Origin of the sequence: Pseudomonas akapageensis (assembly GCF_011355085.1) — a bacterium.
Taxonomy (GTDB): Bacteria; Pseudomonadota; Gammaproteobacteria; order Pseudomonadales; family Pseudomonadaceae; genus Aquipseudomonas; species Aquipseudomonas akapageensis.
This window is the reverse complement of the sequence record NZ_VXCP01000023.1, coordinates 1-57,671: the sequence shown is the minus strand read 5'-3', so window position 1 is coordinate 57,671 and position 57,671 is coordinate 1. Positions and strand designations below refer to the sequence as shown.

Annotated in this window: 48 protein-coding genes and 1 pseudogene (1 of these 49 running past the window's edge); 34 read left to right on the top strand and 15 right to left on the bottom strand. The window is 61.9% G+C overall.

Translation table 11 applies throughout. The features are described 5' to 3' along the window. Positions 1-1,081 carry the 5' portion of a multidrug effflux MFS transporter gene (locus tag F2S13_RS16700; protein ID WP_166362728.1) on the bottom strand. Its footprint begins 98 nt before the window's first position, so the window shows 1,081 of its 1,179 coding nt (coding positions 1-1,081); the start codon lies at positions 1,079-1,081; the stop codon falls past the left edge of the window. Between the two features lie 70 nt (positions 1,082-1,151). Continuing rightward, the gene (locus F2S13_RS16695; protein ID WP_166362726.1) at positions 1,152-1,358 is read right to left on the bottom strand and encodes a heavy-metal-associated domain-containing protein; all 207 of its coding nucleotides are present in this window, start codon (positions 1,356-1,358) and stop codon (positions 1,152-1,154) included. Positions 1,359-1,506: 148 nt separating this feature from the next. On the opposite strand from F2S13_RS16695, the gene F2S13_RS16690 reads away from it, so the two are divergent. From F2S13_RS16690 to cueR, 3 genes are all read left to right on the top strand, one after another. Next, positions 1,507-1,890: a hypothetical protein gene (locus F2S13_RS16690; RefSeq protein WP_166362724.1), complete on the top strand. Its 384-nt coding sequence runs from the start codon at positions 1,507-1,509 to the stop codon at positions 1,888-1,890. Between the two features lie 64 nt (positions 1,891-1,954). After that, positions 1,955-4,159 carry a heavy metal translocating P-type ATPase gene (locus F2S13_RS16685; protein WP_166362722.1) on the top strand — a complete coding sequence of 735 codons (2,205 nt, stop codon included), beginning with the start codon at positions 1,955-1,957 and terminating at the stop codon, positions 4,157-4,159. Next, positions 4,156-4,557, top strand: coding sequence for a Cu(I)-responsive transcriptional regulator (gene cueR, locus F2S13_RS16680; RefSeq protein WP_166362720.1), 402 nt, complete (start codon positions 4,156-4,158; stop codon positions 4,555-4,557). Before F2S13_RS16685 ends, cueR begins: the two co-directional genes overlap by 4 nt. A gap of 3 nt (positions 4,558-4,560) precedes the next feature. Here the strand turns inward: cueR and F2S13_RS16675 are convergent, their stop codons facing one another. Beyond that, positions 4,561-5,454 carry a PA4780 family RIO1-like protein kinase gene (locus tag F2S13_RS16675; protein WP_166362718.1) on the bottom strand — a complete coding sequence of 298 codons (894 nt, stop codon included), beginning with the start codon at positions 5,452-5,454 and terminating at the stop codon, positions 4,561-4,563. A 278-nt stretch (positions 5,455-5,732) separates the two neighbouring features. Between F2S13_RS16675 and F2S13_RS29860 the strand changes: the two are divergent. Beyond that, positions 5,733-6,818: pseudogene (locus tag F2S13_RS29860) on the top strand (cache domain-containing protein); the annotation flags it as partial. 90 nt (positions 6,819-6,908) lie between these two features. Continuing rightward, positions 6,909-7,676, top strand: coding sequence for a methyl-accepting chemotaxis protein (locus F2S13_RS29855; RefSeq protein ID WP_425500235.1), 768 nt, complete (start codon positions 6,909-6,911; stop codon positions 7,674-7,676). A 126-nt stretch (positions 7,677-7,802) separates the two neighbouring features. Here F2S13_RS29855 and F2S13_RS16665 read toward each other — a convergent pair whose 3' ends face one another. Beyond that, on the bottom strand, positions 7,803-8,594 hold the full coding sequence (locus tag F2S13_RS16665) for an AraC family transcriptional regulator (protein ID WP_166362714.1): 792 nt from the start codon (positions 8,592-8,594) through the stop codon (positions 7,803-7,805). Between the two features lie 86 nt (positions 8,595-8,680). Between F2S13_RS16665 and F2S13_RS16660 the strand changes: the two genes are divergently transcribed. Beyond that, entirely contained in the window at positions 8,681-9,709 is a 1,029-nt protein-coding gene (locus F2S13_RS16660; protein WP_166362712.1) for a bile acid:sodium symporter family protein, read from the top strand. On the opposite strand, the gene F2S13_RS16655 is transcribed toward F2S13_RS16660, so the two are convergent. Next, complete coding sequence (locus F2S13_RS16655) at positions 9,696-10,973, bottom strand: acetyl-CoA C-acetyltransferase (RefSeq protein ID WP_166362710.1); 1,278 nt, start codon at positions 10,971-10,973, stop codon at positions 9,696-9,698. The genes F2S13_RS16660 and F2S13_RS16655 overlap by 14 nt on opposite strands. A gap of 125 nt (positions 10,974-11,098) precedes the next feature. On the opposite strand from F2S13_RS16655, the gene F2S13_RS16650 reads away from it, so the two are divergent. From F2S13_RS16650 to F2S13_RS16620, 7 genes are all read left to right on the top strand, one after another. Then, entirely contained in the window at positions 11,099-12,451 is a 1,353-nt protein-coding gene (locus F2S13_RS16650; RefSeq protein ID WP_166362708.1) for a 3-oxoacyl-ACP reductase, read from the top strand. A gap of 2 nt (positions 12,452-12,453) precedes the next feature. Beyond that, positions 12,454-13,308, top strand: a complete 855-nt coding sequence (locus F2S13_RS16645; RefSeq protein WP_166362706.1) for a MaoC family dehydratase — start codon at positions 12,454-12,456, stop codon at positions 13,306-13,308. Positions 13,309-13,738: 430 nt separating this feature from the next. Further along, positions 13,739-14,116, top strand: a complete 378-nt coding sequence (locus F2S13_RS16640) for a DUF3077 domain-containing protein (protein WP_166362704.1) — start codon at positions 13,739-13,741, stop codon at positions 14,114-14,116. Positions 14,117-14,274: 158 nt separating this feature from the next. Next, positions 14,275-14,580: a MazG-like family protein gene (locus tag F2S13_RS16635; protein WP_166362702.1), complete on the top strand. Its 306-nt coding sequence runs from the start codon at positions 14,275-14,277 to the stop codon at positions 14,578-14,580. Further along, the gene (locus F2S13_RS16630; protein WP_166362700.1) at positions 14,577-15,326 is read left to right on the top strand and encodes a methyltransferase; all 750 of its coding nucleotides are present in this window, start codon (positions 14,577-14,579) and stop codon (positions 15,324-15,326) included. Before F2S13_RS16635 ends, F2S13_RS16630 begins: the two co-directional genes overlap by 4 nt. Positions 15,327-15,346: 20 nt before the next feature. Then, complete coding sequence (locus tag F2S13_RS16625) at positions 15,347-15,973, top strand: DUF4136 domain-containing protein (RefSeq protein WP_166362698.1); 627 nt, start codon at positions 15,347-15,349, stop codon at positions 15,971-15,973. A 49-nt stretch (positions 15,974-16,022) separates the two neighbouring features. Continuing rightward, positions 16,023-16,589, top strand: a complete 567-nt coding sequence (locus F2S13_RS16620) for a DUF4136 domain-containing protein (protein WP_166362696.1) — start codon at positions 16,023-16,025, stop codon at positions 16,587-16,589. Positions 16,590-16,721: 132 nt separating this feature from the next. On the opposite strand, the gene F2S13_RS16615 is transcribed toward F2S13_RS16620, so the two are convergent. After that, on the bottom strand, positions 16,722-19,436 hold the full coding sequence (locus tag F2S13_RS16615; RefSeq protein WP_166362694.1) for a PAS domain-containing sensor histidine kinase: 2,715 nt from the start codon (positions 19,434-19,436) through the stop codon (positions 16,722-16,724). 169 nt (positions 19,437-19,605) lie between these two features. Here F2S13_RS16615 and F2S13_RS16610 point away from each other — a divergent pair, with 169 nt between their 5' ends. From F2S13_RS16610 to F2S13_RS16590, 5 genes are all read left to right on the top strand, one after another. After that, positions 19,606-20,076: a prepilin peptidase gene (locus tag F2S13_RS16610; protein ID WP_166362692.1), complete on the top strand. Its 471-nt coding sequence runs from the start codon at positions 19,606-19,608 to the stop codon at positions 20,074-20,076. A 105-nt stretch (positions 20,077-20,181) separates the two neighbouring features. Beyond that, positions 20,182-20,967: a response regulator gene (locus tag F2S13_RS16605; RefSeq protein ID WP_166362690.1), complete on the top strand. Its 786-nt coding sequence runs from the start codon at positions 20,182-20,184 to the stop codon at positions 20,965-20,967. A 306-nt stretch (positions 20,968-21,273) separates the two neighbouring features. After that, on the top strand, positions 21,274-21,465 hold the full coding sequence (locus tag F2S13_RS16600) for a Flp family type IVb pilin (RefSeq protein ID WP_166362688.1): 192 nt from the start codon (positions 21,274-21,276) through the stop codon (positions 21,463-21,465). Positions 21,466-21,528: 63 nt separating this feature from the next. Continuing rightward, positions 21,529-21,939 carry a response regulator gene (locus F2S13_RS16595; RefSeq protein ID WP_166362686.1) on the top strand — a complete coding sequence of 137 codons (411 nt, stop codon included), beginning with the start codon at positions 21,529-21,531 and terminating at the stop codon, positions 21,937-21,939. Positions 21,940-22,024: 85 nt separating this feature from the next. Beyond that, positions 22,025-22,477, top strand: coding sequence for a DMT family transporter (locus F2S13_RS16590; RefSeq protein ID WP_166362684.1), 453 nt, complete (start codon positions 22,025-22,027; stop codon positions 22,475-22,477). 1 nt (position 22,478) lies between these two features. Here the strand turns inward: F2S13_RS16590 and pbpC are convergent, their stop codons facing one another. Then, positions 22,479-24,812 (bottom strand): peptidoglycan glycosyltransferase PbpC, encoded by a 2,334-nt coding sequence (gene pbpC / locus F2S13_RS16585; protein ID WP_343047504.1) that lies wholly within the window; start codon positions 24,810-24,812, stop codon positions 22,479-22,481. Between the two features lie 59 nt (positions 24,813-24,871). Between pbpC and F2S13_RS16580 the strand changes: the two genes are divergently transcribed. Beyond that, positions 24,872-25,165, top strand: a complete 294-nt coding sequence (locus tag F2S13_RS16580) for a hypothetical protein (protein ID WP_166362682.1) — start codon at positions 24,872-24,874, stop codon at positions 25,163-25,165. 132 nt (positions 25,166-25,297) lie between these two features. On the opposite strand, the gene F2S13_RS16575 is transcribed toward F2S13_RS16580, so the two are convergent. From F2S13_RS16575 to vapB, 3 genes are all read right to left on the bottom strand, one after another. Beyond that, positions 25,298-30,208 carry an alpha-2-macroglobulin family protein gene (locus F2S13_RS16575; protein WP_166362680.1) on the bottom strand — a complete coding sequence of 1,637 codons (4,911 nt, stop codon included), beginning with the start codon at positions 30,206-30,208 and terminating at the stop codon, positions 25,298-25,300. An 87-nt stretch (positions 30,209-30,295) separates the two neighbouring features. Next, positions 30,296-30,712, bottom strand: a complete 417-nt coding sequence (gene vapC, locus F2S13_RS16570) for a type II toxin-antitoxin system tRNA(fMet)-specific endonuclease VapC (protein ID WP_166362678.1) — start codon at positions 30,710-30,712, stop codon at positions 30,296-30,298. After that, positions 30,712-30,942 carry a type II toxin-antitoxin system VapB family antitoxin gene (gene vapB / locus F2S13_RS16565; protein WP_166362676.1) on the bottom strand — a complete coding sequence of 77 codons (231 nt, stop codon included), beginning with the start codon at positions 30,940-30,942 and terminating at the stop codon, positions 30,712-30,714. Before vapB ends, vapC begins: the two co-directional genes overlap by 1 nt. Before the next feature lie 98 nt (positions 30,943-31,040). Here vapB and F2S13_RS16560 point away from each other — a divergent pair, with 98 nt between their 5' ends. Beyond that, complete coding sequence (locus F2S13_RS16560) at positions 31,041-32,375, top strand: MATE family efflux transporter (protein WP_166362674.1); 1,335 nt, start codon at positions 31,041-31,043, stop codon at positions 32,373-32,375. Between the two features lie 132 nt (positions 32,376-32,507). Here F2S13_RS16560 and speA read toward each other — a convergent pair whose 3' ends face one another. From speA to F2S13_RS16540, 4 genes are all read right to left on the bottom strand, one after another. Then, entirely contained in the window at positions 32,508-34,421 is a 1,914-nt protein-coding gene (gene speA / locus F2S13_RS16555) for an arginine decarboxylase (protein WP_166362672.1), read from the bottom strand. Positions 34,422-34,619: 198 nt separating this feature from the next. After that, entirely contained in the window at positions 34,620-34,991 is a 372-nt protein-coding gene (locus tag F2S13_RS16550) for a translation initiation factor Sui1 (protein ID WP_166362670.1), read from the bottom strand. Positions 34,992-35,162: 171 nt separating this feature from the next. Next, complete coding sequence (locus F2S13_RS16545; protein WP_166362668.1) at positions 35,163-35,699, bottom strand: NUDIX hydrolase; 537 nt, start codon at positions 35,697-35,699, stop codon at positions 35,163-35,165. Between the two features lie 3 nt (positions 35,700-35,702). Next, positions 35,703-36,776, bottom strand: coding sequence for a DUF2333 family protein (locus F2S13_RS16540; RefSeq protein WP_166362666.1), 1,074 nt, complete (start codon positions 36,774-36,776; stop codon positions 35,703-35,705). A gap of 285 nt (positions 36,777-37,061) precedes the next feature. Here F2S13_RS16540 and F2S13_RS16535 point away from each other — a divergent pair, with 285 nt between their 5' ends. The 14 genes from F2S13_RS16535 (at position 37,062) to F2S13_RS16470 (ending at position 55,990) form a co-directional block, all read left to right on the top strand. Further along, the gene (locus F2S13_RS16535; RefSeq protein WP_166362664.1) at positions 37,062-38,678 is read left to right on the top strand and encodes a diguanylate cyclase; all 1,617 of its coding nucleotides are present in this window, start codon (positions 37,062-37,064) and stop codon (positions 38,676-38,678) included. 108 nt (positions 38,679-38,786) lie between these two features. Further along, complete coding sequence (locus F2S13_RS16530) at positions 38,787-40,748, top strand: methyl-accepting chemotaxis protein (RefSeq protein WP_166362662.1); 1,962 nt, start codon at positions 38,787-38,789, stop codon at positions 40,746-40,748. 192 nt (positions 40,749-40,940) lie between these two features. Continuing rightward, positions 40,941-42,719 carry a protein-disulfide reductase DsbD gene (locus F2S13_RS16525; RefSeq protein ID WP_166362660.1) on the top strand — a complete coding sequence of 593 codons (1,779 nt, stop codon included), beginning with the start codon at positions 40,941-40,943 and terminating at the stop codon, positions 42,717-42,719. 173 nt (positions 42,720-42,892) lie between these two features. Next, positions 42,893-43,345 carry a type II 3-dehydroquinate dehydratase gene (gene aroQ / locus F2S13_RS16520; protein WP_166362658.1) on the top strand — a complete coding sequence of 151 codons (453 nt, stop codon included), beginning with the start codon at positions 42,893-42,895 and terminating at the stop codon, positions 43,343-43,345. Between the two features lie 90 nt (positions 43,346-43,435). After that, on the top strand, positions 43,436-43,897 hold the full coding sequence (accB, locus tag F2S13_RS16515) for an acetyl-CoA carboxylase biotin carboxyl carrier protein (RefSeq protein ID WP_166362656.1): 462 nt from the start codon (positions 43,436-43,438) through the stop codon (positions 43,895-43,897). Between the two features lie 17 nt (positions 43,898-43,914). Further along, the gene (gene accC / locus F2S13_RS16510) at positions 43,915-45,270 is read left to right on the top strand and encodes an acetyl-CoA carboxylase biotin carboxylase subunit (RefSeq protein WP_166362654.1); all 1,356 of its coding nucleotides are present in this window, start codon (positions 43,915-43,917) and stop codon (positions 45,268-45,270) included. A gap of 217 nt (positions 45,271-45,487) precedes the next feature. Beyond that, complete coding sequence (prmA, locus tag F2S13_RS16505; RefSeq protein ID WP_166362652.1) at positions 45,488-46,366, top strand: 50S ribosomal protein L11 methyltransferase; 879 nt, start codon at positions 45,488-45,490, stop codon at positions 46,364-46,366. A gap of 40 nt (positions 46,367-46,406) precedes the next feature. Beyond that, positions 46,407-47,669 carry a DUF3426 domain-containing protein gene (locus F2S13_RS16500; protein WP_166362650.1) on the top strand — a complete coding sequence of 421 codons (1,263 nt, stop codon included), beginning with the start codon at positions 46,407-46,409 and terminating at the stop codon, positions 47,667-47,669. Positions 47,670-47,957: 288 nt separating this feature from the next. Next, positions 47,958-48,971, top strand: a complete 1,014-nt coding sequence (dusB, locus tag F2S13_RS16495; protein ID WP_166362648.1) for a tRNA dihydrouridine synthase DusB — start codon at positions 47,958-47,960, stop codon at positions 48,969-48,971. After that, positions 48,968-49,288 carry a DNA-binding transcriptional regulator Fis gene (gene fis, locus F2S13_RS16490; RefSeq protein ID WP_166362646.1) on the top strand — a complete coding sequence of 107 codons (321 nt, stop codon included), beginning with the start codon at positions 48,968-48,970 and terminating at the stop codon, positions 49,286-49,288. The genes dusB and fis overlap by 4 nt, the downstream gene beginning before the upstream one ends. An 84-nt stretch (positions 49,289-49,372) precedes the next feature. Continuing rightward, positions 49,373-50,980, top strand: coding sequence for a bifunctional phosphoribosylaminoimidazolecarboxamide formyltransferase/IMP cyclohydrolase (purH, locus tag F2S13_RS16485; RefSeq protein WP_166362644.1), 1,608 nt, complete (start codon positions 49,373-49,375; stop codon positions 50,978-50,980). Positions 50,981-51,135: 155 nt separating this feature from the next. After that, positions 51,136-52,431: a phosphoribosylamine--glycine ligase gene (gene purD, locus F2S13_RS16480; protein WP_166362642.1), complete on the top strand. Its 1,296-nt coding sequence runs from the start codon at positions 51,136-51,138 to the stop codon at positions 52,429-52,431. Positions 52,432-52,534: 103 nt separating this feature from the next. After that, positions 52,535-55,309: a response regulator gene (locus F2S13_RS16475; RefSeq protein WP_166362640.1), complete on the top strand. Its 2,775-nt coding sequence runs from the start codon at positions 52,535-52,537 to the stop codon at positions 55,307-55,309. An 84-nt stretch (positions 55,310-55,393) separates the two neighbouring features. Beyond that, positions 55,394-55,990: a MarC family protein gene (locus tag F2S13_RS16470; protein WP_166362638.1), complete on the top strand. Its 597-nt coding sequence runs from the start codon at positions 55,394-55,396 to the stop codon at positions 55,988-55,990. Positions 55,991-56,126: 136 nt separating this feature from the next. Here the strand turns inward: F2S13_RS16470 and cobJ are convergent. Beyond that, positions 56,127-57,671: precorrin-3B C(17)-methyltransferase (gene cobJ, locus F2S13_RS16465; protein WP_166362636.1), on the bottom strand; the 1,545-nt coding region annotated here is incomplete at its 5' end.

Sequence of the window (57,671 nt, the reverse complement as noted above, 5' to 3'; positions counted from 1 at the left end):
CGTCGTGCAGCACGCCCACCAAGGATGCAGCGCCGGCTGCCACACTGAATTGCAGGCAACCGAGCAATGCCGATGCACTCCCCGCCCTGGCGCCCTGCCCGCTCATGGCGCAGGCCGATGCATTGGGGATGATGCAGCCAAGGCTGGCGATGCAAATGAACAGCGGAATCAACAGTGGCCAGAGCGCCTCAGTGTGCAGGGCGCTGATACCCAGCAGAACCAGGCCCGCAGCCAGATAAATCCAGATAGTCCGCGCCAACAGAAAGGCCGGGCCGCGCTTGGCCAGCAAACGTGCATTGATCTGCGCAACCAGAATGAAACCCGCCGCGTTGGTGCCGAACAGCCAGCCATAATGCTCGGCGGGCACGCCGTAGAGCTTGATGAAGACAAAAGGCGACCCGGCGATATAGGCAAACATCCCGGCCATGACGATACCGCCGGTCAAGGCGTGCCCGACATACACCTTATCCTTGAGCAACCGCCCATATTGGCGCAGCGCGCCGGACAACGGTGGACGAGGTTGATTGGCCGGCAGGCTTTCCGGCAACCCGAGTGCCACTGCCAGCGCACACAGGGCACTGAACAGGGTCAATGCGATAAAGATCGACTGCCAGCCATACAGGTTGACCAGCACACCGCCCAGCATTGGCGCCAGGATGGGTGCCAGGCCCATCACCAGCATCAGTTGCGAGAACACTTTGGCCGAAGCCACCGCATCGCACTTGTCGCTGACGATCGCCCGCGACAACACCATCCCGGCACAACCACCCAGCGCCTGCACGAACCGGGCGACGATCAGGGCATCCAGGCTCGGCGCATAGGCACAGGCCAGTGACGCCAGCGTAAACAACACCACCCCTGCCAGCAATGGAACCCGCCGACCAAACCGATCGGCCACCGGCCCATAGGCCAACTGCCCGATGGACAAGCCAAGGAAGTAAGCGGCAAGGGTTGTCTGGATATGTTTTTCATCAGTGGCAAAAGCCGTAGCCATCGCCGGAAAACCTGGCAGGTAAAAGTCGATCGCCAACGGACCGAACGCACTCAGGGCGCCAAGAATCAGGATTATTCTCAGGTTCATCAGGAATCCAAAACAGACAGGGCAGCGCTAGTCTAACTGTCTTGGATCCATCTACATGAAATTCTTTGAATTACAAATGCGTCGCCTTGGCCACTTCATACCCCTCTTCGCTGATCAGGCTGATGATCCGCTCCGCACTCAACGAACTCTCGACGCGAACCAGGGCCTTGCCCAGATCGACTTCGACCGTTGCCGACTCATCCTGGCTTTTAACCGCTTGAGTGACCGCACGGACACAGTGACCACACGACATACCTTGGACATTGAATACTTGCATGAGGATCCAGCTCCTGTTGAGGGTTTGACCCAGCTTCAGGCTTGCCATAGGGTCAAGGTCAAGTTCTTCTGTTTTCTGCCGGGCTGGAAATCGTTGCGCGCCTCGGCCAAGCTGCAGCATCCAAGATTCGATAGCAGGAGATTCATTCATGCGCTGGGCAGTACTGAGCCTCATCGGCATGCTTGGCCTGTTCGCCCTTCCCCAGGGCGCGAGTGCCGCACAAGACTATAGCGTGCTGATCATTTCCCGGGAGCGTCTGGAAATCGCGACCGCCTGCGAAATCGGCGTGTATATCCAGGATGAGCTGGCCGGCCGCCTGTTCCAGGAACAATCCACGTCCTTCAACCTTGCCCCGGGGCGGGTTTCCATTCGCCTGCGCTTGTTGCCCGGGCAAGTGCCCGGCTGCGCGCCGGGTATCCAGCAGGCAGACAACAACACCACGCTGGACCTGCGTGCCGGCCAGATCAGCAAGTATCGGATTGCCATGGGTCAAAACGGCCTGTATCTGAAGAAGGCAGGATTGGGGTATTGAACCGGGCTTGACCTTCCCCATGTGTCAAGGTTGATGCTGGGAGCCTGTTCAAGGAGGTACACCCATGCTCGAATCCGCGACCATTGAATTGCCAATTGCCGGCATGACGTGCGCAAGTTGCGCCGGACGGGTCGAACGCGCGCTGACCAAGGTGCCTGGCGTCGCTCAGGTCAGCGTCAATCTGGCCAGTGAACGCGCTCATATCCAGCTACTCGGCCAACTGGACCCTGCCCTGTTGATCGACGCTGTCAGCCAGGCCGGTTACAGCGCCTCCCTGCCGCAAGACAATCGCGCCTCACCCGAAGATGTCGAACAGCGCTTGCGCAAGGAGCGCTGGGCGCTGAGCCTGGCGATTGTGCTGGCATTGCCGCTGGTGCTGCCGATGCTGTTGCAACCGTTCGGCATTCACTGGATGCTGCCGGCCTGGGCGCAATTTGCCCTGGCAACCCCGGTACAGCTCATCTTCGGTGCCCGCTTCTATGTCGCGGCCTGGAAGGCGGTCAAGGCCGGTGCCGGCAACATGGACCTGCTGGTGGCGATCGGTACCAGCGCAGGCTACGGCCTGAGCCTTTATGAGTGGGCCCGCGCCGGCGCAGGTCAGATGCCGCACTTGTACTTCGAAGCCTCAGCCGTGGTCATCGCCCTGGTTTTGCTCGGCAAATACCTGGAAAGTCGCGCCAAGCGCCAGACCGCCAGCGCCATTCGCGCACTCGAAGCCCTGCGCCCGGAGCGGGCGGTGCAAGTCATCGATGGCCGTGAGCAGGACGTCGCGATCAGCGCCCTGCGCCTGAACGATCTGGTGCGGGTCTTGCCCGGCGAACGTTTCCCTGTCGACGGTGAAGTCGTCGAAGGCCAGAGCCATGCCGATGAAGCGCTGATCAGCGGGGAAAGCCTGCCCGTGCCCAAGCAACCAGGCGACAAGGTGACCGGCGGCGCCATCAATGGCGAAGGCCGCTTGCTGGTGCGCACCCTGGCGCTGGGCACCGAAACCGTCCTGGCGCGCATTATCCGCCTGGTCGAAGACGCCCAGGCTGGCAAGGCGCCCATCCAGAAACTGGTGGACCGGGTCAGCCAGGTCTTCGTGCCGGTCGTTTTACTGCTGGCGCTGGCCACCTTGCTGGGCTGGTGGCTCAGCGGCGCACCGATCGAAACGGCAATCATCAATGCCGTGGCCGTGCTGGTCATTGCCTGCCCTTGCGCCCTGGGTCTGGCCACACCCACAGCGATCATGGCCGGTACCGGCGTCGCCGCCCGCCACGGTATTTTGATCAAGGACGCCGAAGCCCTGGAACGTGCCCATGCGGTGCGCAGCGTGGTCTTCGACAAGACCGGGACCCTGACCTCCGGAACCCCGAGAATCGTTCACAGCCATGCCCTCGATGGCAACGAACGGCAAATGCTGCAACTGGCCGGTGCCTTGCAACGCGGCAGTGAACACCCCCTGGCCAAGGCCGTACTCGACGCCTGTCGGGAACAGAACCTGACCGTAGCCGATGTCAGCGCAACTCAGTCACTGACCGGACGCGGCATTGCCGGGACCCTGCACGGCCGAGACCTGGCCTTGGGTAATCGGCGCCTGCTTGACGACAGCGGATTGCACAACGCCCCACTGAACCTCTTGGCCCAGGCCTGGGAAGCCGAAGGCCGAACCCTGTCCTGGCTGATCGAACGCAGCCCGCACCCACAAGTACTGGGCTTGTTCGCCTTCGGCGACACGCTCAAGCCCGGTGCTGTCGATGCCGTGCAACAACTGGCGGCAGAGCAGATCAGCAGCCACTTGCTGACGGGTGACAACCGCGGCAGCGCCCATGCGGTCGCCCAGGCCCTGGGCATTACCGATGTACACGCCGAAGTGCTGCCGGCAGACAAGGCCGCCACTGTGGTCGAACTGAAGAAATCGGGTGTCGTGGCCATGGTCGGCGATGGCATCAACGACGCCCCGGCCCTGGCCGCGGCCGATATCGGCATCGCCATGGGCGGTGGCACAGACGTGGCCATGCACGCGGCCGGCATCACCCTGATGCGCGGCGACCCACGGCTGGTGCCGGCGGCGCTGGAGATCAGCCGCAAGACCTATGCGAAGATCCGCCAGAACCTGTTCTGGGCCTTCGTCTATAACTTGATCGGTATTCCCCTGGCCGCGTTCGGCTTGCTCAATCCTGTGCTCGCCGGCGCCGCCATGGCACTTTCCAGCGTCAGTGTGGTGAGCAATGCGCTGTGGCTGAAAACCTGGAAACCGAAAGATCCGACGGGAGGGGACGTGGCATGAACATCGGACAAGCAGCCCGGCACAGTGGCCTGAGCGCGAAGATGATTCGCTACTACGAGTCCATCGGCCTGCTCAAGGCAGCCCATCGCAGCGAAAGCGGCTATCGCCTGTATGGGCAGGACGACCTGCATACCCTGGCATTCATCAAGCGCTCGCGGGACCTGGGGTTTTCCCTGGAGGAAGTGGCCAAGCTACTGACCCTGTGGCAGGACCGCCAGCGTGCCAGTGCCGACGTCAAGGCGCTCGCCCACCGACACATCATCGAGCTGAATCAGAAAATCGATGAGTTGGTGAGCCTGCGCGACACCTTGCAGGAGCTGGTCGCCCACTGCCAGGGCGACGATCGCCCCGACTGCCCGATCCTGAAGGACCTGGCCACCGGGGGCGCCTGCCATTGACGTTTACTGCATCCAGGGCGGAGGCGGTTCCTCCGCCTTGCCGGGCGGCAAGTCATCGGCCGCACGAGCAGCCTGGCGGCGCGCTTCGTCCATGCGCGCCGCTTCGATTTCGCGCATGACCCCATACACGTCGGCCTGGGTTTCATCGTCCTGGAACTCACCGGTGAGCAGGCTGGCGGGGTGCAGGCTGCCGGCTTCGTAGAGTGCCCACATTTCCTTTGCGTAGCGGGTTTTCCTGAGCTCCGGGGCAAAGCGACCGAAATAGCTGGCCATGTTGCCGACATCGCGCTCGAGCATGCTGAAGGCGTGGTTGTTGCCCGCCGCGTCGACCGCCTGTGGCAAGTCGATGATGACCGGCCCTTCCGGACTCAGCAGCACGTTGAATTCAGACAGATCACCGTGCACAAGGCCGGTACACAGCATCAGAACGATCTGCCTGATCAGGAATTCGTGATACTCGCGCGCTTGCTCGGGCTCGAGCTCCACATCGTTGAGCCTTGGCGCCGCATCACCGTACTCGTCGCAGACCATCTCCATCAACAGCACGCCTTCGAGAAAATCGAAGGGCTTGGGCACGCGAACGCCGGCGTTGGCCAGGCGAAACAACGCCGCAACCTCGGCATTCTGCCAGGCATCCTCGGCTTCCTTGCGCCCGAACTTGGAGCCCTTGGCCATCGCCCGGGCCTGCCGGCTGTTACGAACCTTACGACCTTCCTGGTACTCGGCAGCCTGACGGAAGCTGCGCTTGTTGGCCTCCTTGTAAACCTTGGCGCAGCGCAGCTCGTCACCGCAGCGCACTACATAGACAGCGGCCTCTTTGCCACTCATCAGTGGTCGCAGCACCTCGTCGACCAGACCGTCTTCGATCAACGGTTCAATGCGTTTTGGAGTCTTCATCGGCTTTTATTCTGGGTCCTTTTTTACCAAACACGCGATATTCACAAAATTTGCCGGCCATCCTCTCACAGCAAGGCGCACATGCCGACCTTTGCACGATCAACAGGGTGCAAAGGGCCAGCCAGGTTGCGCAAAACCTAAACCACATTTTGCCATCCCCCCACGCTGTGCAAACTTTTAGCGGTTAATGGTGGAGCTGACCATCCTTTTATCGAAATGATTCAATTTTCCCGGGCCGCAGCCGACCAGATAACTACAAGAATGATTCTGGAGCTGGGATGAACATCAAACAAAAATTAACGTGGGCGTTCGCAGTAATCGCCTGCCTGCCGATCATCCTGGTCGCCACCCTGGTCGTAATGAACCTGCGCAGCGACGCCCGCAGCGGCTTCATCGACAGCAGCAGCCGCGAAATCCGCCAGGTTGCCAATGCCATGCAATTGTTCTTCGAGGGCATCAGCCAGAACGTCGACTACCTGGCTTCCCAACCCTTGCTGAAAAATACCGACGGGAGCCTCAAGAACTACTCCAGCGCCAATGCTGCGCAAATCCCCCAGGGCGAAATGGACAAGCAGGTCTTTGACTTCTTCGCCAGCCTTGCCGCCAGCCATCCGGCCTACTCCTACGTGATCTTCGGCACCAGTGCCGGTGGCTATGTTTCCTGGCCCGATGATCCGAAGCTGGCCAATTACGACCCGCGTCAGCGCCCCTGGTACAAGACCGCCATGGCCAACCCGGGCAAGACCCTGCACACCGACGCCTACTACTGGGCCGCCGAAGACGCGGTGTATGTCAGTACCGTACACAGCATCGCCACCCAACTGGGCAGCAATGGTGGCGTGGTCAGTATCGACGTGTCGCTCAAGCAGCTCACCGAGATCGTCAAACAGATCAAGCTCGGCGACAGCGGCTACCTGATGCTGATGGAAAACACCGGGAAAGTCCTGGTCGACCCCAAACAGCCTGAGCACAACTTCAAGAACCTGTCCGAGCTTGGCGACGGTTATGCACAACTGGCCAAGGCCAAGGGCCTGGTTGAAGTCGAGCTCAATGGCGAGCGCTACATGGCCAACGTCTGGCCGTCCGATAAACTGGGCTGGAGCTTCGTCGGGCTGATCAAGCAGGACGAAGTGATGAGTTCGGCGACCCAACTGGGTTGGTTGATCACAGGTATTGCTGCGGTACTGGCAGCCATCTTCGCCGTGGTCGGCGCCAGCTTCGCCAGCCTGATCGTGCGGCCGATTCGCAGCGTCGCCAGCGGTCTGGAAGGCATTGCCCAGGGCGAAGGCGACCTGACCCAGAACCTACAAGTGCGTGGCCGCGACGAAACCGCGCAACTGGCCAACTGGTTCAACCAGTTCCTGGCCGCGATTCGCAGCCTGATCCAGCACATTGGCCAATCGGCGAACAAGATTCTGGCCACCTCGAAAAGCTCGACCCAGGTCTCGGCCGACATGGCCGAAGCGGCCGGGCGTCAGCGTGAAGCGGTCGACATGGTCTCCACCGCCTTCCACGAAATGGTCGCCACCGCCAATGAAGTCGCCCGCTCCTGCAGCCAGGCCGCCGAGTCGGCCGACAGCGGCCAGCAGCAGGCGCGTCAGGGCCAGCAGCAGATCGACGCCGCCGTGAAGAGCGTTGACCAGCTGAGCGTGGAAATCGAGCAGTCCGCCCAGTCCATGCAACAGTTGGAACGCGACAGCAACGACATCCAGTCGATCCTGGGCACTATCCGCTCGATCGCCGAACAGACCAATTTGCTGGCGCTCAACGCCGCCATCGAAGCGGCCCGTGCCGGCGAACAAGGTCGTGGTTTCGCCGTAGTGGCCGACGAAGTCCGGGCCCTGGCCAAACGCACCGCCGACTCCACGGCCGAGATCGATGGCCTGCTCGGCAACCTGGCGCAACGCACCAGCCAGGTCGCCCAGCAGATGCATGCCAGTCTTGAAGTGTCGCAGGAATCGGTGAGCCGCATCGGCCTGGCACGCACCAGCTTCGGGCAGATTCGCGAGTCGGTGGACGTCATCCGTGACATGAACACCCAGATCGCTACAGCGGCCGAACAGCAACATCAGGTGGCAGAAGACATCAACCGGCACATCAGCCAGATCCACGGTGATGCGCAGTTGGTGGCAGAACTGGCCGACTCGGCGAAGCTCGATTCGCAGAGCCTGGCTGGGTTGTCCAATGAGCTGGATGCTCTGGTACGACGTTTCCGTACCTGAGTGATGCCGACTTCTCGTTCCCACGCTCCGCGTGGGAATGCAGTGCCAGACGCTCCAGCGTCGACCCGCCGGAACGCGACGCAGAGCGTCGCAGCAGGCAACGAGGTCGGAGGTCAGGGCGCTGGCTTACTGCCGAAACAACTCCCCCGGCGTAAACCCCAAAAGCCGCTTGAACGCGGCGATGAAGGCCGAAGTCGAGTCATAGCCACACGACAACGCCACCTCGGTCACGCTGTTGCCCTCCTCCAGCATGCTCAACGACGACAGCAAGCGCATGCGCTGGCGCCAGCTGCGAAAACTCAAGCCCGTTTCACGCTGGAACAGCCGCGTCAGCGTCTTCTCCGATGTCCCCATATACCCGGCCCACTCACTTAACGTCGCATCCTGGTCAGGGCTTTCGATCAATTCATTGCACAGCGCAAGCAAGCGCTTTTCCTGCGGCAATGGCAGGGAAAAACCCACTTCAGGCAGGCTGGCCAGTTGATCCAGCAGCACGTCCACCAACCGCGCCTCGGGGCTAGGCGCGGTCGGGTACTCCACCGGCAATTGGCAAAAGCGCTTGATCAGCTCGCGGGCCAGCGGCGTCACCTCCAGTACACGGCAGCGTGGCGCCGCCCAGGTCGAGTCTTCCTGGCGTACATACAGGCTGCGCATTTCCGCGCGCATCGAGGTCACCACTTCATGTTCGACACCCGCCGGTATCCAGATCCCCCACTGGGGCGGCGCAAAGAAACTGCCCTCGGCCGTGTGCACGCCCAGCACACCACTGATCGCATAGGAAAACTGCACCCACTCGTGGCGGTGACGCCGCGTCCAGGAACCGGCGTCGAGGCTTTCTGCCCGGGCGTACAGAGGCCGGGGCAAGTGGGTCAGCGCCGGAATCTGGCGTGGCTGGGGTATTTGTCCGTTACTCGGCATTGATTGGCCTTCTGTCGCAAGCCGGGTTCTAGCGCTCACGTTAACCTGTGTCGCACATCATTACAAAACGCACCGCAGGCCCGCCTATGCAAGCGCTCAAACACCTTAAACGCGTGGTAACCGACTGGTTCCTCTGCGGCATGTTCCTGGCCACCTTCCTGGCCTGGCTGTTCCCGCATTTCGGCAGCAGCGGCGGCGCCATGCATGCCGAGTACGTGATCAACATCGGTGTGTTCCTGGTGTTCTTCCTGCATGGCATCAACCTGTCCAGTGAACAGATCCGCCATGGCCTGAAAAACTGGCGTTTGCATGCGATGGTGCAAAGTTTCACCTTCATCGCCTTTCCGCTGCTGTGGCTGCTGGGCGACAAGCTGCTCGGCTCACACCTGCCAGCCTTGCTGATGCTTGGCTTCCTCTACCTGTGCGCACTGCCGTCGACCATCTCCTCGTCAGTGGCCCTGACCGGCAGTGCCGGCGGCAACGTCCCGGCGGCGATTCTCAATGCCAGTCTGTCCAGCGTGCTCGGCATTTTCATCACACCCTGGCTGGTCAGTCTGGTGGTCGGCACCGGCGCTGGCGGCATCGACCTGGGTTCGACCTTGCTCGACCTGTGCGCCATGCTCCTGTTGCCGCTGCTGCTCGGCCAACTGATGCGACCGCTGCTGGGCAAGTTCTTCGCCCGCTACAAGCGCTACACCAGCATCGTCGACAAACTGGTCATTCTGTTGCTGGTATACGCCGCCTTTTGCAACTCGATGGTCTCGGGCATGTGGCAGCAGCAAGGCACGAGTGTGATCCTCAGCGCCTTCATCGGCAGCGCCCTGCTGCTGGCACTGGTGCTCTGGCTGACGACCCGCAGTGCTCGCGCGCTGAAGTTCAGCCCGGCCGACGAGATCGCAGCGGTGTTCTGCGCCAGCAAGAAGTCACTGGCCGCCGGTGCGCCAATGGCAGCCCTGATCTTCGGCGCTCACCCGGGGTTGGGATTGATCCTGCTGCCGATCATGATCTATCACCCGCTGCAGTTGATCGTCTGCTCGATCATGGCCGAGAACTACGCCAACCGCACCCGGCGCGAGCCCCAGGCATTGGGCAAGGCGGCCGTCAGCGCTCGATGATCGCCGTCACGCCCTGACCGCCGGCTGCACAGATCGAGATCAGGCCACGGCCCTGCCCGGCCCTGTCCAGCAGCTTGGCGAGGTTGGCGAGTATGCGCCCGCCGGTGGCCGCGAAAGGATGCCCGGCCGCCAGGGATCCGCCCTTGACGTTGAGTTTGCTGCGATCGATCGAGCCCAGCGGCTTGTCGAGGCCCAATCGGGTCTTGCAGTAATCGGCATCTTCCCAGGCCTTGAGGGTACAGAGCACCTGCGCCGCGAAGGCTTCATGGATCTCGTAGAAATCGAAATCCTGCAGCGTCAGCTGATTGCGCGCCAGCATGCGCGGTACCGCATAGACCGGCGCCATCAGCAGCCCCTCGTCGCCCCTGACGAAGTCCACGGCAGCCGTTTCGCCGTCACGCAGGTAAGCCTGAATCGGCAACCCGCGCTCGTTGGCCCAGGCTTCGCTGCCCAGCAGGACGACTGACGCACCATCGGTGAGCGGCGTTGAATTGCCCGCCGTCAACGAACCATGGTCATCGAGCTCGAACACCTGCTTGAGGCTGGCGAGCTTTTCCAGGGTCAGGTCGGGGCGCAGGTTCTGGTCACGGTTCAGGTGATGAAAAGGCGTCAGCAGATCGTCAAGCCAGCCCTCGGCGTAGGCTGCCGCCAGCTTCTGGTGGCTTTCCAGCGCCAGTTGGTCCTGCTCCTTGCGTCCGATCTGCCAGGTATGGGCCATCAGTTCGCAATGCTGGCCCATGGACAACCCCGTGCGCAGCTCCACGTTGCGAGGCAGTTCAGGTTTCAAATCATGGGGGCGCAAGGCCGCCAGGGCCGCGAGCTTCTGGCCAAGGGTTTTGCTGCGGTTGATCTGCAACAGCACCTGACGCAGCCCTTCACCGACGGCAATCGGTGCATCGGACGCCGTATCCACCCCACCGGCAATCCCACAATCGATCTGGCCCAGGGCAATCTTGTTGGCCACCAGCAACGCCGCTTCCAGCCCTGTGCCGCAAGCCTGCTGCACATCGTAGGCCGGCGTTTGCGGGGCCAGGCGCGAGCCCAGTACGCATTCGCGGGTCAGGTTGAAATCCCGCGCGTGCTTGAGCACGGCCCCGGCGACCACTTCGCCCATGCGCACTCCATGCAGGTTGAAACGCTCGATCAGGCCTTCCAGCGCTGCCGTCAGCATGTCCTGATTGCTCGCATGGGCGTAGGGGCCGTTGGCCCTTGCGAAGGGAATGCGGTTGCCGCCGATGATTGCGACCCGGCGCAATGAATTCATTGAAAGCTCCCTTGCTCATGAATGTCAGTGGGTACGAGCTAAAGCGTAGGTAATTTTTCTTCACCCGAACGACTGATGGGCAACCTTGGTCCACACTTTGAAGCTTATCTACCGGAGAGCGCTCCATGTCTGATCGCTATATCAACTTCGCCAACTCTGACATCGGCCGCCGCCTGGTCGGCGCCGTCGGCCTGCCGACCCCGGCACGCCTGGAACGTTGGCAGGCTGGCCGCCTGCGACCAATCGAAGGGCCTCTGCTGCTCGGCGGGGGACCGCTCGCAGCGAAGGTCGCCGAGTTCGCCAACCGGTTGACCGATCAGGTGTACAGCTTTGCCAGCGAAGACCTGAGTGCAACGGCCTGGGTCCCGGGTCTGGGGACCAAGCTCAAGGCCGTGCTGTTCGATGCCAGCGAGATCACCGATATCGACGAACTCAAACGGCTGCGCGAATTCTTCCAGCCCCTGCTCAGAAGCCTGGCGCCCAGTGCCCATGTGGTGATTCTCGGGCGCGCACCGCAATGCTTCGAAGACCCACTCGCCGGCGTCGCCCAACGTGCGCTCGAGGGGTTCAGCCGCTCGCTGGCCAAGGAGTTGCGCGAGGGCGGGACCTTGCAATTGTTGTATGTCGCCGAGGACGCCGAAGACCAACTCGAAGGTGCGTTGCGGTTTTTCCTGTCCCCTAAAAGCGCCTTCGTATCGGGTCAGGTGCTGCACCTCAATGCCTGCGCCAGCCGGGTTCAGGACTGGACCCGGCCACTGGCAGGGCGTAAGGCGCTGGTCACCGGCGCGGCGCGCGGCATCGGTGCGGCCATCGCCGAAACCCTGGCCCGTGACGGTGCCGAAGTGGTGTTGCTGGATGTGCCACCGGCCAAGTCCGATCTCGAAGCACTCGCCGCACGCCTCGGCGGGCGCGCCTTGACCCTGGACATCTGTGCCGAAGATGCCGCCGCGCAATTGATCGCAGCACTGCCCGACGGCATCGACATCGTCGTCCACAACGCCGGCATCACCCGCGACAAGACCTTGGCCAACATGACACCGGAATTCTGGGACTCGGTGCTCGCCGTCAACCTCAAGGCGCCGCAGCTGCTGACCCAGGCACTGTTCGACAGCCACACCCTGCAAGACAACGGACGCGTCATTCTGCTGGCCTCGATCAGCGGTATCGCCGGCAACCGTGGACAGTCGAACTACGCTGCGAGCAAGGCCGGCCTGATCGGGCTGGCCCAGGCCTGGGCGCCGAAAATGGCCGAACGCGGAGCCAGCATCGCCGCCGTGGCGCCGGGCTTCATCGAAACCCGCATGACCGCCGCCATCCCCTTCGCCATGCGCGAAGCCGGCCGACGCATGAGCTCCCTGGGCCAGGGCGGCCTGCCCCAGGACGTGGCTGAAGCCGTCGCCTGGCTCAGCCAGCCAGGCTCCGGCGCGGTCAATGGGCAAGTGCTGCGGGTGTGCGGCCAAGCCGTGATGGGGGCCTGAACATGCCCATTCAATGGCACGAACTCTCCAGCGAGCCGCCCCTCTCCGGGCTGTATGGCAAAGCCGCCCTGCACCGCAAGATCACCGGCAAGGTACTCCCCGAAACGGGTTTGCGGTGCCGGGTAAATGTCGACACCGAGCGGCTGGTCAACTACCGCAAAATCTGCCTGTTCGGCGAAAGCAGCCTGTTGCCGCCGACCTACCCTCATGTGATGGCCTTCGCCCTGCAGATGAAGTTGCTAACCGAAGACGGCTTTCCGTTTCCCCTGCTCGGCCTGGTGCACCTGCACAACCGCATACGCGTGTTGCGCCCGCTGGGCGGTCTGAGCAGCGTACGCATCAGTGTGCACGTGGAGAACCTGCTGCCCCATGACAAGGGGGCGACCTTCGACATGATCACCCAGGTCGATGATGGGCTCGGCCCGCTGTGGGAAGAGACCAGCACCCTGCTCTGTCGCGGCGCCCAAGTGCCTGGCGAGGTACCTGCGCAGGTGCTGCCGGCTGAACTGCCGCTGGTCGAAGCGCGGCGCTGGTACGCCGGCAATGAAGCGGGCCGGCGGTACGCCAGGGTCAGCGGCGACTACAACCCGATCCACCTGAGCGCCACCACGGCGCGCTTGTTCGGTTTCCCCCAGGCGATTGCCCATGGCATGTGGTTGAAAGCCATGACCATGGCGGCGTTGCGTGAGCATTGGCCGATGGCGGGGTATGAGATTGCGGTGCAGTTTCACAAGCCGGTGCGGCTGCCCAGCGAGGTGGTGCTGTTGGCGAGCTCGGCCAAGCCCAGTGGGCAGTTGCGGTTGGAGGGGCATGGGGAGTTGGTGCATATGACCGGGAGTTGGGCGCCGGTTACATGATTGATGGCGACCGCTTTGCGGTCGATCGCTGGCAAGCCAGCTCCCACAGGGTATCTATGGCATCACACCATTCACTGTGGGAGCTGGCTTGCCAGCGATAAGGCCCGAAGGACCTGCATACAAACTTTGCACAATTTTGCTGTTATTTGTAGGAAATTTCCGAGAAAATCCCTTTTGCCATTGTGCTGCTTGTGCCTGTGAATCCTTGAGGCTAGTCTGCCCCGACCGCTGAAATCAGCGGTACGGATGTGGAAGTCCGCCCAGACCATAGAACACAGCAGCTCTCCATTTTATGGCAGCTGTACGCGGGGTACCTTCGGGTGCGCCGGGGTGTTCTGTGGCCCGGTCTTCCACACCTGCGTGCAGCTGCCTCCCTCATGCGTGGAAGCAAGGTTGGCAGTCCTTATTAATCCCCCACAGGACTCTCAATATGAAAAAACTCGTACCCGACCCACCCCAATCCATACTCACCCTCCTCAAACTCACCAACAAAACCCTCATCAAAGCCATCAACGACGGCATCCCCGAAAAAGACCTCCTCGACACCCTGAATGCCACCGGCATCGCCACCTTCGGCGGCCAGGACGGCTGGCCATACCCGCTGTTCGCCGTGCGCGAAGGGGTCGATGCTGCGGACGCTCTCGCGCATGTTTCGTTGCTGCTGCTTTGTGCCGAACAGATCGCCGATGAAATCAGCGAGCAAGGCAGTGGCGTGGAGCGGGGGCTGATCGGGGCCATGACGCATTCGGTGGAAATGGCCCGGGCGGTGGTGGAGGCGTTGTTGGAGGGGCACGATAGATCCCGGTAGGCAATACCGGCCTCATCGCTGGCAAGCCAGCTCCCACAGGGTATGTGCAACGCCGACCTCTGTGGGAGCGGGCTTGCCCGCGATAAGGTCCGAAGGACCTTCAAGCTTGCACCAAACGCCCAACCCCCTGAAGCTATACACCTTCAGGAGACCCCCGCATGAACCTCGACGAACTCACCCAACGCCTGCACCGCATCCGCGACACCAACGACTGGCGCGGCTTTCACAGCCCTAAGAACCTGGCCATGGCCGCCAGTGTGGAGATGGCCGAGCTGGTGGAGATTTTCCAGTGGCTCAGTGAGGACCAGTCCCGGCAGTTGTCTACCGAACAGCTGGAACATGCCGGCCAGGAAGTCGGCGATGTGGTCCTTTACCTGCTGTTGTTGTGCAGCGAACTGGGCCTGGATATGGAACAGGTCGTGCGCAGCAAACTGGCCGACAGCGAAAGGCGCTTTGCCCGATGAACGATCGTCACTTCGATGAGCTGGCGACCCGCTTCGCCGAAAAAATCTACGGCGGCGCCAAGGGTGCCATTCGCCTGGCGGTGCTGCAGGCGGACCTGGCCGAAGCCCTGCCGGATCGCCCATTGCGGGTGCTGGATATTGGCGCGGGGCTGGGCCATATGTCGCTGTGGCTGGCCGAGCGCGGCCATCAGGTGACCCTGGCCGAACCCGCCGAACCGATGCTTGCCGGGGCTCGCGAGCGTTTTGCCGCCGCCGGACAGCAAGCGACGTTCATTCAGGCGCCGTGGCAGGAATTGCTCGGGCAACTGACCGAACCCTATGACCTGGTGCTATGCCATGCCGTGCTCGAATGGCTGGCCGAACCCCATGCCATCCTGCCGGTACTGCACCAACTGACCGCACCGAACGGCTGGCTGTCACTGGCCTTCTACAACCGCGATGCACTGGTGTTCCGCAACCTGCTCAAGGGCCATTTCCGCAAGCTGCGCAAGAACACGCTGGCCGGTGAAAAGCAGAGCCTGACGCCGCAAATGCCGCTTGATCCACGGGATTTGCAAGCGCAACTTGAGGGTTACTGGACGGTCGAGACCCAGAGTGGCGTCCGGGTGTTTCATGACTATATGCCCCTCGAGTTCCAGGCCAAGGCCGAACTGCTGGACCTGCTGGAAATGGAGCTGGCGCACCGCCGCCACCCGGCCTATGCCGGCCTGGGGCGCTACCTGCACTGGATTTGCCGCCCGGCCTGAACAGGCCCATGGAGAAGAAAATGCTACGCCGTATGATGCTGGGCCTGTCGTTGCTGGGCCTGGCCGCCTGCCAGAGCCCCAACCCCTACACCGCCGTTTCCAACCCGCTACCGCCCGCACCACCCCAGGCCGCCAACACGTTCGACGCCAGCGCTTACCCGGCGCCACAGCGCGACTACGCCCATTACCGCAATTGGGCCTGGCTCAACGGCCAGTTGCCCGCGGGCAGCGAGTTGATCGACTCGGCGCAGGTCGCCGAAGCCGTGAGCAACGCGCTGGACCAACGGGGTTTGCGACCGGCCCGCGGCAACGCGCCAGCTGACCTGCACGTCGCTGCCGACATGCGCCTGGAAACGCGCTTGCAGCAAGTCACCGATTATTACGGAGCCTACGGCGGCTACGGTTACGATCGCTATGGCCCCTATAACCACTATGGCAATGGTTACGGCGTGTATGGCAGCGTCCCGGTGGTGCGTACCTACACCGTTCAAGTCATGGTGGTACACATCAATCTGTTCGATGGCAGCAGCGGCCAACCGGTCTGGAGCGCCAGCGCCGAGACCAGTAGCCAGGGCAGTATCAGCGAGCGTAACAACGCTTTACGCGACGCTGTTCAAAAGGCGCTGACGGCGTATCCTCCTAGTTAGGGCAGATTTTTTGCAGCTGCCCGTGCGTAAACTCAACCGGAGACCCATCATGTTCCGCCGTCTCGGTTTACTCTCACTGGCCATTCTGCTCAGCGCCTGCGAGACCACCAAAGTCAATCAGGACTACGATGCCAGCCGCGATTTCGCCGCCTACCGCAGCTGGACATGGAAAGAGCCCGCCCTGCAATACCGCCCGGACGATCCGCGGATCAAGAGCGACCTGACCGAGCAGCGGATCCGCCAGGCAGTCAGCGAACAGCTGGACCAACGCGGCCTGCGCCCGGCCCAGGCGTCCAGCAAGGGCGACCTCAATATTCAAACCTATTTCATCGTGGAAAACCGTCAGCAACAGTACACCACCGGCTACGGTGGCTATGGGTACGGTATGTGGGGCAACTATTGGGGTGGCCCGACGTACTACGAAACCCGCACCTATGACTACAAGGTCGCCACGATTCAGGTCGACATGCTCGATGGCCACGACGGCAAGCTGGTCTGGCGCGGCAGCGCCGAGCACATCTTGAGCAACTACCCGCCAGACCCGAACGAACGCAGCACTGCGATCCAGCAGACCGTAGCCAAGGTGCTGTCCTACTACCCTCCCAAGCTCAATTAACCTCTAAAAGCACTCTCCAGTCGCCACGAAGGCGACTGGCCATCATTTTGCGCGAGCCTTGACTACACTGGCGTACGCTCGGCATCGACCTGTCGACGTCGGCGCAAACCTCAGCTGTGGTGCCGAACGGACTCAACTGGCGATCTGAACCGGCAGCTCGATACAAAACCGAGCCCCCTCCCGGGCATTGCTCACACTCAAACACCCGCCCATGTTGTCGATGATCCCGTAGCTCACCGACAACCCAAGCCCTGTGCCCACACCAATAGGCTTGGTGGTGAAAAACGGCTCGAATATCCGCTCCAGCAGGCGCGGGTCGATGCCACCGCCGTTATCCTCGACCAGCACGCGAACCGAAGCGCTGTCATGCTCGATGCTCAGCGCGATCCAGGGCTGGAAGTCGCGATTGCCTTCGCGCCTGGAGAGCAAGGCATCACGGGCGTTGACCAGCAGGTTGATCAGCACTTGCTCGAGTTGATCCACATGCCCGCGCACCTGGAGCTGCGTCTGCAGATCCGCCACGCGCAGTTCCACGCCCTTGCCGCGCAGGCCTTCGGACAGTAGCGACAAGGTGCCCTCCACGGCCTGTTTCGGATCGAACAATTGCTGTTCGATTTCAGAGCGTCGGCCAAACACCCGCATATGATCGACCACCCGCGCCGCCCGCTGGACCTGGGCATCGATACGGTTGAGCTTGTCTTGCAGGTAATCGATCTGCACATCGCCGTTGCCCAAGCGCTTGAGCATGTTGACGATGGCCATGCGCATGACATTGAGTGGCTGGTTGATCTCATGGGCGAGCCCGGCTGCCATCTCCCCCAGGGTGGCCATCTTCGCGCTCTGGGTCAGCTGCTGTTGAGTGCGGCGCACGTCGGTGTTGTCGCGGCCCACGGCCTGCACTTCGAGCAACTGACCGGCTTCATCGAACACGCCACGATCGGACCAGATCCACCACGCATGTTCGCGACCGGGCAGTAGCAGGGCGATCTCTGCCGTGCTGACCGGCTGCTCGGGGGTCAAGCCAGCGATACGCTCGACGAATGCCTGATGTTGCTCCGGCGACAACCAGCTGCCCAGGTTGATACCGGGCAGTTCCTGCGGCGTGCATTCCAGGTAGGCGGCCAGCGGCCGGTTGCCGAAGGTCAGGGTCAGGTCCGGCCGATAGCGACAGATCATCGCCGGCGAGCTTTCCACCAGAATGCGGTAGCGTTCCTCGCTCTGACGTACCTGTTCGGCGGTCTGAGTGGCCTCGGTGACATCCAGCCACAGCCCGACGGCTTCAACGGGTAAGCCGAGGTCATTGCGCAACAGGCGCGCCTCATCGAGCAGCCAATGGTAATCGCCGCGGCTGTCCTGCAGGCGATAGCGGCTACGCACCTGGCCTTCGCGCAAGAGCACGCGCGAGCGCTCGAAAAAGGCCGCGCGGTCATCGGGGTGCACCCACTGGGACAGCTCGGCCTGCTGGCATTGCTCCCGGGTCCAGCCCAGCAGCGGCTGCAGACTGGCGCTGAAAAAGTCCGGACGCAGCGCACCTTCCTCATAGCGCTGTACGTAGATGATCGCCGGTGAGCTGGCGATGAGGTTGTCCAGCCGGGCATGGGCAGCGGCTGCCTGTTGCTGCTGGATTTTGATGTCGCTGATATCGAGGAGGAAGCCGATCACCCGCCGCGCGGCCCCCTTGCCCAGCGCCTGCCCGGAGATACGGCACCAAAGCGACGCCAGGCCTGATTGATACAGGCGTACGCATTGCAGCAGCGGTGTGTCGTGCTGCTCAAGTGCACGCATTCCCGTGTGCAGTTCTTCGCGGTCGGCCGGGTGGATCAAGTCGAGGAAGGCCTGCAAGGTCAGCGTGCTGGTCTCGAGCCCCAACGTCAGTGCCAGCGACGGTGCCAGCACTACCTGCTCGCCCTCGGCCTGATACTCCCACCACCCCGTATCGAGCAGCCCTTGCAAGGCCTCCAGGCGCTGCAGCTGATGCTGATGCTGCTGCTCGGCCAGACGGCTCAGCAAAGGTTCCGCCAGCGCCGTCAGCAAGGGTTCGCCATCGCGCTCGAGCAGCAAGTCCAGCGGTTGGCCGGCGGCAGTGGCGCAAAGCATCCAGGCCTGTACGGCACCGTCGCTGCAATAGGGCAGCAATAACACGGCGCAGCTGCCAAACAGTCGTTGCAGTTCCGGGTGCTGGCTGGAGCACAGAACCTGCCCCTGCTCACATTTGTGCAGTTCGCGACTCAAGCGCGCGTCACAAGGCCAGAGCCCCTGAAAGGCATTGCCCTGGGCCTCGGCGAAGGTTTGCCAACCTTGCCCGTTACGCAGCAGCAACGCCACCCGCGACAAGCGCCAGCGCTGTGCCAGTGCCTGCAGTTGATCGCTCGTCACGGTCGACAGCCGCGCCGGATCGCACTGGCGCAGCTGGGCATTGATGTCTCGGGCCAGGCGTTGATTCTGCTCCTGGCTGCGGGCCTGGCGGCGCTCTTGTATCAGGTCGCCGACATCGAACATCTGCAGCATCCAGCCGCCCGGCCATTGCAGCAGCCAGCCACGGGTATGCAGCGTCTGACCGGCCGGGCCCTTGAAGTCCAGGTCCAGGGTCTGGTGCTGCCAGTCGCCGGGCTGCCCTTCGAGGCTCAAGCGACTCTGGGGCTGGACGTAATCGATCAGGGTCGCACCGCTTTGGGTGGGCAATGCCAGGGCCGGCCGCAACGGGCCGGCCAGACGCAGAACACGGGCCTGGTCATCCATCAGGATCTGCAGGCCCACGGCCGGCAGCACCAGCGGTTCCGAGGCCTCGGTCAGGTGCGGTGTGCTGCGGCCACGCCAGCGGCTGAACAGCGTTTCGCCGCCACTCAAAGCTGCAGACTCGCTTCGGCGTGCAGGGTGTCCGGCAAGCGCGTTGACTTGATCGCCGTTGCACCTTTTTGCCGAGTGGGGAGGCCTGCTTCCATGTTCGCGTCTACCCTGACAGTAATACCTGTGTACCAGCATAGAATCATTCATCGAAAAGGGATGTTTTTTACAAATGCAAAGCCTCGTCCTGCTGCTATGGCTCGCGTTATGCGCCGAACAGGATGTCCGTCAACGGCAGATCGCCAACGAACTGACCCTGGGCGGTGCGGTCTGCGCACTCATCTACCTGTTCCTGACCGGGCATACCTGGCTGGGTGCCGATGCCACTGAAGGGGGCTGGGCCCTGGCAATCGTCATCCTGTTGTCGATGCCTGGCTACGTCTACGGCCAATTGGGTGCCGGCGATGTGAAGCTGCTCGGTGCATTGGCATTGGCCACCGATCGGATGCACATCCTCGGGACGATCATCGGTGCAGGCCTGGTGACAGTGCTGTGGCTGATGAGCAGCAGTTGGCTGGTCGCGCATGTAAGTCAAAGGTTTAAAACCTATCTGCTGCAACTCAATGGCGATTCGTCAAAAAAACAGCCATTCGCCCCCTTCTTGCTGGCCGGTTTTTTCATTGCCCTTTTGTGGGTCAATTAGTCGCTTCAGGGACTTTCCTCTATGTACAGCGCCTGAAAGTGCGTCTACTTTTAGGCCTGAATAGAGGAACTGCCACCAATTGGCTTGGCAAGCAGGGAGTTGCGAGTGGATACGCTAGCGTCACCTTCAAAGCTGCTGATTGTTGATGATCAACCCATTGTCGTCGAAGAGCTGTGCGAATTCCTTGGAGCCAGCGGGTACCGTTGCGTGCCTTGTCATTCCAGCCAGCAGGCCATCGAGCATTTCAACGACGACGATGAAATCACCCTGGTGCTCTGCGACATGCACATGCCCGGGCTCAACGGCATCGAACTGGTCCAGGAACTCAAGAGGGTCGCCGGCAAGCATCGAGCTTTCGAGGCGATCATGCTCACCGGGCGGGCCGACAAACAGGATGTGATCCGGGCGCTGCGCGAGGGCTTCGCCGATTACTACCAGAAACCGGTCGATCTCAATGAACTGCTCGAAGGCGTGCAACGCCAGGAGGCGGTGATTGAAGAACGGCAGAAATGTTTCCAGCACCTCGGTGATCTGAACCAGAAGCTGCAATGCCTGGCAGAATCGATCGACGATCTGTATCAAGACCTGAATAAGGCGCGGGGGCAGCCTGTAATCACGCCCTCATCAGCCGACGTGCAACAGGCCGAAGAGGCAGAGGAAACTCCCGCCATCCTCAGCCAGCTCTCACCCCGCCAACACGAAGTGGCACGCCTGGTCGGCAAGGGCCAGACCAACTATCAGATTGCCTGCGAACTGGGCATTACCGAGAATACCGTCAAGCTGTATGTGTCGCAGGTGCTGCGCCTGACGCACATGCATAACCGGACGCAGCTGGCGTTGGCGTTGGCGCCGAGTACATCGGGGTTGCGGCAGCGGCAGCTGACGCATTGAGGTGAGCGGTTTGTCTGGTGCTCCGTGGTGAGGCTATCGCGGGCAAGCCCGCTCCCACAATATTTGTGTCGATTCAAATATCTGTGAGCTGCATTTAAGCTCTATGGGCTTGTCAGCGAAAAATTCCTCCATTTTCCAGCGGCGCCTTGATCAACGGGTTATTGACGCCGACAGAAACTATATAACTTTAGTAATACTGCTTTCTTACACTTGTTGGTCTGAGGGTTGGCGACAATGCTGTAGTGGCAAAGGGTTATCACCCAGTAAACCCGTCGCATCAGCACCCTCAGCGCAAGGAGCAGTACGATGTCTCCGACCACTTTCCTGAAGAAAATCAAACATTTCGTATATAACAAGGATGCTGCTTCCGGTATTGAATACACGATTCTTGCTGCGATTGTGGCGACAGTCCTTCTTGGAGCTGTACCAACTGTCAAACACGCCGTAAACAATGCCTTCCAGAAAGTCGCCGACGCTGTTGAAGACGTGAAACCGTAGCGAATTTTCACCCAGCGCGCCCCCTCACAACACATCGTTCCTAATGCTGAATAGGTACAAACCATGCCTGTCTCTCTCCCACGCCAGCAATTGCTTTTGGTGGACGATGAAGAGGATGCCCTGTTTGAACTCGCCGAACTCCTGGAGGGCGAAGGCTTCATTTGCCTGACGGCAAGATCAGTCAAGCTCGCCCTGCAGCAACTGACGCTTCACCCCGACGTCGCCCTGGTGATCACCGATCTGCGCATGCCGGAAGAAAGCGGCATTTCGCTGATCAGGCGCCTGCGCGAACACACCGCACGCCAGCATCTGCCGGTCATCGTCACCTCCGGTCATGCCGACATGGAGGATGTCAGCGACATGCTGCGCCTGCAGGTGCTCGACTTGTTCCGCAAGCCCATCTATCACGTTCGCCTGCTGGAAACCCTGGAAAACCTGTTTCCGCAACGGCGCCTGCATCTCGTCGCGCCATGAGAATCTGACCGACCGATCAACACATCCGGTAACAACCCCGGCGCAGACGGCTATAATGGCACCCCATTATTGATTGGAGATTGCCATGCCCGCCCCTGCTGCCTGGTGGCTGTTATGCCTGCCCCTTATCGCGGGCGCCTTCCTGCCCTTGCAAGCGGGTATCAACGGCCAGTTGGCCAAGAGTGTTTCAAGCGTGCTGGCCGCTGCGTTGATTTCCTTCGCGGTGGGTACGGTGGCATTGCTGACCCTGGTGGCGCTGCAACGGGAGATGCCGTCCTTCTCGGCCCTCAAGGGGCTGACCTGGTGGCACTGGAGCGGTGGCCTGCTCGGCGCTTTTTTCATCACAGTGGCGGCCTTCGCCGGGCCGCGCATCGGCGCGATGCTGTTCATGGCGCTGGTCCTGGCCGGGCAGTTGGCGATGGCAATGACCCTCGATCACTTTGGCTGGGCAGGCTTTCGCGAAGCACCGGCCAGCCTGGGCAAGATCGCCGGGCTGTTGCTGATTCTGGGTGGTGTGTGGATGATCCGCCGCAGTTGAGTCAATCGATTACTTCGAATTCGATGCGGGCTGTCTGCCCGCTTTCGTCGAGCACACTGAGCTGAAAACGGCCGACCTGATCAAAACTCGTCCCCAGGCTGTCCTGGCTCAAGGTTTCACCCAAGGGTGCGCCGTTGAGAAACCACCAGCGACGGCCACTGCCGCCCAAGGCAGACAGCTTGATCCGCAATGCCTCGACGCTGGCGGCCGGACGCCGTAGCCGGTCACCCTCGCGCACACCAACGATCGACAAGGGCGACGTGGCCGCGGGGACTTGTGGTGGGCAGCTCGGGTCACTGGGCGGCAGGCGCGATTCGCGCCGTTCGACGCGCGGCAACCAGGGCTCCAGAGGTGCGGGCCACAAGGCAATGTCCCGAGCCGTAGCACCTGGGCAATGGGCATCTACGCGCAAACCCTGGTCATTGACCCAGACCTTCTCCAGCAAACCGACACTCAAGGGTTGATCCTGCGCCAGCAGGGTGGGCGGCGTAGTGCCGTCCAGGGTCCAGGCGAAACGCTGGCGCCGGCAATTGGGGTCGTGCCGGTCCATGGGTTGCCCCAGCGGCCAGCAAATTGCGGCGACGCCAACATTCGCCGGTACCGCCTGCACCGGTGCGACGATGCCGCGCTGGCTGTCACGGTTGGTCAGCACATCGTGAACCTGCAGCATCAACGGCGCCGCCGAGGCCAGGCCGAATTGACCCGGCACCGGCGTGCCGTCGGGGCGACCGATCCAGATACCGATCAGGTAACGCGGCCCGACGCCGATCGACCAGGCATCACGAAATCCATAGCTGGTACCAGTCTTCCAGGCCAGCACCGGGCGTTGTACCAGTTCGGCATGGGGATCGCGGTCCGGGCGTGCCTGACCACTCAGAATTCGCCGCACGATCCAGGCTGCGCCGGGCGACAACAGGCGCCGTTCGCGGAGTTGATCCTGGGGTTGCAGGCGCAGGTTGGCACTCTTGCCGTCACGGGCAAAAGCACTGTAACCACTGACCAGATCTTCCAGGCGGCTGCCGACGCCACCGAGGATCATCGACAGGTTGGGCTCGGCCAGATTCGGCAGCGTCAAGGGAATGCCCCCGCTGCGCATCTGTGCGGCAAAGCGCTTGGGCCCGAAGGCCTCGAGCAATTGCACGGCCGGGAGGTTCAGCGACATTGCCAACGCCGAGCTGGCCGGCACGGCGCCAATGAAACCGGCCGAGAAGTTGCCCGGTCGATAGTCGCCATATCGGCGCGGCACATCCTGCAGCAACGACTCGGAATGGATCAGGCCGGCGTCCAGAGCCATGCCATAGAGAAAGGGCTTGAGCGTGGAGCCGGGCGAACGCAGGGCGCTGATCATGTCGACGTGACCGAACCGGCGTTCATCGTTGAAATCGACCGAACCCAGATAGGCGCGCACGGCCATGTTCTGTGCCTCGACGACGATGATCGCCGCCGAGGTTCGCTCCGGCAGCTTCGCCCGCCAGCCCAGCAACAGATCCTCCAGGCGCCGTTGCAGCGCGGCATCGAGGGTGGTGCGGATCAACGGCGGGCTATCCCGACCGTTCAGCCGCCGCGCCAGCAAGGGAGCCAGTGATGGCTCCTGGCGCGGAGCCAACAACAAGGGTTCCTGGCGCGCCTCGGTCACGGTTTGTTGCGGCCAGACCCGGTAATCCGCCAGCCGCTGCAAGACCTTGTCCCGGGCCACCTGCGCCCGCTGCCGATGACGATCCGGACGCAATCGGCTCGGTGCCTGAGGCAGTACCGCCAGCATGGCGGCTTCGGCTGGCGTCAACTGCATCGGCGACTTGCCCAGATAGGCCCAACTTGCCGCCGCCACCCCCTGCAATGTACCGCCGAACGGTGCCCGGTTGAGGTAGATTTCAAGAATCTGCTGCTTGGACAGGTGCCATTCCAGCTGCCCCGTTCGCCACAACTGGCGCAGCTTGCCGGCCAGTGTTCGCGAGTGCGGGTCGAGCAAGCGCGCCACTTGCATTGACAAGGTGCTGCCTCCCGAAAGCACCCGTCCACCGCTGAGGTTCTGCCAGGCGGCCCGCGCCAATGCCAGCGGGTTGACCCCGGCGTGCTGGTAGAACCAGCGGTCTTCGTAGGTCAGCAGTGCCTGCAGGTAGTAAGGCGAAACCTGCTCGACGGTCACCGGATAACGCCAGACGCCCTCGGCATCGGCGAAGCGCCACAAGGGCGTGCCGTCCTCGGCCAACACCACCCGGGCGAGATCGTCGCCCGGCAGTGGCAGCGGCCAGATCCGGTCTGCCAGCCACAACAGCGCAAGCAACCCCAGCATTGCGCCAGAGACACCCGCGTAACGTTTGGCCAACGGGCTGATATTCAAGGCCAAAGCCCTTTATGCTTGGCCCGGGAATTTGCCGAAATCAGGATCACACTATGCATGTTGAAAGCTTTTTCGAGTGGCTCGGGCAGGCGGTGGGTGCGGTTATCCGCTTTATCGTCGAAGCCCTGAGTGGATTGTCCAACCTGCTGGGCAACGCCGGTGGCAATTTTGTCGAAGGGCTTTCGCGTACGCTGGGCATGGATACATCACTGATCAGCATCGTTGCGTTGATCCTCGGGCTGATGCTGTTGTACTGGGCGATCAGGGCTTTCATGCAGGCATCGCTCATTGTCGGGGTGATCTGGATGCTGGTGGGGTTGTGGGTGTTGAGCTGGATTATTCATTGAATCCGTATGCGACCGCTGCGCGGTCGAATCGCTGGCAAGCCAGCTCCCACAGAGGCCGACGGTGCACATACCCTGTGGGAGCTGGCTTGCCAGCGATAAGGTCCGCAGGACCTTCAAATTCTTACGGTCAAATCACCGTCCCCTGACCACCATCTCCCCCGGCGTCTCCCCCACTGCCTGCCAATCGGGCCGATACATCGACTCGACCTGCGGCGGCGGCACCCGATAACTGCCCGGCGTCACCGCCCGCGCCAGATACAGCAGATGCGTAGTGCCATAGCCATCGAGCTTCAACGCCGCCACATAACGATCATCGCGGTATTCCTGGTGCAGGAGACTGGCGTTCTGCATCGACTCGCGCCATTCCTTGACCTTGCTGCTGGCGTTTTCCAGGCTGGCCGCGCTTTGCGCCAGGTTCTGGTTTTCCAGTTCAAGGCCTGCCGGCAGCAAATCCACCACCAGCGCATCGGGTACCCGTTGCTTGGCCTTCACGGCCAGGTGCACCAGCACCAGATCGCCACTCTTGACGGCCTTGAGGTCGAGCGCCTGGCCATTCATGCCCAGGTATTCGCGGCGAATGCTCAAGTTCTCGCCGCCAGCGGCAGGCGCATGGCGGGGATAACCGGACACCGTCAATTGTTGATAAAGCGGCTCGCTGGCCTCATTGCGGATCGTGAGCGGCGCAGCCAGCAACGGCCCTTCGAGCTTGAACCCCGGATGCGCGGTGCTCAACTCGCGGATCTGGCCGTTGGCATTGAGTTGTGCGGTCCATTGCACCTCGGGTTTGCCGAGCAGACCACGACCGGCAAGGAACAACGCGTTGCGCTCCTGGGTCGAGAGCCACTGGCTGGCTGCCAATTGATCGGAGAGTTCGAACAGGCGTTCCTCGCGCTTGTCCGTCGCCAGGTCGTTTTCTTCCAGCAAGGCCAGGATCATCGCCTGATCGCGAAGCGGGCTGCCATAGTCGGCCAACCAGGCCTTGCTCTGACGTGAAGCTGCAAGCCCGGCCTGCAGCGCTTGATCAGCACGCGGCTTGTCGCCCATTTTCTCCAGAGCGATCGCCAGCTGTACCAGCGGCAAGCCGGAGCGGGCATCGGTGCGGCGCTCGAACAGGCTGCGCAGCGCCCCCAAGGGTGCTTGTTGGCTGCGGGCCAATACCAGTCCGGCGTAGGCCTGTACGGCAAAGCGCGTATGTTCGATGTCTTCGCTGTAGTTGACCTCGATCAGGTTGCGTTCCTGCAGGTAGCGCAGCAAGCGTTCGCTGGCCTTCTTCAGCGCCTCGGCCGGCACGGCGTAGCCTTGTTCGCGAGCACGCAGCAGGAAGTCGGTGACGTAGGCCGTCAGCCAATACTCTTCCTCGCCGTCCGCGCCCCACAAGCCGAAGCTGCCGTTGTAGCGCTGCATGCTGAGCAAGCGCTCGATGCCCAGCTCGATCTTGCGCTGGCGTTCGCTCGGCGCTTCGCCCTCCAGGCCCAGGCGTTCAAGCGTTGCCGCGTCGGCATAGAGCGAGGGGTACAGTCCGCTGGCCGTTTGTTCCAGGCAGCCATAGGGATAGGCCTTGAGCGCACGGATCTGCTCACCAAGATTCAATGGCGGCCGGCTCGACAGGGCCAGCAAGGCCTCGCGACCCGCGGGTTCGAACACCTCCAGCTCGCCATCAGGCAACTGCCAGGCCTGGTCCTTGAGGACCGCGCGATAGTGCTTGAGCAATGCCGGATAGGCCGGACGCACGCCCAGGGTCCATTCGCGGGTAAAGGCCGGCAAGGACTCGCCAGGCAAGTCGAGGCCCTGCACCGTGACCTTGATCCGGCCCTGGCCGAAACCACCCTGGGCCTGTACCGGAATCTGCAAGGTCGTACGCTGCCCCTGGGCCAACGACAGGTTTTGCTCAGCCATGCCGAGCAGGCTGAGTTGTCCTTCAGCGGTAACCTGCACACTGAGGTTTTGTGCCTGGCCGGACAGGTTCGACAGGTCCAGTGCCAATCGGGTCTGGTCGCCTCCGGCCAGGAAGCGTGGTGCCGACAGTTCGGCAATCAGCGGCGCGGCAACCACGCTCTTGCCTTCGGCCATGCCGTAGCGCTCGTCGGTCCAGGCCTGTGCCATCAGCCTCAGTTCACCGTTGAAGTCTGGAATGTTGACGCTGGCCTCGCCTTCACCCTGCTCGTTGAGGGTCACTGGCGCACTCTGCAGCGCCACGATGGTCACGCTGGTGTCCGGGCGCTTGCCGCCCTTGGCCAGGGCCGCATCGCCACCGAAGGCCAGGCTGGCCAGGCGGGCCTGCCCGGCTTCGATCAACTGACCGTAGATATCCAGTTGGTCGGCGCCATAGGCCTTGCGCCCGAACAGGCTGGAGAACGGGTCGGGCGTGGGGTATTCGGTGATGTTGAGAATGCCCACGTCCACGGCGGCCAGCAGTACCTGCACCTGCTTCGGCACGCTGCCGTCGGCATTGCGTGCCTGCAGCTTGACCGTCAGCGGTTGCTTGGGTCGCATCTTTTCCGGTGCCGTCACAGTCACGGCCAGCTTGCGTTGCGCCCGGTCCAAGGGCAGGTGCAGGACGCCGACCGCGCGCTTGGGCGTGATGTTGGCCTTGCGCTCGCCGGGGCGGATCACCAGCGCGCTGACATACAGATCATGCCGCGTCCATTTGGGGTCGAGCTTGATCGCGTAGCTTTTACCCTCGGCCGGCACGTCGATTTCCTGCCACCATAGCGGCCCTTCGCTGGATTCGACCAGCAAGTAGCCCTTGCCTGCCGCCGGGGGCGTGACCGTCACGTTGGCGGTGTCGCCATCGGCGTATGCAGGCTTGTCCAGCGCCAGCTTGACCTGGTCGGGCCGCACCGCACCGCCTTCGGCGTTGTCCTGGGCGCGGTAACCGGCCCAGAAGCGCAGGCTGCTGACGATGCCGGTCTTCGGGTCCTCGACCTCGACGCGGTACGGGCCCCACTCTACCGGAAAGCTGATCTTCGCCGTCCCGCCCTCGGCGATGTTGAGGGTTTCTTCATTCAGGGTCAGGTACTTCTCGTTGAAGTTGTAGCTCCAGCCATCGCTCTGCGAGTAGTTCCAGTAGTAGTCGCGACGTTCGCGCACCAGACGGACCTTGAGGTTCTCGGCAGCCAGCTTGTGGCCCTGGTTGTCGGCGACCAGCACTTCGAATTCGACCGGTGCATCGCCGTCGGTTTCCTGGCCCTCGAACAGACCGCGCAGACCCGGCAAGCGCTCGGCTGGCCACACAGGCTGGGTGAAACGACGGGTGATGGGGCGCCCGCCGGACTCCTGCAGACTGGCCTGGACGATCAGATTCAATGGCGAACGTGCCTGGGCCCATTTGCTTTCTATGGCAATGGTGGTCTCACCGGCAGCATCAAGCACCGTCTCGTCGAGCTCCAGGTCCTGGCTCAATTCGTCTTCCGTGACCGAGCCGAATTGATACCCCGGCAAGGCCGTGACCGCTTCGCGCAACGGACGCACGTACACCTGACCACTCAGGCGATTGCCCGAGGCCGGCGCGCCGTACAAGTAACGGCCATTGACCTTGATATGGGCCGTGTCGCCCGGCGCGATCGGAGCTTCACTGCCCTTGAGCTCCAGCGCCAGACGCTCGGGGAGGAAGTCTTCGACCAGGAATTCATACAGCTGCGGCTTGCCATCCCCCAGGTCGAACTGCAACTGCCAACGCCCGGTGGGCGACTCGGCAGCCAGTTGCAATTGATACTGATACAGCCCGGAAGCGTCGGCCTGCCAGACGAACTTGCGGCTGACCTGTTCATCGGGACGCCGCACTTCCACCGTCACCGGCTGCGGCTTGACCGCACGGCCATCGTTGTCGCGCAGCAAGGCATTGAGCAGCACGGTTTCACCCGGCCGATAGAGATCACGAGGACCGAACACGAAAAATTGCAGCGGGTGCGCTCTGGGGCCGGCGATGTTGAACTCGGCCAGATCCAGCGCGGCGCTGTTCAGACGCAGCAGGCTGGTCTGCTCGCCCTGTTGCGCCAACAGCACATCGGCCTTGGGCGGCAGCGCCAGTTGTGCATGGCCGCCACCCTCGGTCTTGCCCTGGGCAAGCACTCGGCCATCGACATCGAGCACTTCCAGGTTGACCCCTTCCAGGGCCTTGCCGCCTTCGAGCGCCTGGGTGAATACGTCCAGGCGATTCTGATAGCGGTGCACCGAAACACCGATGTCACTGAGGGTGAACAAGGTCGCAGGCTGCGAATAGTTGTAGGTCCCTGCGGCGCGCATCACAGCCAGGTAGACGCCGGGTTGCTGCAATGGCTTCAACCCGCTGATGGGCAGCAGCAGGGTTTCGCGAGTGTTGCGAACCGGGTTGAGATCAAAGCGCCCGCCGTAGACCAGCTCGGCCATTGGCAGCAGGTCCTTGGACTCATAGGCTTGCAGGCTGCTGTTGCGTCCCCACTGGCTGAGGAAGGCCGGTAGCGCCTGGGGTTTGATGCGGAAGAATTCGACATCGACCTTGTCGACGTTCAACGCGATCACCGGCAGGCCCTCGGCCAAACGCGTCGGCAACAGCGAACCGCGACTGGCAAAACCGATGCTCGGCTGCAGGTCCCGGGTTTCCAGACGGCTGACCGACTCTTTGTCCAGTGTCTTGCCGTTGACTGCGCGCAGCCCGGCATCGATCGTCAGCACCAGCTTGCGCTTGGGCTCCAGGTGGCGCAGGCGCAGTTCCATGAGGTTGTCCGACAATTCCCAGGCGCCGTCGACCTTGCCATTGACGGTATCGACCAGGTGCAACTTGTCGGCGAATTTCTGCTCCGGGTCCAGCGGCACCGAAAAGGCAATGGACAGGGTACTGGCTCCCTCGAGCTGCACTTCCGAGACATCCACCACCGTCAGCTCACGCCCGGCATAACGCTGCCCCAGCACCGCCACATCCTGCACCGGTCGCGGCTTGACGGCCTCCTTGGCTACCACCTTTTCGGTCGGCGCGGACGCAGGCGCCGGCTTGTCCGGCGAGGACGAATCACAGGCGCTCAGCAACGCAAGCGCACAAGCCAGAAACAATCCTTTGTTCAGCATGGGAGACTCTTTGGCAGCGATGTCTAAGGGGTGAACTATATATCAACATCGGTGGGTGGGCCGGAAAGCGGGCTGGGGCCATGGCTCTTAGACGGCAGCATTCGGGTTTACCCAATCTTCCACCCGCAACCCCGCCACTCGATTGAACTCCGCTAGATTATTGGTCACCAGAACCAGCCCTAACGACCTGGCGTGCCCGGCAATCATCTGATCGTACGGGCCGATGGGCTTGCCATTCTTTGCCAGCTCTGCCCTGAGTTGGCCGCTATGGGCTGCCGCCTGACGGTCATAGCTCAATACCTCGAGCCTGGCAGCGAATCCTTCGATGACAGCCAGGTTTCTCTCCGGAGCTGCAGATTTCTCGGCACCGTAGATGAGTTCCATCAGAGTGATCGTGCTGATGCACAATTGGCCATGATGCCGGGTAAAAGCCTCTCGAACCTGCTGGGGTTTGTTCTTCAAGGTGAAGATGCAGATGTTGGTATCGAGCATGTATTTGAGCATCAAAAAATCTCACGTTCCTGATCGGCGGGCTGCTCACGCTCGGACATGAAATCGGCGCTCACGCTCTCCCCCTCAAACCAGCTATCCCAGGACTCACCGGCTGGAGTGATGAGTCGGGCTCGCCCTATTGCCACTACATCCACCCGGGTAACATCGTCGGGTAATGCGACCGCCTTGGGCAAACGGATAGCCTGGCTGCGATTGCTTTTGAATACTGCACCTTGTTCCATAATTCACCTCATTTGGGATATACCCAATGTATGTCCAAGTGTAGTATCGCCAATGTATATGTCAACGGGATATACATACCCCCTTACCAGGAGCCTGCATGTCCCAACTGCTGAACGACTGGCACGACCGCCCTACCCACCGGCGAGTCTGGGCGCTGGCCGCGCCGATGATCCTCTCGAACATTTCCGTGCCGCTGGTGGCGCTGGTCGACAGCGCGGTGATCGGCCACCTGCCCCACGCCCACCAGTTGGGTGCGGTGGCAGTGGGTGCCAGCCTGTATAGCCTGCTGGCCTGGGCCATGGGCTTTTTGCGCATGGGTTCGACCGGCTTTGCCGCGCAGGCTGCCGGGCGTAACGATGGTGCCGGGTTACGGCAGATTCTGTTGCAGGGTTTGTTGTTGGCGTTGCTGTTTTCAATGCTGCTCGGGCTATTGGCGATCCCCTTCAGCCATGCTGCACTGAGTCTGATGCAACCCTCCGCCGCGCTCGAGCAAACCACCCACGACTTTTTCCAGACGCGACTGTTCGGCCTGCCGGCGGCCCTGGCCAGCTTTGCTCTGGTGGGCTGGTTTCTCGGCACCCAGAACGCGCGCGCGCCGCTGGCGATTCTGCTCACGACCAATCTGCTGAACATTGCCCTGAACCTGTGGTTCGTGATCGGACTGGAATGGGGTGTGGTCGGCTCGGCGCGGGCGTCGGTCGTGGCGGAGTGGACAGCCGCCTTGCTCGGGCTGGCCATGACTCGTCCGGCCCTGCGCGCCTACCCGGGCAAGGTCGCGTGGGCGGCATTGCGTCGCTGGCAAAGCTGGCGTCCATTGCTGGGCGTCAACCGCGATATCTTCATCCGCAGCCTGGCGCTGCAAGCGGTGTTCCTGTTGATAACCATCCAGGGTGCACGGCTGGGCGATGCCACCGTGGCAGCCAATGCCCTGCTGCTCAATGGACTGTTGCTGACGGCGCACGCCCTCGATGGCTTGGCCCATGCAGTTGAAGCGCTGTGCGGACACGCTATCGGCGCACGCGACCGGCAGGCCTTGCGCCGCTCGTTGACGGTCGCCTGTGGTTGGTCGTTGTTGGCGAGCCTGGCCTTCGCCGTGCTGTTTCTGTTGGGCGGGCATTTGTTTATCGAGATGCAGACCAACATCGCTGCCGTGCGCGAGACGGCATTCCAGTACTTGCCGTATCTGGCGGTATTGCCGTTGGTGGCAGTCTGGAGCTACTTGCTCGACGGGTTGTTCATTGGCGCCACGCGGGCTCGGGAAATGCGCAATGGGATGTTGCTGAGTGTGGGCATAGCCTTGCCATTCGCCTATGCAGCGACCGGGCTGGGCAATCATGGGTTATGGCTGGGGTTTCTGCTGTTCATGGCGTTGCGTGCGGTGACGCTGGGTGGGATTGCCAGGCGGTTGCAGCGGCAGGATGCGTGGTTGTGACTTCACCTCGTTCCCACGCTCCGCGTGGGAATGCATCAGGTGACGCTCCGCGTCGCAATGTGGCAGGTCGATGCTGGAGCGTCTAGCGCTGCATTCCCACGCGAAGCGTGGGAACGAGGAACCGGCCTGGACTCAAGACGACAGGTAAGAAGACCGAGTCAACCCAAGACGCAAGGCATCCAGGAACTGCGTGCGCTCACTCGCACTGATCCTGGCGCTGGCAACCTTGTCGCGGTAGTGCGTCATCAACTCCTCCGGCGACAGGTGCACGTAGCGCAGCATGTCTTCGATGGTGTCGTGCGTCTCGATACCGGCGCTGTATACGCTGCCATCCGGGTTCTGGTAGAGGTTCACCGAGTCGGTGTCGCCGAACAGGTTGTGCATATCGCCCAGGATTTCCTGGTAGGCACCGACCAGGAAGATACCCAGCAGGTAGTCCTCGCCCTCGTTGACCGCATGCACAGGCAGGCTGGTCTCGATGCTCTGCTCGTCGACGTACTGGTTGATCTTGCCGTCGGAGTCGCAGGTCAGGTCCTGCAATACGGCGCGGCGCATCGGCTCTTCGTCGAGGCGGTGCAGCGGCAGGATCGGCAGTACCTGGCCGATGGCCCAGGTGTCAGGCAGGCTCTGGAACACCGAGAAGTTGCAGATGTACTTGTCGGCCAGCTTGTCGTTGAGCTCGTCGAGCACCTGACGGTGGGAACGCTGACGCGCCTTGAGCGAGTTGTGCAGGCGACGGCACACTGCGAAGTAGCACTGCTCGGCCAAGGCTTTCTGGGCCAGGGTGATCTTGCCGTCGGCGTACTGGGCGGCCACATCGCTCATGTAATGGGTAGCGCGCCAGTAGGTCTCGGTGACCATTTCGATATCGGTCGGGCCGAGCAGGTCCACCAGCCACTGAACGGTTTCAGGCAGGCTTTCCTTGTCTTCGATCTCAGGCACTTCGTCGTTGTGCTTCTCGACGTCGGTCACCTGGACCACCAGCATGGCGTGGTGAGCGGTCAGCGAGCGACCGCTCTCGGAGAAGATGTGCGGGTGCGGCAAGCCTTGAGCATCGCAGAACTCCTTGAGCATGCCGACCACGACACCGGCGTAGTCGTCCATGTCGTAGTTGATCGAGCTGGCATTGCGCGAGTGAGTACCGTCGTAGTCGACGCCCAGGCCACCACCGACGTCGATATGATCGACCGGCAGGCCCAGCGCGCGCAGCTCGCCGTAATAGCGGATCGCTTCCTTGAAGCCGTGCTGGTAGTCGGCCAGGTTGGCGATCTGCGAGCCCATGTGGAAGTGCAGCAGGCGCACACCCTGGTCCAGACCGGCCGCGCGGAAGCGGTCGACCACCGAAATCAACTGTGCGGCCGACAGACCGAACTTGGACTTCTCGCCACCGGTATCGGCCCATTTGCTCGAGGCCAGCGAAGATAGACGCACGCGCAAGCCAACCTGTGGTTTGACCTTGAGATCGGCCGCTTCCTCGATCACCAGCGCCACTTCCGACTCTTTCTCGATGACGATGAAGACATTGTGACCGAGCTTCTGCCCCATCAAGGCCAGGCGAATGAACTCGCGGTCCTTGTAACCGTTGCAGACGATGGTGCCGCCTTTGGGTGCCAGTGCCAGCACGGCCAGCAACTCGGGCTTGGAACCGGCTTCAAGGCCGATGGAAACGTTCTGGGTGGCGATGATGTTCTCGACCACCGCCTCCTGCTGGTTGACCTTGATCGGGTACAGCGCGGTATACACGTTCTGGTATTCCAGGCGCTCGATGTTGGCGTCGAAGGCACCGGTCAGCTGGCGCACGCGGTCCTGCAGGATGTCCGGGAAGCGGACCAGCAATGGCAGGGAAAGGCCACTCTTGCGCAACTCGTCGACCTGTTCATACAGGTCGATCGGCGCGCTGGTCGGACCATTTGGACGGACTTCGACGCGCCCGGCCTCGTTGATCGCGAAGTACCCGGCCCCCCAATGGCGTATCCCATAAACACTGCGGCTGTCCGCAACTGTCCATTGGCTGCCATCGTCTTTGCGTGTGCGTCGTACGGACATCGAAGTCCCCTATAGAAAAGTCAAAAAACACTGCCCGAAATTGGCTGCGAGCAATGTATGAAATGTAGATGACGATTACCTGAATCCTGGGAATAGACCCCAGGATTCAAATCGAGTTTAGAAAAGCATTGATCAAACCGCGCAGCCGAACGGTTCCGGGAGTACCGGACGTCGAGACAAAACGCGGGATGGTGGAGATCAGCCGCCGGACTTCCTGGCCTTGAAGCCAAGTTTAGTCAGCTCTGCCAACAGCAGCTCGACATGATCACCCTGGATCTCGATGACCCCTTCCTTCAATGAGCCGCCCGTACCGCAGCGCCTCTTGAGGTTGGTCGCAAGCTCCTTGAGCTCTTCGAGTGCCAGCGGCACGCCGCTGACCGTGGTGACCGTCTTGCCACCGCGGCCTTTGCTTTCGCGGCGCACACGGGCAATGCCGTCCCCTTCGGGGATAGCGGTCTGTTTACAGGTGCAGGCATCTATCGGCTGACGGCAGTCAGGACAGTGCCGACCCGAGTCGGTGGAGAACACCAGGCCGCCCAGGGCGGCGAAGGATGCGGCTTTCTTGGCCACCTTTGATCCTCTTCGGAGGATAGAAACTGGTCGACCGGGGCCGACCGCGAAGCCCCACTCTGGCAGGGGCAGCCAAAGCCCTGCTTCAGCTTGAAAAGGTCGCGCAGTGTAACGACAAATGCATCGCTTGCTAAGTACAAAACTGCGCCATTTTGCACAGCATTCGCGACCTTATTTCTGGTTGGCTATAAATCGGTTCAGTGCAGCCAGGGAGTCGGGGCAGTAAGGCTTTTGTCGGCTGTCTTCCAGTGCCTGGGGCAATGACAGGAAGCGCGCCTCGATCACTTCTTCCGGCTGCAGGCGCAAAGGCCCGTCCCAGACGGCCGAGAACACTGCGCACCAGAGCCGGTTGCCGGGCTGGTCGAAAAAGAAATGCTCGTGGGCATGCAATTCGACGCCTGCCACCCCCAGCTCCTCTTCCAGCTCCCGGGCAGCGGACTCGGCGTAGCTTTCATTGGCCTGGACCATGCCGCCGGCGGCCACATCCCAGTAACCGGGGTAAATCGCCTTGCTCAGGGTGCGTCGGTGCACGCACAGTTCACCGGCAGAGTTGAACAGCAGGATGTAGGTGCCTCGGCCGATCAGGCCGCGCTCGCGCAGTTCGGCGCGGGGCAAGGCGCCCAACAGCTGGTCCTGCTCATCGACCCAGGCGATGGTTTCGGCATCGGAGGCCGCTCGATGGGCAGCCTCGCTTTCGGAGATTGGCATGCCTCAGCCCTGTGACAACAGTTGACGCAGATCGATGACCGCCGCGTTCGCCCGGGAAATATAGTTGGCCATGACCAGCGAGTGGTTGGCCCACACCCCGAAGCCGGAGCCATTGAGCACCATCGGACTCCACAGCGGCTCCTGCGACGCTTCCAGCTCACGAATGATCTGGCGCACGCTGACGGTGGCATTCTTCTTGGCCAGTACATCGGCGAAATCGACTTCGATGGCACGCAGCAGGTGCGACAGCGCCCAGGCCTGACCACGGGCTTCATAGAACACGTTGTCAATCTGCAACCATGGCGTTTCGACAATCTCTTCGTCGACCTGCGGCACCTGGCCCGGGGCAATGACCTCGGTTTTCAACGAGCTGTTGAGCTTGACCCGACCGACGCTGGCCGACAGCCGTTGCGACAGCGAGCCCAGGCGCGTAGCCACATCGCCCAGCCAGTTGTTCAGGTTATCGGCGCGGGTATAAAACTGGGCGCCTTTTTGATCCGTGCCAGTCAGGCGTGCCTGATAGCGGCTCAGGGAATTGATGCCTTCCTGGTATTCCGACTCACTGGACGGCAACACCCAGCTCTTGTTGTCGAAGTTGAAGCGCGGTTCGGCCCGGGCCAGATCCGCGTCTTCGGTCGATTGGGACTGGGAGCGGGCGAAATCCTTGCGCAAGGCACGGCTCAGGTCGCGAACCTGAACCAGCACGCCGTATTCCCAGCTGGGCATGTTATCCATCCACAGCCCCGGCGGGAACCGGTCGTTGGAGATGTAGCCGCCTGGTTTGCTCATCAGCGTACCGGCGACAGTCTTGAGGGTTTCGATGGTGGTATAGCCGACCACCATTTGCCTGCCCTCGCGCTCGGCGGCTGCTTGTGCATTCTGTTGCACGGGAAACAGAGCGGGCTCCTGGCTCCAGTACCAGCCCACCAGGGCGGCCACCAGAAGGTACAGGAACAGTAATGTACCGAGCGCGCGGCTGAACAACAGCCCACTGAAGTAACTGCGTGCATCAGCCCCTCTGGCATCGACGCGCTCGCGCGCCTGCGCTTTGCCTGTACGGTTTTTCCAGTCCAGCATGGCTATGTCCTTTCGATCACGTCTATTCAATGTTTCGACTGCAATCCCATTGCATCGAACCTCAGGCCTGGCCGCGTTCTTTTCGCCAGGCTGTCGTGGTCGGGATTGCCACAGGAGTTCTGCACTATAAAGGAAGCGCGCGCACAAGCATAAGTGACTCATCGGTCACAAAATGAATCTTAAAGTTGGCGGTTTATTGACGTATGACATCCCGCTTGCAGGAAAAGAGGTGCTAGCATAGGGCCACCACTCGACTCCAGCCTCACCCTAACAAGTAGTCAGGACATGACCGAGCCAGAAGAACCCAACCGTGAGCGTCTCAAGCATCACTTTGCCCAGCGGGTCATTCATCAAGCTCGTCAAATTCTTGAGATCTGGCAGCGCCTGCAACGCAGCGAGTGGTCGCAAAACGATCTGGCCGAACTCTCCGAAGCCAACTTGCGCCTGTTGCGATTCGCTGAACGCTTCGAGCAAGCCGAACACATTCGGCTGGCGCAAACGATCAGCCAGACGCTGCTGGCCGTCGAGGATAATCGCGGGCGCCTGAGCAGCGAATTGATCCATGAGCTCAATCGGCTGATGCAACGCCTGTCGCGTACCGGCCTGCGCCATGGCGATCACCTGGAGCAAACCCAGCTGCCGCCCCTGCGCAAACCCATCTATCTGATGCTGCAAGACCATGAGCGCGGCGAACGCCTGGCCAAGCAACTGGAGTTTTTTGGCCTGCTGACCCAGTCGCTGGAGAGTGTCCCTGAGTTTCGCGCCTCCATGGTCGAACGGCTACCGGCGGCAATCGTCATGGATGTCGACTTCTGCGGCCCTGGCCAGGGCTTGATCCTGGCAGCCCAGGCCCAGGAAGGCCTGGAGCAAAAAATCCCCTTGCTGTTCTTCAGCCTGCACGAAACCGATACGCCGACGCGCCTGGCTGCCGTACGCGCGGGCGCCGAGGAGTTCCTGACCGGCACGCTTGAAGCCTCCAGTCTGCTGGAGAAAGTCGAAGCCCTCACCTGCGTTGCCCAATACGAACCTTTCAAGGTGCTGATCATCGATGACTCCAGAGCCCAGGCGTTGCACACCGAACGCCTGCTCAACAGTGCCGGGATCGTCACGCGAACCCTTATCGATCCGATCCGGGCCATGGCCGAACTGGCCGACTTCCAGCCCGACCTGATCATTCTCGACATGTACATGCCGGCCTGTACCGGTACGGAGTTGGCCAAGGTCATCCGCCACAACGATCGCTACGTCAGCGTGCCGATCATCTACCTGTCGGCCGAAGACGATCTGGAGAAGCAGCTCGACGCCATGAGCGAAGGTGGTGATGACTTCCTGACCAAGCCGATCCAGCCGCGTCACCTGATCACCACCGTACGCAACCGCGCCTCGCGGGCGCGCAACCTCAAGGCTCGAATGGTCCGCGACAGCCTGACGGGGCTGTACAACCACACGCATATCCTGCAATTGCTCGAAGACTGCAGCTACCGGGCCCGGCGCGAAGGCAAGCCGCTGAGCTTCGCCATGCTCGATATCGACCATTTCAAAAAGGTCAACGACAGTCATGGCCACCCCATGGGGGATCGCGTCATCAAGAGCCTTGCGCTGTTTCTCAAGCAACGCCTGCGCAAGACCGACTTCATCGGTCGCTATGGTGGCGAAGAATTCGCCATCGTCATGCCTGATACGGACCTGGCAGCGGCCTACCAGGTCCTGAACGAAATTCGCCAACGCTTTGCCGAAATCCACTACCCCGCACAGCCCCGCGACCTGTCGTGCACTTTCAGCGCCGGGGTTGTGGAGTTGTGCGAAGGGTCGGACAGCCTGGTGATGGCCACACTCGCTGACAAGGCGCTTTATCGCGCCAAGGGTTCTGGACGCAACAAGATCCAGCGCGTCGAGAACTAAAGGCAAACTGCTAGTATTTTTCCGCGCAAGGCCGCCACCGTCATAACCCTGTCATCAAAACGCAATAACTTCAGGCACTTACGATCCGATCGTTGGTAGTACCTGAGCATGCGCCTGAAACTCCTCACCAATTTCAATACCCTGTTGCTGGTCACCGTCTGCATCGCCCTGGGCGCCACGCTCTGGTGGTCGCAACGCGCACTGGAGCAACCTTACCTGCTGATGGAGCGTTACCTGGGACTGTCACAACAGTTTCAAGACCAGGTCGAGCGCAGCATTCAGGACTACCTGGCCAGCGGTGATGCATTGCGCCACAGCAGCGCCACCCAGGCCATTGACGCGTTGCAGCAGGACAGCGCCCAGTTGCCTGCAGAGCTGGCCGGGCAAATCCGCCCGAGCCTGGACGCGCTGCAGGCCTTCAGCAGCACCGATCTGCTCGCCGCCGGCAAGCTGGCCGGCGACCCTCAGGCCTTGCTGTTGCAAGCCGAGCGCGAGATAGGCGCCAGCCTCGAGCAATTGGCGCAATACGCCGAAGGCAGTGGCAACCCCGATTCAGCGCGCTATCAATCGCCGCTGTTCGGTGCCGCCCAGCACCTGGCGCGGATGTCACTGGCTCGGGAGAAGCTGGTCAGCAGCGGGCGCAGCGAGCTTGCCGTCGATGTCGAGCGCGAGTTGGCTGCTATCGCCAGCCAGGCTCAGGCCATCGAAAGCCTGCCTCTACTGGGCGTAACCGCCAGTCACGAATCCGGTACCGATGATTTCGCCGCCATGATGGGGCTGCAGAGCGACGCGAAGTCCGAAGCGCAGGACGCGGGTGTGGACCTCAAGCGCGAACTGCAGGGCCTGCTCAAACGCTACCCCGCCGAATTGAACCGTACTCGCGAACAGATCCAGCACAGGACCGACCTGGCCACCAGCGCCATCGACCGGATGGCTGCAGTCAAAACCGCCATCGCCGGCCTCGAGCCCCAAGTACGCAGCCAGCACGGGCGCATCCAGGGCGAAGTGAGGGTCATGCAGGGCGTGATGATCGCCCTGATCCTGTTGATTGCCCTGTTGATCGATACCCTGCAGCGGCGTCTTGCCCGGGTGCTGACCAACCTGGCACCGGCGCTGTCGAACTGGGCCGAAGGCGACTTCAGCCGGCCGATCGTCCTGGGCAGCACCAACCGTGAAATGCATGACATCCAGGAATCCCTGAACCGGCTGCGCGCCTACCTGGTCGACCTGGTCGGGACTATCCACAAAAACGCCGAACAAGTGGCTGACAGCAGCCGGGCGCTGGCCGACCTGAGCAGCGGACTGCACAGCGGCGCCGAACGCCAGGCCGGCGACACGGCGCAGATCCGCGATGCACTGGGTGAACTGGAAGCGACTATCCAGCAGGTCGCCGGCGACGCCAGCCAGGCAGCCGACGCCAGCCGCGATGCCGGTCGCGCCGTGCAACAGGGCCAGGCAGTGATCGGCCAGAGCCTGACCGGGCTGCATGCACTGGTCGGCGAAGTGCAGGGCAATGCGCAGATGATCGAACAACTGGCCGAAGAATCGGCGACGATCGGCGGCGTCCTGACCGTCATTCGCTCGATTGCCGATCAGACCAACCTGCTGGCCCTTAACGCCGCCATCGAGGCCGCACGCGCCGGCGAAATGGGCCGAGGCTTCGCCGTGGTCGCCGAAGAAGTGCGCTCCCTGGCGCAACGAACCGCTGGCGCCACCGGAGAAATCCAGACCCTGATCGCCGGCCTGCAACAGGCCGCCCGGCAATCGGTGGAAGGCATGCGGGCCCAGGTCGAACATGCCGAAGCAACCGCCAACAAGGCCCAGGCGGCGGATGGTGCGCTGGATGAAATCGTCACGGCGATCCAGACCATCGCTGAAACTGCATCGCGGATCGCCGATGCGACGGCCCATCAAAGTGGAGCGGTCAGCGAGATCCGCGACCATAGTGAGCGTATTCACCTGCTGGGTGAGGATAACCTGCAGCGTATTGGTGAAGGGCGGCATGAAGGGGAGCAGTTGCTGGTGTTGGGTGGGCGGTTGCATACGGCGGTGCAGGCATTTCGGGTTTGACCTGTAGGGCCTCATCGCTGGCAAGCCAGCTCCCACAGGGGTCTTGCGGCGCACACAAATTCTCTGTGGGAGCTGGCTTGCCAGCGATGAGGCCTTCACAGCCAACCACGAAACCCCGGCTTACAACCCCACCCCCTGCAGTCCCCGCCGCACTCCGCTATCATGCGTTCACATCTGTTTCGCGAGAACACTATGCGCCGCCTGTTTTTCCTCCTGTTACTGGCTCTGGCCGTGCCCGCCTTCGGCACCGGCCTGCTCGACAGCCGTCCGAGTGCGACCCTCGGCGGTGCGCCGCTCAACAACAGTGACGAATTCCTGCCGGTGCGCGAAGCCTTCAAGCTGAGCCTGGTGCAAAGCGACGCCCAGACGATCAAGCTGCGCTTCATTGCCAGCGAAGGTTATTACCTGTACCGACACCGCTTCCAGTTCCGCACCGAGCCTGTCGACATCGCCCTGGGCACTGCACAACTGCCCGCTGGCGAAAAGAAGCATGACGAGTTCTTTGGCGATGTGGAGGTCTACCACGGCATTCTCGATATCGATCTGCCGCGCAGCGCCAACGACCAGCGTCCCTTCACCCTGGTCGTAACCTACCAGGGCTGCGCCGATAAAGGGCTGTGTTACCCGCCGGAAACCGAACGCCTGAACATCGAGGGCAAAGGCGCCTTCAATGTCGCCGCTGCGCCTGCAGCCAAGGGCTGGAACTGGAAAGAGCTGGCACTGTTCTTTCTCGCCGGACTGGGCCTGACGTTCACCCCGTGCGTACTGCCGATGCTGCCAATTCTTTCCGGTGTCGTTCTGCGCGGGCAGGTCGGCGGCTGGCGCGGGTTCAGCCTGTCGCTGGCCTATGTTCTGCCCATGGCTGCGTGCTTCGCCCTGCTGGGGGCACTGATGGGCGTGTTCGGCGCCGAACTCAATCTGCAAGCCCGCCTGCAATCGGCCTGGGTACTGGTGCCCTTCTCACTGTTCTTCGTGCTCTTCGCCCTGGCCATGTTCGGTCTTTTCGAACTGAAGCTGCCGCACGCCGTCAGCTCGCGCCTGGAATGGGTCGCCGGGCACACCCACGGCGGCTCGCTGCTGGGCGCGGCGGTATTGGGCGTGGTTTCCAGCCTGCTGGTTTCACCCTGCGTCTCGGCCCCGCTGGCCGGTGCGCTGCTCTATATCAGCGCCAGCGGCGACGCTGCCGGCGGAGCGCTCAAGCTGTTTTCCCTGGGCCTGGGCATGGGCGCCCCCTTGTTGCTGGTCGCCACCGGCGGCGCCACCTGGCTGCCCAAGAGTGGCCCCTGGCTGATTACCGTCAAGAACGCCATCGGCGTCCTGCTGCTGGCCCTGGCGGTCGGGTTGCTCAGCCGTGTACTGCCCGGTGAGATCACACTCCTGCTGGTAGGCCTGCTTGCCGCTGGCGTCGGGATCTTCCTCGGCGCTCTGGAGTTCATTGCCAAGCCGACCAGTCAACGCCTGGCGCAACTTTTTGGCCTGCTCCTGATGGTGTATGCCCTGGCTTGCTGGTACGGCGCTTTCAGCGGGCAGAGCGACCCGTTCAAACCACTCGGCCGCACGCCGACAGGCAGCGAAGTCGCAGTGGCCGATACCCGCGGCGACTGGCAAACCATCAACACGCCCGCCGCGCTGGACAGTGTTCTGGCCGAAGCCAGAAAAGCCAGCCAACCCCTGGCCCTGGACTGGTACGCCGACTGGTGCATCAGCTGCAAGGTCATCGAACACGAAGTGTTGACCGCGCCGGAAGTGATCGCACAGCTCAAGGGCATCCGCCTGATACGTTTCGACATGACCCAAAGCAATGCGGAGCAACGCGCCCTGCTCGACCGCTACAAGCTGTTCGGTCCGCCGGCCATTCTGTTTTTTTCCGCGAACGGCAGCGAAATTACCCCCGCCAGAGTGATTGGCGAGGTAAAAGCCGGCAAATTTGCCGAACATTTGTCGAGCGTTCGTCCCGATCTGGGTCTATAACCTCTGAGGGCCGTCGATCTGGCGGCCCAGATGACCAAAATTAATATATCGGTCACAAATTTCTCGTGAATATCGCTCATCGTGCTGGCTATTGCAGGCAACTGGACAGTGCGCTGCGCTTTGCGGCATAGTCGGCGCGCATTGAATCGGCACACTCGAGAAGGAAACCGCAGATGGCAACCCTACTGGTACTGCACGGCCCCAACCTGAACCTGCTCGGCACCCGCGAGCCAGGCGTCTACGGTGCAGTGACCCTGGCCCAGATCAACCAGGACCTGGAGCAGCGCGCCCGTGCTGGCGGCCACCATCTGCAGTACCTGCAAAGCAATGCCGAGTACGAATTGATCGACCGAATCCATGCTGCCCGCAGTGAAGGCGTGGATTTCATCATCATCAATCCGGCAGCTTTTACGCACACCAGCGTCGCATTACGTGACGCGTTGCTGGCGGTGAGCATCCCATTCATCGAAGTGCATTTGTCCAACGTGCACAAGCGCGAGCCATTTCGCCATCACTCCTACTTTTCAGATGTCGCGGTAGGTGTGATCTGCGGCCTCGGCGCCAGTGGTTATCGACTGGCCCTGGAAGCCGCCCTGGAGCAATTGGCAGCCACTGCAAAACCCTGATTTCGAGAGCCTGGTTGCAAGACGAGGCCTTTAGAAAGTTTGAATACACAGCATATGCGCCCCTGACCGACCCTTGGGAGTTGATGATTAATGGATATTCGTAAAGTTAAGAAATTGATCGAACTGCTGGAAGAATCCGGCATCGACGAGCTCGAGATCCGTGAAGGCGAAGAATCCGTACGGATCAGCCGCCACAGCAAGACTCCAGCCCAGCAGTACTACGCGCCAGCTCCGGTTGCCGCAGCAGCCCCTGTAGCTGCCGCCGCACCAGCACCGGTTGCCGCCGCTGCAGAAGCGCCTGCCAAACCGGCATTGAACGGCACCGTTGCCCGCTCGCCAATGGTCGGTACCTTCTACCGCAAGGCTTCGCCAACTTCGCCAGCTTTCGTTGAAGTCGGCCAGACCGTGAAGAAAGGCGACACACTGTGCATCGTCGAAGCGATGAAAATGATGAACCACATCGAAGCTGAAACCAGCGGCGTGATCGAGTCCATTCTCGTCGAAGACGGCCAGCCGGTTGAGTACGACCAACCGCTGTTCACCATCGTTTGAACCGCGGAGAGCCAACGATGTCTGCGAAGTTGGAAAAAGTTCTGATCGCCAACCGCGGTGAAATTGCCCTGCGGATTCTGCGTGCCTGCAAAGAACTGGGCATCAAGACTGTTGCCGTTTACTCCAAGGCCGACAAGGACCTGATGCACCTGGGCCTGGCGGACGAATCGGTCTGCATCGGCCCGGCGTCAGCCGCCCAGTCTTACCTGCACATTCCGTCGATCATCGCGGCGGCCGAAGTCACCGGCGCCACGGCGATTCACCCCGGTTACGGTTTCCTCGCGGAAAACGCCGACTTCGCCGAGCAGGTCGAGAAATCCGGCTTTGCCTTCATCGGCCCGAAAGCCGACACCATTCGCCTGATGGGCGACAAGGTATCGGCCAAGGACGCGATGATCAAAGCAGGCGTACCGACTGTTCCCGGTTCCGACGGCCCACTGCCTGAAGACGAGGAAACCGCTCTGGCGATCGGTCGCCAGGTCGGTTACCCGGTGATCATCAAGGCCGCTGGCGGCGGCGGTGGTCGCGGCATGCGCGTCGTGCACAAGGAAGAAGACCTGATCTCCTCGGCCAAGCTGACTCGCAGCGAAGCCGGTGCCGCGTTCGGCAACCCGATGGTCTATCTGGAAAAATTCCTGACCAACCCACGTCACGTGGAAGTCCAGGTACTTTCCGACGGCCAGGGTCATGCCATTCACCTGGGCGACCGTGACTGCTCCCTGCAGCGTCGTCACCAGAAGGTACTGGAAGAAGCGCCAGCACCGGGCATCGACGAAAAAGCCCGCCAGGAAGTCTTCGATCGCTGCGTTCGCGCATGCATCGAGATCGGCTACCGTGGCGCCGGCACCTTCGAGTTCCTCTACGAGAACGGCCATTTCTACTTCATCGAGATGAACACTCGCGTGCAAGTAGAACACCCGGTATCGGAGATGGTCACCGGCATCGACATCGTCAAGGAGATGCTCAGCATCGCCGCTGGCAACAAGTTGTCGTACACCCAGGAAGACGTGGTTATCCGCGGTCATGCCCTGGAGTGCCGGATCAACGCCGAAGACCCGAAGAAGTTCATCCCGAGCCCGGGCACGGTCAAGCATTTCCACGCACCAGGCGGCAACGGCGTTCGCGTCGACTCGCACCTGTACAGTGGCTATGCCGTACCACCGAACTATGACTCGTTGATCGGCAAGCTGATCACTTACGGCAAGGACCGTGACGAAGCCATGGCGCGCATGCGCAATGCGCTGGACGAAATCGTTGTCGACGGGATCAAGACCAACATCCCGCTGCACCGCGATCTGGTTCGTGACGAAGGCTTCTGCAAAGGTGGTGTCAACATCCACTACCTGGAACACAAACTGGCCAGCCAGGAATAAGTTCGGGTTGCAGCAGCACAAAAGCCCTCGGCCTTGGCCGGGGGCTTTTTTTGGCCTTAATATTTTTGCGACCGCTTCGCGCTCGAGCGCGAAGCGGTCGTGATCCTTTTTGTGCCTTGCACATTCCACGGCCACATTCGTGTTTACCCCCCCATTCTAGTAAACTGACCGGCTTTCGCGGCTAAACCCCGCCTCGCATTATTCAAAGGTGCCCGCCATGCCTTGGCTGCAAGTACGCCTGGCCATCAGCCCGGAACAAGCCGAAACCTACGAAGACGCCTTCCTCGAAGTCGGCGCTGTTTCGGTAACCTTCATGGATGCCGAAGACCAGCCGATTTTCGAACCGGAACTGAACACCACGCCACTGTGGTCGCACACTCATTTGCTGGCCCTGTTCGAAGGCGGCACCGAAGCCGCCAGCGTCCTGGCCCACCTGGAATTGCTGACTGGCAGCCCGTTGCCGGAGCATCACAGCGAAGTGATCGAAGACCAGGACTGGGAGCGCAGCTGGATGGACAACTTCCAGCCCATGCGTTTCGGCCAGCGCCTGTGGATCGTGCCGAGTTGGCACGCAGCCCCCGAGCCCGACGCCGTCAACCTGCTGCTCGATCCAGGCCTGGCCTTCGGTACCGGCACCCACCCGACTACCGCACTGTGCCTGGAATGGCTCGATGGCCAGGACCTGAAGGACTGTGAAGTCCTGGACTTCGGCTGCGGCTCGGGCATCCTGGCCATTGCCGCCCTGCTGCTAGGGGCAAAACAGGCCGTTGGCACCGATATCGACTTCCAGGCCCTCGAAGCTTCCCGCGACAACGCCGAGCGCAACAACATCGCCAAAGAGCGTTTTCCACTTTATCTGCCGGAAGATCTGCCAAAAGAGCAGGCCGACGTCGTTGTCGCCAACATCCTGGCCGGCCCGCTGGTGTCGCTGGCACCGCAACTGTCGAGCCTGGTCAAGCCCGGCGGGCGCCTGGCACTTTCAGGGATCCTGGCCGAGCAAGGCGAGGAAGTTGCCGCCGCTTATGCCAAAGACTTCGACCTCGACCCTATCGCCAACCGCGATGGCTGGGTACGCATCAGTGGTCGTCGTCGCTGAGAGCGCCTAGAATGGTCATCTGCACAACCCGGAATGCCGCATGACCGACAGTTTCGTCACCCAGTGTCCTCATTGCCAGACCAGCTTCCGCGTCAGCCACAACCAATTGAGTGTGGCGCGCGGAGTGGTGCGTTGTGGTGCCTGTCTCCAGGTGTTCAACGCCGCGAGGCAATTGCTTGAACAAAGCGCAGCCAAGGAAACCCCGGCATCCGCGCCTGCGCCGCAAGCCACACAACCACTCGTTGCCAGTCACCACGAGTGGTCTGCTGCCGAACTCGACCTGGACGAGCTCGACCTGGACGGCGAACTGGCCAAACTCGAGCAACGGGAAATAGAACCGACCACCGCGTTCAGCCATGCCCTCGCGCCACACAAAGACTCACTGAGCGCGCACCGCGACACTGCGGACACCGAGAATGAAAGCTGGCCCGACAGCCTGTTCAGCGAGCCAGCCAATGAGCGGGAAGCGCTGGACGAAATAGTCGAGCCCCTGCCGCCGATCATCGACCAAGGCCCGCTGGACCTTGAGCCGGCGCCTCACGAGCGCACCGAGCCGTCGCTCTCGCTCGGCGACATCGATCTGGATGAAACGCCCGAGACCGCACCGCTGCACACCGACGAACCACCGGTTCGCCATGAGCACCGTGAACACTTCTCGGCACTGGACGCCAACAACGATCTGGAGCCCGTCGAAGAGCACGAGCCCGATACCGCCCGAACGCGAGAAAAACACCCGCGCAGCGAACCGGCGCTGCACGACGACCCCCTGCTCGACCTGGTCGACGACCCGCTGCAACTGGACTGGCAAAAGCGTCGCAGCCCGTGGGGGCGCCGGGTGCTCTGGCTGCTGCTGATCCTGCTCGCCGCCGCCGCACTGGCCGGCCAATACATCTGGTACCACTTCGACGAACTGGCGCGCCAGGACCAGTACCGCCCCTGGTTCCAGCAGCTGTGCCCCGAAATCGGCTGCACGGTACCCTCCAAGGTCGATATAGCCCTGATCAAGAGCAGCAACCTGGTGGTGCGCAGCCATCCGGAGTTCAACGGTGCGTTGATTGTGGATGCGATCATCTATAACCGCGCGACGTTTTCGCAGCCCTTCCCCCTGCTGGAGTTGCGCTTCGCCGACCTCAACGGCCAACTGATTGCCAGCCGTCGCTTCAAACCCGGCGAATACCTGAGTGGTGACCTGGCCGGGAAGGCAGAAATGCCACCACAAACACCAATCCACATCGCCCTGGACATCCTCGATCCGGGCCCCAAGGCCGTGAATTACAGCCTCAGCTTCCGCTCACCGGAATAGCTGACACAACACACTCCCTGTAGCCGCTGCCGAAGGCTCGGTGCGCCGCTGCGACGCTCGCATGCGTAGCAGGCGCAGGATCTCAAGATCGCCGGGGAGCCCCTGCGGGACTCCAGCGCAGCCTTTTGGCAGCGGCTACACAGCCTGCCGAGCAACCAAACCGACAGGCATAAGCCAGTAACTGTTCAGATTTTATCCAAATCGACCTTTATCCGGTCATCGAGAGCGGGTATTATGCCAACCCTTTTTTCGAACTCTAATGATCCGGCCCCACCACAGGGAACACCTATGTCGGCGGTACGCATCGGCCCATACACACTGCAGAACGGTTTGATCCTTGCCCCGATGGCAGGGGTGACGGACCAGCCCTTTCGTCAGCTTTGCCGACGACTGGGCGCAGGGTTGGTGGTGTCGGAAATGGTCAGCAGCGACATGAGCCTGTGGAACAGCCGCAAGTCGCGTCTGCGCATGATTCACCAGGGTGATCCCGAGCCCCGCTCGGTACAGATCGCCGGTGGGGATGCACAGATGCTCGCGGCAGCCGCCAGGGCCAATGTCGAGCTGGGTGCACAGATCATAGATATCAACATGGGTTGTCCAGCCAAAAAAGTCTGTAACAAGGCTGCCGGCTCTGCTTTATTGAAAGACGAAGACCTGGTGCGCGAGATCCTTCACGCCGTGGTTGCCGCTGTCGAGGTGCCCGTCACCTTGAAAATTCGTACCGGCTGGGACCGGTCGAACAAAAACGGCATCACTGTCGCGAAAATCGCGCAAGACGCCGGGATTCAAGCGCTGGCGGTCCATGGCAGGACCCGCGCCGACTTGTACACAGGTGAGGCCGAGTACGACACCATTGCTGCCATCAAGCAGTCGGTATCGATTCCGGTCTTTGCCAATGGCGATATCGACAGCCCGCAAAAAGCCCGGTACGTGCTGCAAGCGACTGGTGCCGATGGCCTGTTGATTGGCCGGGCTGCCCAAGGGCGGCCGTGGATCTTTCGCGAGATCGAGCATTACCTGCGGACCGGCGAAACACTGCCGGCGCTGCACTTGAGCGAAGTGGAACGAATTCTGCTGGAACACCTGGCCGCGCTGCATGCCTTCTATGGCGATGTGATGGGCGTCCGTATCGCCCGCAAACATGTCGGCTGGTATCTGGCGACCCTGCCGGGTGCCAGGGAGTTCCGCAGCCACTTCAATCGTTTGGAAGATACGGAAGCGCAGTGCGCCAACGTTCGCAATTTTTTCAGCGAACGTTACGAGAGCCTGGTGACAGGGGACGGACAAGGGGTGGCCGCATGACGATGATGACCGAGACTTTAGAGAGTGGAACAACACCCGTGAGCGACAACGTTAATTTGAAACAGCACCTCAACACGCCGAGCGAAGAAGGCCAGACCCTTCGCGGTAGCGTCGAGAAGGCGCTGCACAATTATTTCGCCCATCTTGAAGGCGCAGCCGTCACGGACGTGTACAACCTGGTGCTCTCCGAAGTCGAGGCTCCGTTGCTCGAAAGCGTGATGAACTACGTCAAGGGCAACCAGACCAAGGCCAGCGAAATGCTCGGCCTGAACCGCGGCACCTTGCGCAAGAAACTCAAACAGTACGATCTGCTGTAAGCATGCATTCAAATCAGAAAAGGCGGCTCCCAATCATTGAGGTCGCCTTTTTTGCTGACTCCTCTGCTTTAGATGGAAACTGAAATGACCGACCAGACTACCCGCCTGCCGATCCGCCGCGCCTTGATCAGCGTTTCCGACAAGACCGGGATCCTTGAATTCGCCCGTGAACTGGAAGCCCTCGGGGTCGAAATCCTGTCCACCGGCGGTACCTTCAAGCTGCTGCAGGACAATGGCGTCGCGGCAGTCGAAGTCGCCGACTACACCGGCTTTGCCGAAATGATGGACGGCCGGGTCAAGACCCTGCACCCGAAAATCCACGGCGGCATCCTCGGCCGTCGCGGCATTGACGACGCCATCATGAGCGAGCACGGGATCAAGCCGATCGACCTGGTCGCAGTCAACCTCTACCCCTTCGAAGCCACCATCTCCAAGCCGGGCTGCGACCTGCCGACCGCCATCGAGAACATCGACATTGGCGGCCCGACCATGGTTCGCTCGGCGGCCAAGAACCACAAGGACGTGGCCATCGTGGTCAATGCCAGCGACTACAGCCAAGTGCTGGAAAGCCTGAAAGCCGGCGGCCTGACCTACGCCCAGCGTTTCGACCTGATGCTCAAGGCGTTCGAACACACCGCCGCCTACGACGGCATGATCGCCAACTACATGGGCACTGTTGACCAGGCCGCCGAGACCCTGTCGACCTCCGATCGCAGCGAGTTCCCGCGCACCTTCAACACGCAGTTCGTCAAGGCCCAGGAAATGCGCTACGGCGAGAACCCGCACCAGAGCGCGGCGTTCTACGTTGAAGCCAAGCCTGCCGAAGTCGGTGTCGCCACCGCGACCCAGCTGCAAGGCAAGGAGCTGTCGTTCAACAACGTGGCCGACACCGACGCCGCGCTGGAGTGCGTGAAGAGCTTCGTCAAGCCGGCCTGCGTCATCGTCAAGCATGCCAACCCATGCGGCGTTGCGGTCAGCCCTGATGCCGAAGGCGGTATCCGCCAGGCTTACGAGCTGGCCTACGCTACCGACACCGAGTCGGCCTTCGGCGGCATTATCGCCTTCAACCGCGAGCTGGATGCCGAGACCGCCAAAGCGATCGTCGACCGTCAGTTCGTTGAAGTGATCATTGCCCCAAGCGTGAGCGACGAGGCCCGCGCCATTGTCGCGGCCAAAGCCAACGTGCGCCTGCTGGCCTGTGGCCAATGGTCGGCCGACCGTGCCGCTGCCTGGGACTACAAGCGCGTCAACGGCGGCCTGCTGGTACAGAGCCGCGACATCGGCATGATCAGCGCCGATGACCTGAAGGTGGTGACCAAGCGTGCACCGACCGAACAGGAAATCCACGACCTGATCTTCGCCTGGAAAGTGGCCAAGTTCGTAAAATCCAACGCCATTGTCTACGCCAAGAACCGCCAGACCATCGGCGTCGGCGCCGGCCAGATGAGCCGTGTCAACTCTGCCCGCATCGCTGCGATCAAGGCTGAGCACGCCGGCCTGCAGGTACAGGGCGCGGTCATGGCATCCGATGCGTTCTTCCCGTTCCGCGACGGCATCGACAACGCGGCCAAGGTCGGCATCACCGCCGTGATCCAGCCGGGTGGTTCGATGCGTGACAATGAAGTGATTGCAGCAGCGGACGAAGCAGGCATCGCCATGGTCTTCACCGGCATGCGTCATTTCCGTCACTGATGGACCCTGTAGCCGCTGCCGGAGGCTGCGCTGAGGCCCGTCAGGGGCTCCGGCGTTCGACCGGTCTGCGACCGCTTTGCGGTCGAGCGCAGCCTTCGGCAGCGGCTACATAACTATGCACTCCATCCCGAATTCGCTTCATCGAGGTTTTTGACATGAATGTTTTGATCATCGGCAGCGGTGGACGTGAACACGCCCTGGCCTGGAAAGTCGCTCAGGACCCGCGCGTCGAGAAGGTCTTCGTCGCCCCGGGCAACGCCGGTACCGCCATTGAAGCCAAGTGCGAGAACGTCGCCATCGACGTCCTGGCCCTGGAGCAATTGGCCGACTTCGCCGAGAAGAACGTCTCGCTGACCATCGTCGGCCCGGAAGTCCCGCTGGTTGCCGGCGTCGTCGACCTGTTCCGCAGCCGTGGCCTGGACTGCTTCGGCCCGACCGCCGGCGCCGCTCAGCTCGAAGGCTCCAAGGCCTTCACCAAGGACTTCCTGGCGCGCCACAAGATCCCGACCGCCGATTACCAGAACTTCACCGAAATCGAGCCTGCCCTGGCTTACTTGCGTGAAAAAGGCGCCCCGATCGTGATCAAGGCCGACGGCCTGGCCGCCGGCAAGGGCGTGATCGTGGCCATGACCCTGGCCGAAGCCGAAGACGCCGTGCGTGACATGCTCGCAGGCAATGCCTTCGGTGACGCCGGTTCGCGCGTGGTGATCGAAGAATTCCTCGATGGCGAAGAAGCCAGCTTCATCGTCATGGTCGATGGCAAGAACGTCCTGCCGATGGCCACCAGCCAGGACCACAAGCGCGTGGGCGATGGCGATACCGGCCCCAACACCGGCGGCATGGGTGCCTACTCCCCTGCGCCTGTGGTGACTGCCGAAGTTCACCAGCGCGTCATGGACCAGGTGATCTGGCCGACAGTGCGCGGCATGGCCGAAGAAGGAAACGTCTACACTGGCTTCCTGTACGCCGGTTTGATGATCGACAAGGCGGGCAACCCGAAAGTCATCGAGTTCAACTGCCGCTTCGGTGATCCGGAAACCCAACCGGTGATGCTGCGCCTGCAGTCGAGCCTGGTCCTGCTGGTCGAGGCTGCCTTTGCCCAGGCCCTGGACAAGGTGGAAGCCCAGTGGGATCCACGCCCGAGCCTGGGCGTCGTCCTGGCTGCCGGCGGTTACCCTGCCGACTACGCCAAGGGCGCCGTGATCAACGGTCTTGACGCTGCAGCCGCGCTCGATGGCAAGGTGTTCCATGCCGGTACCGCGCTCAAGGACGGCAACGTCATCGTGGCCGGTGGCCGGGTACTGTGCGCCACCGCCCTGGGCGAAAGCGTCGGAGCCGCGCAGCAGCAAGCCTACCAACTGGCAGGCAAGATTGATTGGGAAGGTAGCTTCTATCGCAAGGACATTGGCTACCGAGCCATTGCCCGTGAGCGTGGCCAGGACCTGGAGTAAGTTTCCGGGGGTGTCGGCTGGCAGGTGCCCAAGGGCTCTTGCCAGCCGCTGAGCTTGCTGCGCATAGTTATCAACAGGCATTCACCTACGAAGGGATTTCGCCGTGCGCTGGCTCAGGATTGCCATAGGATTCACCGTCAGCCTGCTGACCCTGCTCTGCATGCTCCCGGCTTTCGCCGAGCAAGGCAGTGGCTGGGCGGTATTGCTCGATGATCAGGCCAGCCTGCAACTGAGCGATGTCCGCTCGGAACGCTATCGCAACCAATTCAGCCCCATCGAACTCGACCAGTTGAACGCCGCCGAGCCTCGGAGCGCACTCTGGCTGCACTATCGCTTGCCCGCCGGTGAGCAGGAACAGCTCCTGCGCATCTTTGCCCCGGACCTGGCCAAGCTCGATCTCTACGTACTCGACGGCGACACCCTGCTCAAGCAGCAGCACAGTGACGACGGCCTCCCCCCTTCAGACCTGCCCCTGGCCAGCAGCGATCACGTGCTGCCCTTGCCCACCCGCATGAAGCCGCTGGATATCTACCTGCGCCTGGTCTCGGAGCATCAGCTGCGCCCCAGCATTGCCCTGGTGCCCGCCGTCGTTGCCGCCACCGACCAGCGCCAGCCGTTGTTGTTCGGCCTGCTGTTCGGTTGCCTGGTCATGCTGGTGCTGCACAACGTGACGCGCTATGCCTATTCGCGCTCCAGCAGCAGTCTCTGGCTCAGTGTTTACCAGCTGCTGATGCTGTGCAGCGCCTTGATACTGCTCAATTTGAGCGGGCCCTGGCTGTCGCAGTGGCACCCGGCACAAACACCGGCGGCTTACTTCACCGCCTTGCTCGCGGCCCTGGCCGGTTTGATGTTCACCCTGCGTTTCTTTACCCCACGCGGGCATGTCCCGCTCAATCGCGTGCTGCTCAACGAAATGCTGCTGGTGGGCGTCTGTGGTCTGCTCTTGCTGTTCGTCGAGACCTTGCCGCTGAATCTGATGACCTATGCCCTGGTCGCGCTCAGCAGCTTGAGCATGCTCCTGGTGGGCGCCTTTCACTGGCACAAAGGTTACCCGCCGGCCCGGCTGTTCACCGTGGCCATGCTGATCTTCAACCTCGGTTGCCTGGTGATATTGCCCGCGTTGCTGGGCTTGACCCGCACCCCAACCCAATGGCTGCTGTTCGTCTTGCTGGCGTTTACCGGAGTCAGCGGCCTGCTGCTCAACCTGGCCGTCAGTGAACGGCTGCGCAGCATCGCCGAAGCCCGATTCAGCGCCAGCCGCGCGCTGGCAGCCAGCACTGCCGAGGTCAATGCCAAGGCCGAATTCCTGGCCAAGATCAGCCACGAGATCCGCACCCCGATGAACGGCGTGCTGGGCATGACCGAGCTGCTGCTCGGCACGCCCTTGTCGGTCAAGCAGCGTGACTATGTGCAAACCATCCACAGCGCCGGCAACGAACTGCTCACGCTGATCAACGAAATCCTCGATATCTCCAGGCTCGAATCCGGGCAGATCGAACTCGATGATGTGCAGTTCGACCTCAATGCCTTGATCGAGGATTGTCTGAACATCTTCCGCGCCAAGGCCGAGCAGCAGAATGTCGAGCTGATCAGTTTCACCCAGCCGCAAGTCCCCCGGGTCATCAGCGGTGATCCGACACGCCTGCGCCAGACCCTGCTGAGCCTGCTCGACAACGCCCTGAAAAAAACCGACGAGGGCGAGATCCTGCTGGTCGTCGCCCTGGACCAACGCAGCGACCGACCACGCCTGCGCATCGCGGTCCAGGACAGCGGCGAGCCGATGCCCGCCGCCGAGCGCGATGCCCTGATGCAGGCCGAGCTGCACCGCAAGAACTTCCTCTCCAACAACAAGCTCGGCGGGCATCTGGGGCTGGTCATCGCCAAGCAACTGATCATGCTGATGCAGGGTGAGTTCGGCATCAAATCCAGCAATAACCAGGGCAGCACGCTTTGGCTGACCCTGCCGCTGGACCCCGATCGCCTGGAGCAGCCTGCCGCCGATCTCGATATTCCGCTCAAGGGCGCTCGCGTGCTGGTAGTCGATGACAACGATACCTGTCGCAAGGTCCTGGTCCAGCAGTGCAGTGCCTGGGGCATGAACGTCAGTGCCGCCCCCTCGGGCAAGGAAGCCCTGGCCTTGCTGCGCACCAAGGCACACCTGCGCGACTATTTCGACGTGGTCCTGCTCGACCAGAACATGCCCGGCATGACCGGCATGCAACTGGCCGCCAAGATCAAGGAAGACCCCAGCCTGAACCACGACATCCTGCTGATCATGCTCACCGGGATCAGCAATGCGCCGAGCAAGATCATCTCTCGCAACGCCGGGATCAAGCGCATCCTGGCCAAACCCGTGGCCGGATATACCCTCAAGACCACCCTGGCCGACGAATTGGCCCAGCGCAACAACACCAGCATGCTTTCAGCGCCCTACATCCCACCTGCAACGCCGCCGATGGATGTTCCCAGCGACTTCCGCATCCTCGTGGCCGAAGACAACAGCATTTCCACCAAAGTGATTCGCGGCATGCTCGGCAAGCTCAACCTGGAACCCGACACCGCCAGCAATGGTGAAGAAGCACTGCGCGCCATGAAAGCGCGGCGCTACGACCTGGTATTGATGGACTGCGAAATGCCCGTGCTCGACGGCTTTTCCGCGACCCAGCAACTGCGCGCCTGGGAAGTCGGCAACCACCGCCAGCGCACGCCCGTGGTTGCGCTGACCGCACACATCCTCGCCGAGCACAAGGAACGCGCACGCCAGGCCGGCATGGATGGCCACATGGCCAAGCCCATCGAGCTGTCGCAACTACGCGAACTGATCGAGCATTGGGTTGCCATGCGCGAGCAAGGCTCCAACCAGGCGAAATCCTGCTGATACAGTCTTTTGCTACCGGGCATAAAGCTCGCTGCAATCGCCTGATAGACTCTCCCCTGCCCATCCCTGTTTCGAGCCCAGACCATGCTCCATGTGTTGTTCAGCGTTTACTTGAAGATGCTCGTGCTTTACAGCCCATTCTTCGTGCTGTCCTGCTTCATCAGCCTTACACGCGGCTACTCGAGCAAGGAGCGCAAGCGCCTGGCCTGGAAAGTGGCCCTGGGCACCGTGATTTCCAGCGTGCTGCTGTACTTGTTCGGGCGGGTGATTTTCGGCGTCTTCGGCATCACAGCCGACGCTTTTCGCATTGGCGCGGGCAGCGTGCTGTTCATCTCGGCATTGGGCATGGCCCAGGGCAAATCGGCCGTGCAAGCCGATAATGTGCAGCAGGACGTGACCATCGTCCCGCTGACCATCCCGATCACCGTCGGCCCCGGCACCATCGGTGCACTGCTGGTCATGGGTGTCGGCCAGCCACACTGGGACGACAAGGTCATCGCCATCCTGGGCGTCGGCCTGGCCAGCTTCACCGTAGGTCTGGTGCTGTTCCTGTCGCATCGGATAGAAAGCATCCTCGGCGAGCAGGGCCTGCAGATCGTCAGTCGGTTGATGGGGTTGTTCGTCTGTGCGCTGGCGGCGCAGATCATCTTTACCGGGATCAAGGGCTATATGGTGCCGTAAGACTACTCGCCACCCCGACTGTACTCTCGTTCCCACGCTCCGCGTGGGAATGCAGTGCCAGACGCTCCGGCGTCGACGCAGAGCGTCGCAGGAGGCATTCCCACGCAGAGCGTGGGAACGAGAGCACAGGAGGTTCTCAGGGTTTCTGCCCGTACCACCGCGGCGTATAGACCCACTCCCCACCATCAGCACGAGGGAACACACAGGTCGTCGACGAGCCGATCAACACCATCGTGCGCATATCCACCTGATCCGGCGTCAATGCCCCCAGCGAGACCACCCGCAGCGTCTGCCCCGGTCGACCGATATCGCGACCCAATACCACGGGTGTGTCCGGCGTGCGGTGTTGGCCGACGATTTCCAGCGCCCGGCCCAACTGCCAGGGACGGGCACGGGAGATCGGGTTGTAAAAGGCCAGGGCCAGGTCAGCCTGGGCGGCCAGGTCCAGGCGTTTTTCGATGATGTCCCAGGGCTTCAGGTTGTCTGACAGCGACAGAACGCAGAAGTCGTGCCCCAAAGGCGCACCGGCCTGAGCGGCGGTGGCCAGGGACGCGGAAACCCCCGGCAGGATCTCCAGCTCCACCGAATGCCAACCAGGCTCGGTGGACTCATGCAAGGCTTCCAGCACCGCAGCAGCCATGGCGAATACACCCGGGTCGCCGGATGAAACTACGACGACCGAACGCCCTTGAGCCGCCAGTTCGAAAGCATGACGGGCACGCTGCATTTCTTCTCGGTTGTCGGTGCAGTGCAAGACCTGATCCGCACGGAAAGGCCCGGCCATGCGCACATAGGTTTCATAACCCAGCACATCGTTGGCCCGGGCCAGTTCGGCCTTGACCGCCGGCACCATCAGTTCCGCCGCACCCGGGCCCAGGCCGATGACAGCCAGACGCCCGCGTGGTCGGCCGATGGCCTGCGGGTCGATGGGCTGCTTGGCGACCGCGATTGCCAACTGCTCACTGACACTGATCGGCGGGAGCAACTGCGGCACCGCCCGTTCGGCCAGTTCGCTGACCGAACCTGCCGCCGGTGCGAAGCGCAAGGCCACACCAAGCTCCAGCGCAGCGTCACGCAAGGCCGGACTGGCCATGTCCGTATCGGGAGCCAACAGGCAGGCCAGCGATGGCAGCGCGATCCTGGCCTGATGCAATGCCTCACGCACTGAATTGGCCAGATCGGGCAGTTGGGCACTGACGGCAACCAGCACATTGCGCGGATAGATCAGCAGCTCGTTGGCGGCAGGCTCGCGCTCGGTGCAGCCGACATGAATCGCCAGGCGCGCCTGGGCATCTTCCGGCAACCGAGCCTGCTCCAGCCAGGGCGCGGCACCTTCGATCCGTACCGTTTCACCGGCGAGCAAATCGCTGACGAAGCGTTTGCCCAGCTCCAGGTCCGCCAGTGCATACCCGCTCGGCGGGTTGAGCAGGCAGGTACCAAAGCGCAGTTCGCCACTGGTGGTAATCGCCGCGGCAACGCCAAGCCCCGCGGCAATTTCCCGCGCCATCACGTTGACCCCACCCAGCCCGCCCAGCAGCGGCACCACGGCGCTGCCGTCTTCGGCCACGGCCAGAACCGGAGGTTCGGCCCCCTTCTCCAGCAACACGCCAGCCAGGCTGCGAATGACGATACCCGCCGCGCACAAAGCGATGATGGGGGGGTCTTGCTGATAGAGCTGGCG

Coding starts and splice junctions, on each gene's coding strand:
- F2S13_RS16600 (WP_166362688.1), top strand. CDS start 21,274: ATGTCTCCGACCACTTTCCTGAAGAAAATCAAACATTTCGTATATAAC.
- F2S13_RS16610 (WP_166362692.1), top strand. CDS start 19,606: ATGCAAAGCCTCGTCCTGCTGCTATGGCTCGCGTTATGCGCCGAACAG.
- F2S13_RS16540 (WP_166362666.1), bottom strand. CDS start 36,776: ATGCTGGACTGGAAAAACCGTACAGGCAAAGCGCAGGCGCGCGAGCGC.
- dusB (WP_166362648.1), top strand. CDS start 47,958: ATGTCGGCGGTACGCATCGGCCCATACACACTGCAGAACGGTTTGATC.
- F2S13_RS16690 (WP_166362724.1), top strand. CDS start 1,507: ATGCGCTGGGCAGTACTGAGCCTCATCGGCATGCTTGGCCTGTTCGCC.
- F2S13_RS16655 (WP_166362710.1), bottom strand. CDS start 10,973: ATGAATTCATTGCGCCGGGTCGCAATCATCGGCGGCAACCGCATTCCC.
- speA (WP_166362672.1), bottom strand. CDS start 34,421: ATGTCCGTACGACGCACACGCAAAGACGATGGCAGCCAATGGACAGTT.
- F2S13_RS16695 (WP_166362726.1), bottom strand. CDS start 1,358: ATGCAAGTATTCAATGTCCAAGGTATGTCGTGTGGTCACTGTGTCCGT.
- F2S13_RS16625 (WP_166362698.1), top strand. CDS start 15,347: ATGCTACGCCGTATGATGCTGGGCCTGTCGTTGCTGGGCCTGGCCGCC.
- F2S13_RS16525 (WP_166362660.1), top strand. CDS start 40,941: ATGCGCCGCCTGTTTTTCCTCCTGTTACTGGCTCTGGCCGTGCCCGCC.
- F2S13_RS16530 (WP_166362662.1), top strand. CDS start 38,787: ATGCGCCTGAAACTCCTCACCAATTTCAATACCCTGTTGCTGGTCACC.
- F2S13_RS16575 (WP_166362680.1), bottom strand. CDS start 30,208: ATGCTGAACAAAGGATTGTTTCTGGCTTGTGCGCTTGCGTTGCTGAGC.
- F2S13_RS16545 (WP_166362668.1), bottom strand. CDS start 35,699: ATGCCAATCTCCGAAAGCGAGGCTGCCCATCGAGCGGCCTCCGATGCC.
- prmA (WP_166362652.1), top strand. CDS start 45,488: ATGCCTTGGCTGCAAGTACGCCTGGCCATCAGCCCGGAACAAGCCGAA.
- purH (WP_166362644.1), top strand. CDS start 49,373: ATGACCGACCAGACTACCCGCCTGCCGATCCGCCGCGCCTTGATCAGC.
- accB (WP_166362656.1), top strand. CDS start 43,436: ATGGATATTCGTAAAGTTAAGAAATTGATCGAACTGCTGGAAGAATCC.
- F2S13_RS29855 (WP_425500235.1), top strand. CDS start 6,909: ATGGCCGAAGCGGCCGGGCGTCAGCGTGAAGCGGTCGACATGGTCTCC.
- vapC (WP_166362678.1), bottom strand. CDS start 30,712: ATGCTCAAATACATGCTCGATACCAACATCTGCATCTTCACCTTGAAG.
- F2S13_RS16650 (WP_166362708.1), top strand. CDS start 11,099: ATGTCTGATCGCTATATCAACTTCGCCAACTCTGACATCGGCCGCCGC.
- F2S13_RS16665 (WP_166362714.1), bottom strand. CDS start 8,594: ATGCCGAGTAACGGACAAATACCCCAGCCACGCCAGATTCCGGCGCTG.
- cueR (WP_166362720.1), top strand. CDS start 4,156: ATGAACATCGGACAAGCAGCCCGGCACAGTGGCCTGAGCGCGAAGATG.
- F2S13_RS16630 (WP_166362700.1), top strand. CDS start 14,577: ATGAACGATCGTCACTTCGATGAGCTGGCGACCCGCTTCGCCGAAAAA.
- F2S13_RS16675 (WP_166362718.1), bottom strand. CDS start 5,454: ATGAAGACTCCAAAACGCATTGAACCGTTGATCGAAGACGGTCTGGTC.
- aroQ (WP_166362658.1), top strand. CDS start 42,893: ATGGCAACCCTACTGGTACTGCACGGCCCCAACCTGAACCTGCTCGGC.
- F2S13_RS16640 (WP_166362704.1), top strand. CDS start 13,739: ATGAAAAAACTCGTACCCGACCCACCCCAATCCATACTCACCCTCCTC.
- F2S13_RS16635 (WP_166362702.1), top strand. CDS start 14,275: ATGAACCTCGACGAACTCACCCAACGCCTGCACCGCATCCGCGACACC.
- fis (WP_166362646.1), top strand. CDS start 48,968: ATGACGATGATGACCGAGACTTTAGAGAGTGGAACAACACCCGTGAGC.
- F2S13_RS16595 (WP_166362686.1), top strand. CDS start 21,529: ATGCCTGTCTCTCTCCCACGCCAGCAATTGCTTTTGGTGGACGATGAA.
- purD (WP_166362642.1), top strand. CDS start 51,136: ATGAATGTTTTGATCATCGGCAGCGGTGGACGTGAACACGCCCTGGCC.
- F2S13_RS16560 (WP_166362674.1), top strand. CDS start 31,041: ATGTCCCAACTGCTGAACGACTGGCACGACCGCCCTACCCACCGGCGA.
- accC (WP_166362654.1), top strand. CDS start 43,915: ATGTCTGCGAAGTTGGAAAAAGTTCTGATCGCCAACCGCGGTGAAATT.
- F2S13_RS16590 (WP_166362684.1), top strand. CDS start 22,025: ATGCCCGCCCCTGCTGCCTGGTGGCTGTTATGCCTGCCCCTTATCGCG.
- F2S13_RS16685 (WP_166362722.1), top strand. CDS start 1,955: ATGCTCGAATCCGCGACCATTGAATTGCCAATTGCCGGCATGACGTGC.
- F2S13_RS16580 (WP_166362682.1), top strand. CDS start 24,872: ATGCATGTTGAAAGCTTTTTCGAGTGGCTCGGGCAGGCGGTGGGTGCG.
- F2S13_RS16535 (WP_166362664.1), top strand. CDS start 37,062: ATGACCGAGCCAGAAGAACCCAACCGTGAGCGTCTCAAGCATCACTTT.
- F2S13_RS16660 (WP_166362712.1), top strand. CDS start 8,681: ATGCAAGCGCTCAAACACCTTAAACGCGTGGTAACCGACTGGTTCCTC.
- vapB (WP_166362676.1), bottom strand. CDS start 30,942: ATGGAACAAGGTGCAGTATTCAAAAGCAATCGCAGCCAGGCTATCCGT.
- F2S13_RS16620 (WP_166362696.1), top strand. CDS start 16,023: ATGTTCCGCCGTCTCGGTTTACTCTCACTGGCCATTCTGCTCAGCGCC.
- F2S13_RS16645 (WP_166362706.1), top strand. CDS start 12,454: ATGCCCATTCAATGGCACGAACTCTCCAGCGAGCCGCCCCTCTCCGGG.
- F2S13_RS16500 (WP_166362650.1), top strand. CDS start 46,407: ATGACCGACAGTTTCGTCACCCAGTGTCCTCATTGCCAGACCAGCTTC.
- F2S13_RS16470 (WP_166362638.1), top strand. CDS start 55,394: ATGCTCCATGTGTTGTTCAGCGTTTACTTGAAGATGCTCGTGCTTTAC.